The organism is Streptomyces geranii, from assembly GCF_002954775.1.
GTDB classification, from domain to species: Bacteria; Actinomycetota; Actinomycetes; order Streptomycetales; family Streptomycetaceae; genus Streptomyces; species Streptomyces geranii.
Genome location: NZ_PJME01000042.1, coordinates 1 through 56,414, shown reverse-complemented (window position 1 = coordinate 56,414; position 56,414 = coordinate 1). Strand labels below are relative to the sequence as shown.

Genomic DNA, 56,414 nt, shown 5'->3' with positions numbered 1-56,414 from the left:
GGAGGCGGCCCGGTAGGCCTCGCGGAGGGCGGGCAGCGACGACCTCGCGGCCTCCTCGTCGGCTTCCGGTACGTCGTCGGGGGCGCCCGCGATCTCCGCGCGCTCGGCGCGCAGGGCGCGGGCCGTGCGGCGTGCGTCGTCGGCCGCGCGCTGGGCGGCCCGCCGGTCCTCGTCGGCGGAGCGGGCACGCTCCAGACAGACCTGGGCGCGGGCCTCCGACTCGACGGCCTCGTCGGCCAGTTCACGCACCTTGACCTGCCAGCCGGCGCGTTCGCGCAGCCGGAACGCCAGTCCGGCGAGCGCGTCGGCCGCGCGCCGGGCCCGCTGGGCGGCTTCCTGGCGCTCGTCCCGGACGCGGGACGCCTCCCCGGCCACCTCGTCGGCCTCGGCCCGCACGGTCCGCGCCTCGGCCAGCTCGGCCTCGGCCTCCTCGGCGAAGGCACGCGCGTCGTGCGCGGCCTGGGCCAGTTCGACGAGCCGCCCGGCCGGACAGCCCGTACGCCAGGAGGCGAGCCGCGCGGCCAGCTCCCGGTCCTTCCCGAGCCGCGCCGCGAGGGTGCGGATCTCCTCCTCCCGCTCCCCCGCCCGGGCCCGCAGCGCCTGCCGCTCCTCGTCGGCGGCGTGCTCGTCGTGCATGGCCGGGTTCGGCGGTACGAGGAACACGTCGCCGTCGTCCGGTCCGGGGGCCGGGGTCGGCGCGAGCAGCGCGGCTGCCGTACCGACGGCCACGGCCGACCGGGGCAGCAGGGCGGCCTCGGAGAGGGCCTCGCGGGCACGCGCGTGCGTGCCGGGGTCGGTGATGATGACGCCGTCGACCAGCTCGGGCCGGGCGGCCAGCACGCGCGCGTGGTCGGCGGGGTCGACGGCCTGGGCGAGGTAGCGCCAGCCGGGCAGCGCGGGGATGCCGTGCTCGCCGAGGAACTCGACGGTGGCCAGGACGTCGGGGCCGGGCGGCAGGAGCCCGCCGTCACCGAGGGCGCCGAGAATCCGGGCGTCGTCGGCGGCGGTGGTACGCAGCTCGAAGAGCTGCCGCTCGGCGGAGGCGACGCCGTCGTCGAGCAGCTCACGGAGTTCGTCGGCGAAGCGGTCGAGTTCCTCGGGGGTCAGGTGACCTTCGTCGAGGGCCCCGGACGCACTCTTCCTGCCCGCACCGGTACCGCTGCCCTCGCCCGCGCTCCCGCCGTGCTGGTGCGGCAGCGCGGCCCGCTGCCGTGCACCACCCGCAGAGGGCAGGTTCAGCAGCTCGGCGAGCCGTTCCTCGGCCGCCAGGGCCTCGGCGGTGCGCTGCTCGGCGTCGTAGGCGCGCTCGGCCGCCGTGGCGGCGTCCGCGGCCCGCGCGGCCGTCAGCTCGGCGCGGGACTCGGCGGAGGCAGCCTCACGCGCGTGTTCGGAGGCCCGCCTGGAGGCCTCACGAGCGGTGTCCCAGGCCTCGACGGCCGACTTCTCGGCGTCGCTGGCGGCGAGCGCGGCCCGCGCGGGGTCCGCGTCGGGGGCGCTGTCGTCCAGCCAGCCCGCGCGCACCGCCTCAGCGGTCTCCTGTTCGACCTCGCTGAGCCGCTGCCGCAGGTGTCCGACCTCGCTGCGGGCGCGCTGTGCCTCGGTGGCGGCGCCGGTCGAGTCCCGGTGGGCGGCCTCGCCGATCTCCTGGAGGGCGGCGGACCGCTCCTCCTCCTCGTTGGCGAGCGCCTCCGCGCCCTCCGCCGCCGAGTGCAGGGCCCGTACGAGGTCCACGGCGGCCTTGGCGCGGGCGGCGAGCGCCGGGGCCGCGTCCAGCTCCGCCTCGCGGATCGCGACGGCCACGCGCGCGGAGCGGTCGGCGGCGGCCCGGTGCCGCAGGAAGACCTCGGCGGCCTGCCAGGCGGATTGCATGGTGCGCGCGTCGGCGAGTTCGCGCTTCTGCGCGGCTGCGGTCTTCTCGGCCGCCGCGAGGGCCAGCGAGGCGTGCCGGAAGGCGAGTTCGGCGGCGATCAGTGCGCTGCGCTCCCGCCCGCCCTCGGAGTGCGTGACCGCGTACGCGGCGGCGGTGACCCGCTGGGCGAGGTCGCCGGCCCGGACGCGCTCCTGGACGCCCCGCGCGGACAGCCGCCGGGCGAGTGTGCGCGTACGCCGTTCGGCGCCCGCGTGGATGTCCCGCGCGCGGGACCGCGTTTCCGCCGCCTCGACGATCCGTCCGAGCAGGTCGACGGACCCGGCGGTGAAGTCCCGTTCGGCAATCAGTTCGGACCGTCGGCCCAGCTTGTTGCCGAAGCCGCCGACCAGGTCGGCGAGCCCGTCCGTGTCCCGCGTGTCGGTGACCGCTCGGAGCAGCAGGTCGGTGAAGTCGGAGTCCTTCTTGACCGCGAAGAGTCCTGCGGCCTCGCCCTCGTCGGCGTTCATCTCCCGCTGGTAGCGGAAGAGTTCGGGGTCGAGGCCCAGCTCCCCGAGGTGCTCGATCCAGCGGTCGTGGATCTCCTCCCAGTGCACTTCGAGATGCGGATACGCCTTGCCCGCGTCGGTGATCGCGTCCCGGAAGCCCTTCATCGTCCGGCGCCGCCCCTGGGCCCCGGAGGCGCCCTCCACCGGCGGCCGTACGGCGGTGGACTCGGCGACGGGAAGGTTGTCGAGGCTCAGCCCCGGGCCCGGCCGGAACGAGTACCAGGCCTCGGCGAACTTCCGCGGATCGTTGGAGACCTGCCGCCCCCGCCACTCACTCGCCTTGCCGACCACCACCAGCTCACCGGTGAGCACGTGCTGCCACTCCAGGACCACATGTCCGCAGTCGTCGGCGAGCAGGAACTTCCGCAGCACACCGGAGCTGGCACCACCGAGGGTGTTGCGGTGCCCGGGCAGCATCACGGAGAAGATCAGCTTCAGGAGTACGGACTTTCCGCCGCCGTTCTCCAGGAAGAGCACGCCCGCGGGCGCGGGCCGACGCGGCGGTCCGACGGGCTCGTCCGCGAAGAACTCCGCCTGGGTGGGCGCGGGGTCGGGCACCGGCTGGCCGACACCCCGCAGGTCAAGCACGGTGTCGGCGTAGCGCGCACCGGCAGGACCGATGGAGTAGAGGCGGACCCGGGACAGCTCGTACATGGCGGACTCTCGTAGTCGTAAGGGAGTAGTCGGGTTGGGGTGGGTCGGGTTGGCGGTGGGTCGGGCGTCGGGGCGGCGGTCAGGAGTGGTGGAAGGGCAGTCCGGCGTCGGCCACCAGCTCCAGGTCGTCGCTGTCCTCGGCGGGCAGCAGCGTCGGCGTGCCGTCGGTGACCGGTACGACGCCCAGCTCCAGCAGTTCGGCCATGGCGGCGTTCCCGGCCATGTCCCGCACCTGCAACTGATAACGGGCGGTCGTCCGATACGTACCGCCGTTTTCGTCACCGGTCCGCTGGAGGAAGCCGGAGTCGGTGAGGAAGACGACGGCCTTGCCGACGATGCCGGTCGTCGAACTGGCCGGTCTGCGCGCGTCCTTGGTGGCCCCGGTCGCGCTGCGTCTCATCCAGATCCGCCAGGCCGCCTCAAGCCCCGGAGCGTCGCTCACCGGGTCGGTGTTCTCCCCCTGCTCCTCGGCCCGCTCCTCCAGCCGCCGACAGGCCTGCCGGACGAAGGCCTCGACGCCGTTGACGGTGACGCGCCCGATGTACCCGTCGTCCGCGAGATCCTCGGGTCGCGGAAACGCCATGGCGGCGACGGCGAGATGGGCGAGCCCGTGCAGGAACCGGTCGGAGCCGTCGGCGGACGTACGACGCGCGTAGTCGCCCATCCGCACGGCGAACACGGAGTCCTCGGCGGCGGTGACGGCCATCCCCGCGCGCGGGGACACCTCCAGCACGACCAGCCCGAGCCCGGCGGCAACAGCGTCGGCGAGCCGCGCGAACGCCGGATCCTCGCGATACCGCCGCAACAACTCGGCGTACTCCTGATCCCGAGCGGCCTGCAACTTGGGCTGAAGCCCAAAGGCAACCAGCCGCGCCGCGTCGGCGGCATCGCCGGGAGTGATGACGGCAGCGGCGGCAGCCGGCGCGGCAACAGCCTCCGGCTCACTCCGGTCGACCGACTCGTTCACGGGTGAGACTCCTTACGGTTCATGCTGACGGGGGCGCAGGCAGGTTTGCCTTTAGGGGCGCGGGGAACTGCGCGACCAGCCACAACGGATCCGCGGCCAACCAACAACCTCAGCCCCATCACGCCGCCTCAGAACGGCCCGCAGCCATCCCCACCGCGTCCAGCAAGGCCATCCCCACAATCAGATCGGCCCCACCGAACTCCGGATCGTCCAACTCCGTCCCGTCGTCGACAGCGAACAACAACTTCTCCTCCCCCTGCCGATAAGCGGTCCCCACCGGCGGACTGGCCGCGTGAACGGCCAACAACGCCACCAGATAAGGAAGCTCCGCATCCCGGAGCCGCGCCTCCGCCAGCAACCCAGACAACCGCCGGGGCGCGTCCGCGGGCAGATCCAGCAACTCCATCGCGGACGCCAACTGCTCCTCGCTGAACCGGCTGTCGTCAGGCCTGGCGATCAGATCCGGCTCCGGCATCTCCGCACCCAGATGCTCCCGCTCCAGCGGCGGGGTCAGCAGTATGTCGACGAGGTCCCCGACCCGGACCGACACCGGCGTCCGAAGCCCCGTCCCGCGCGCGAAGAACGCGTCCGTGACCCGCACCGCCCGCTCAAGGGGCAACGGCAGGACAGGGGCGACCAGATGGCCGTACAGGTCTATCCCCGAGGACGTCATCGGCGTCGCGAAGGCCTGCCGGTCCTGTTCCGCGCGGAACAGGGGGCCCGCCTCCAGGAGGCGGGACTGGAGCTGGGTGTGCCGCCGGATGCAGTCCTTGACGATGTCGACGAGTTCGGCCGCGCGCCGCTTCTGCTCGGCGTCCTCGGACTCGTCCCGGGCCTTGCGGATGTTGGTCAGGATCGCGTTCTCGTGGCGGTACCGGTCGGCGACGTGGTCGAGCGCCTCGGCGATCATGTCGGGGACGGTCTGGAGCCAGTCCACCGCGCGGACGTTCCGCCGGGTCGCGTCCAGTGCCCGGCGCAGGACCTCCGAGTACTGCACGGTGCGGTAGCGGGCCTGCTCGGCGGCGAGTTGGGCGTCGGCCAGTCGCCCCCGGCTGATGAGCACCTCCAGCTTGACCTCGGCGGCGATCTGGGCGCTGGTGACGTCGGTGTCGAGGGCGCCGACGAGCACGTTGACCGCTTCGTCCGTCGTACGGAGGTAGACGCTTCCGCCGTATCCGGGGACCTCTTCGATCAGCTTGAAGTCGTAGTCACGGCGTACATAGGTGCCGTCCGGTGCGAACGTGCCGTACACGGCCCGGAAGCCGCGGTCGACGCTGCCGACGTTGATCAGGTTCTCCAGGACCCAGCGGGCCACGCGCTCGTGCTCGGTGACGGGGCGCTGCGGGGCCTGGGCGGCGATGCGCGGGATGAGGCGGGCGACGATCTGGTCGTGGTCGGCGCCGGTGTCGAAGTCCATGTTCAGGGTGACCAGGTCGATGGCCGCGAGGGCCACCTCCGCCATGCCGTACACCGAGTACTCGCCCGCGAGGTTCGCCTTGCGCGCGTCCAGGTCGTGGAGCGGTGCGGTGCAGGCGAGCGCGCGCAGGCGACGCGCCAGTCCCTCGTCGGCGGCCGGGCCCGGAGCGGGGCGCGGCCCCGCGCTGAGCTGGGGCGGAACGCTGTCCGTCGATGCAGGCGAAGTCACGCTGCACAGACTAGGTCCTCGGTCTGACAACGACCCAAACGACTCAGAAGCGACCCGCCGTCACCGCGCCACGGGGCAGGTCAGCGGGAAATCGCCCGTCCCGCCCGCTCTCCTAGCCGTCCTCGCCGACCCGCCGCCGGTAGACCTCGACAACCCGTTCGAGGGAGTCGTCGAGATAGACCGAAAGCAGCCCCTCGGCCCGCTCCCGGTCGCCCGCCTGGAGGGCCCGCAGTATCTGCTGGTTGCGTGCGAGATAGGGCTCGTGCAGGCGGCGCGGATCGTCCACGACGTGGAAGGCGAGCCGCAGTTCGGCGAAGACGCTGCGCATCAGCTCGTCGGTGCGGGCGCTGCCGGCCAGTGCGACGAGTTCGGCGTGGAAGTGGATATTGGCCGTACCCACCACTTTCCAGTCACCGTCGCGCGCCGCCCGCTGCCCCTCGTCGACGGCCGCCGCGAGGTTGTCCACGGCGTACGGCGGCTCCCCGAGCCCTCGTACGACGGCGCACTCGACGAGGGCGCGGGTGCGGTAGATGTCCTCGACGTCCTCGACCGTGAGGACCCGTACGAAGACGCCCCTGTTCAGCTCGTGGACGAGCAGGCGTTCGTGCGTGAGCAGCCGGAACGCCTCGCGCAGGGTGTTGCGGGAGACGCCGAGGGCGCCTCCGATGCTGTCCTCGGAGAGCCGGGTGCCGGGCGGGAAGTACCCGTCGGCGATCCGGCTCCTGAGGATGTCGGACACCCGTTCGGCGGTGCTGGTGCGCCCGAGGAGCGCGCGGTCGTCGGCCAGTCCCGTCAACTGCTCTGCCATGCCCGGAATTCAATCGTAGATACAAGAACGAAACAACATAGGTATTGAGGGATCGTTCAACGATCCTCTACCTTGCTGGACAGGCGCCGTCGTATCCACCCGGTGCCGACCGCTCCCGCACGGCCCGCTCATCCCTGAAGCACCCTCCGTCCCTCATCTGCGAGGTGCCCATGAGCACAACCCCTCCACCACAGGCCCCGCCCGCCGAGACGCTCCCCGGAGCGGGTGAACCCGCCGTCGACGAGGGCGCGTTCGCCTGGCTGCGGGCGCTGGGCCCGCGCGGTCGCCGAGCCTTCGGCGGTGCGTTCGGCGGCTACGCCCTGGACTCGTACGACTACTTCACGCTGCCGCTCAGCATGGTGGCGCTGTCCGCGTACTTCGGTCTGAACAGCGGCCAGACCGGGCTGTTCACCACCGTCACCCTGGTCGTCTCGGCGATCGGCGGCGCCGGCGCGGGCGTCCTCGCGGACCGGATCGGCCGGGTCAAGGCACTGATGATCACGGTCATCACGTACGCGGTCTTCACCGTGGCCTGCGGCTTCGCGCCCAACTACGAGACCCTGCTGGTGTTCCGCGCCCTCCAGGGCCTCGGTTTCGGCGGCGAGTGGGCCGTCGGCGCGATCCTGGTGGCCGAGTACGCGAGCCCGAAGCACCGCGGTCGTACGCTCGGCGCGATCCAGAGCTCCTGGGCCGTGGGCTGGGGCCTGGCCGTGATCGTCTACACCACGGTCTTCACGTTCCTGGACGACGACCTGGCCTGGCGCGTGATGTTCTGGACCGGCGCGCTGCCCGCGCTGCTCGTCGTCTGGGTGCGCCGCTCGGTGCAGGACGCGCCCAAGGCGGTCGCCGAGCGCGAGAAGAACCCCAACAAGGGCTCGTTCAAGGAGATCTTCCGGCGCGGTACGCCCGAATCGCCCGGGCTGCTCCGCGTCACACTCTTCGCGGTCCTGCTGTCCACCGGCGTCCAGGGCGGCTACTACACCCTCGCCACCTGGGTGCCCACCTACCTGAAGACGGAACGCGGGCTGTCGGTCGTCGGCACCGGTTCCTACCTCACGTTCCTGATCTCCGGGGCCTTCATCGGCTATCTGACCGGCGGTTATCTCACCGACCGGATCGGCCGCAGGCGCAACATCTGGCTCTTCGCGGTCCTCTCGGCGCTGTGCATCCTGGCCTACGCGAACATCCCGAACGGCGCCAACACCCTGCTCCTGGTGCTCGGTTTCCCGCTCGGGTTCTGTATGTCTGCGATCTTCAGCGGCTTCGGCTCCTATCTGAGCGAGCTGTACCCGACCGCCGTACGCGGCACGGGGCAGGGCTTCACCTACAACACCGGCCGGGCCGTCGGCGCCGTCTTCCCCACCACGGTCGGCTTCCTGGCCGACAGTTGGGGTGTGGGCGGCGCGCTGGTCTTCGGCGCGATCGGATACGGCATCGCCGCCCTGGCACTGCTCGGGCTGCCGGAGACCCGCGGGAAGGAACTTCAGTGAACCGTACGGAAGACCGCCCCTTGACCCTCGTCGACGAGCACGCGCACGCGTGGAGCCCGAAATCGGCGCGAGCCCGGTTCCGTACGGGCCTGACCGGCCCCACCGCGGGCGTCGCCGCAGGCCACACCCAGGCCAACCTGATCTCGGTGCCCGCGGACTGGGCGTACGACATGCTGCTGTTCTGCCAGCGCAACCCGAAGCCCTGTCCGGTCCTGGACGTCACGGACGCCGGTTCCTGGACGACCGTCCTCGCCGAGGGCGCGGACCTGCGCACCGATCTGCCGCGCTACCGGGTCTGGCGGGACGGCGAACTGGTGGAGGAGCCCACGGACGTGCTCGCGCACTGGCGCGAGGACCTGGTGACGTTCCTCATCGGGTGCAGTTTCACCTTCGAGTGGGCGCTCGCGGAGGCGGGCGTCCCGATCCGGCACATCGAGCAGGGGCGCAACGTCCCGATGTACGTGACCGGCCGTCAGTGCCGGCCCGCGGGGCGGCTGCACGGCCCCATGGTCGTGTCCATGCGCCCGGTGCCGCCCGAGCATCTGGCGGCGGCGATCCGGGAGAGCAGCCTGCTCCCGGCGGTGCACGGCAGCCCCGTACACTGCGGCGATCCGTCGGGGCTCGGCATCGACGACCTCGGCCGTCCGGACTTCGGCGATCCGGTGGAGCTCCAGCCGGACGACATCCCGGTGTTCTGGGCCTGCGGAGTGACCCCGCAGGCCGCGGTGATGGCCTCCCGCCCGCCCTTCGCCATCACCCACGCGCCGGGCCAGATGTTCCTCACCGACACCCGCGACGAGCAGTACCGCGTCGCCTGACCGGAGCGCGACAAGCGTGACAGGAGTCCCGGAATGATCGACCTGAACGCCGACCTCGGCGAGGGCTTCGGCCGCTGGCGGCTGACCGACGACGAACAGCTGCTGTCCGTCGTCACCAGCGCCAACGTGGCCTGCGGCTTCCACGCGGGGGACGCGGTCACCATGCGGCGGGTGTGCGAGCTGGCGGCCCGGCGCGGCGTACGGATCGGCGCCCAGGTCTCCTACCGCGACCTCGCGGGGTTCGGGCGGCGCGCGATGGACGTGCCGTCCGACGAGCTGACGGCCGAGGTGGCCTATCAGATCGGCGCCCTTGAGGTCTTCGCACGGGCGGCGGGCACGCGCGTGTCGTACGTCAAGCCGCACGGCGCGCTCTACAACCGTGCCGTGCACGACGAGGAACAGGCGAAGGCGGTGATCGACGGTGTGCTCCTGGCCGGCGGCAGCCTGCCCGTGCTCGGGCTGCCGGGCTCGCGCCTGCTGGAACTGGCCCAGGGGGCGGGCCTCCCGGCCGTCACGGAGGCGTTCGCGGACCGCGCGTACACCGACGAGGGCACCCTCGTGCCGCGCGGCCAGGAGGGGGCGCTGGTGACCGACCCGGAGGCGGTGGTGGCCCGCTCCGTGACCCTCGCCCGGACGGGAGTGATCGCGGCGCGCTCGGGGACGCCCCTCGCGGTCCGTGCCCGCTCCCTGTGCGTGCACGGCGACACACCGGGCGCGGTGGACCTGGCCCGCCGGGTCCGGGAGCGGCTGGAGGCGTCGGGCGTCCGCGTGGAGGCGTTCGCATGAGCGGCACGAAGGGCATGCGGGCGCTTCCCCTGGGCGACGACGCACTGCTGGTAGAGGTCTCCTCCGGCGAGGAGGCCCAGGCCCTGCACGCGGAACTGCTGCGCCGCCGCGCGGAGGGCACACTGGCCGTACGGGAGATCGTCCCCGCGGCCCGTACGGTCCTCCTGGACGGCCTCCCCGACCCCGCCCGCCTGGCCGCCGAACTGACCGCCTCAGAGGTGCCCCCGGTGCTCCCCCTCACCCAGGAGATCGTCGAACTCCGGGTCCGTTACGACGGCCCGGACCTCGCCGACGTCGCCGCCCTGTGGGGCGTATCCGAGGAGGCGGTGGCCGGCATCCACGCGGACACCGAGTTCCGGGTCGCGTTCTGCGGTTTCGCACCCGGCTTCGGCTACCTCACCGGCCTCCCGTCCCGCTACGACGTACCGCGCCGCGCGACCCCGCGTACCTCCGTCCCAGCCGGTTCGGTGGCGCTGGCGGGCCCGTACACGGGCGTGTACCCGCGTTCGTCGCCGGGCGGCTGGCAGCTGATCGGTACGACGGACGCGGTCCTGTGGGACCACGCGCGCGTGCCCGCCGCTCTGCTGTCTCCGGGCACCCGGGTCCGTTTCGTGCGGGTGGCATGCCGATGACCGACCGAGCCCTCGCCGTCGTACGGGCCGGGGCGCTGACCACCGTGCAGGATCTGGGACGCCCCGGGTACGCCCATCTCGGGGTGCCCCGCTCCGGCGCCCTGGACGCGCCCGCGGCGGCGCTCGTCAACCGGCTGGTCGGCAACCCGCCCGGGGCAGCCGTCCTGGAGACCACCCTCAACGGCTGCTCCCTGCGCCCCCGCTGCGCGGTCACCGTCGCGGTCGGCGGCGCCCCCTGCCCGGTCACGGTGGACGGCCGCCCGGCGCCCTGGGGCGCTCCGGTACGGGTGTCGGCGGGCGCGCTGCTGGACATCGGAACGGCCCTCTCCGGCGTACGGACCTACGTGGCCGTCTCCGGCGGAGTCACCGTCGAACCCGTCCTCGGCAGCCGCTCCACCGACCTGCTGTCCGGCCTGGGCCCACCGCCCCTGACGCACGGCGCGGTGCTCCCCCTGGGCCACGAGATCGGCGTCCACGCGCGCGTGGACGTCGCGCCGCAACCGGCGCCCCCGGCCGAACTCGTCCTCCGGGTGACGGTCGGCCCCCGCGACGACTGGTTCACACCGACGGCCCTCCGCGCGTTCACGACGTCCACGTACCGGGTGTCCTCGGCGAGCAACCGCATTGGCCTGCGTACGGAAGGCCCACCCCTGGAGAGGGCCTTTCCCGGCGAACTCCCCAGTGAGGGCATGGTCCTGGGCGCGGTCCAGGTACCCCCGGACGGCAGACCGGTGGTCTTCCTGGCCGACCACCCGACCACCGGGGGCTACCCGGTGATCGCCGTCGTCCGCACAGCCGACCTGCCCGCAGCAGGTCAGGCGACCCCGGGCACCCCGGTGAGGTTCGTGCCGGTACGCCGCCGCTGACCGGGCGGGCCTGCCCTGTCAGCGGCGCACGCCGGAGAAGGAGCCGGGGGCGGCGCGATGCCTGCCGATCGCGTGGCCGTCGGGCGCCTGCTCCGCGCTCTCGCCTCGCCCCGTTCGCCTCCCCTCGCTCGGCTCACCCAGATTCGGGTTCCTCGCGCGAGGGACGGCCCCGGGGCGTTCCAGGTCGCCTCGAAGGGCCCGGGCGGGCTCCCCCGCGCCATGGTCGGACCCTCTCCCATCGCCCGCCGCGAAGGGCGGGACGACGTCTCCGCCGCCGTGCACCAGAGCATCCCCCGCGCTCGAACCAGCCCCACGACAACCACGCCACGCGGGGACCCGGGTGCGCCCCGCTCGCCTCAGCCGTTCGCTTCACGGGCCCCTCCGGTCCCGACCGGCGCCCGAGTTCTACGCCACGTCCGGCCCGACCCCGTGCTCCCCGACCGCCAACGCGGCCAGGGCCGCCGCCACGGCGTGCGACGCCCCCAGGTCGAGACGCGCGCTCGTGCCCCGCGCGCGATGCCGGACCTCCTGGGCGGCCAGCCGCAGCAGTTGCGGCAGCAGGTCGGTGCAGCGCCGCGCCACCCAGCCCGTGCCCGCCGTGGCCAGCCAGCGCAGACTGGCCGACCGGGTGGGCGCGGGGCGTTCCGGCGCGGCCGACGGGCCCGCCCCGTCCGCTACGCCCGCCTCCGTGAGCAGCATGTGGAAGCGGACCGCCAGCTGCCGATGGCCCTGCTCGCCGGGGTGCAGCCGGTCCGCGCTCCACATCTCGCGCCCCCGGAGCCACTCCCCCTCGGCGGCGTGCAGATGCACGGCGCCGTAGCGCTCGGAGAGGGCGTGGACGACCGTGTTGACCGCCCGTTGGCGTCGGGCCAGCGGGTTCGCCAGGACGCCGGGCAGGCCCAGCATCGCCCCGGGGTCGGGCAGGCACGCCGTGAGCAGGAGGGCGCCCCGCTCGGTGAAGGCCGCGTAGACCTCGTCGAGCCGGGCGGCCACCGCGTGGATGTCGAAGGTGCGGCGCAGGGTGTCGTTCACGCCGATGACGACGGACACGACGTCCGGTTCGAGGCCGAGACCCGTCGGCGTCTGCTTCTCCAGCACGTCACGCGTCTGGGCCCCGCTGACCGCGAGGTTGGTGAACTCGGCCGGCGTGTCGCCGAACCCGCCGGCGAGCAGCGCGGCCCAGCCGCGCCACCCGTCGTCCACGCGATCGCCCACGCCCTCGGTCAGCGAGTCGCCGAGCGCCACGAACCGCAGCGGTCTCATGCGACGCCCTCCGGCACGACGGGCCGCACGGGCACGTCACCGGCGGACGGCACCCGCGCGTCGTGCGCCGCGAGGAACGCCTCCACGGCGGCCGACCAGCCGAAGCACTCCGCACGCGCGCGTGCCGTCTCCCGGCGCTCCCGCTCGGGCCGTGCAAGCAGCAGCCGTACGGCGTCCGCGAAGGCCTCACCGTCGTCGGCCGCGACGGCTCCGGCGGAGCCGATCACCTCGGGCAACGCGGAGGACGCGCTGACGACCACGGGCGTACCGCAGGCCATGGCCTCCAGCGCGGCGAGCCCGAACGTCTCGGCGGGCCCGGGGGCCAGGCACACGTCGGCGGACGCCTGGAGTCCGCCCAACAGTGCCCGGTCGGCGACGTGCCCGAGGAAGGTGACCGGCAACCGGCGCTCGCGCGCCCGCTGCTCCAGGCGGGCCCGCAGCGGCCCGTCCCCGGCCACCACGAGCCGTGTCCGGTGCCCGCGCCGCAGGAGCGCCTCCAGGGCGTCCAGGGCCGTTCCCGGCCGCTTCTCGACGGACAGCCGGGAGCACATCACCAGGAGCGTCTCGTCCCCGCGCGCGTGCAGGGCGCGCAGCTCCGGGTCCCGCAGCGACGGGTGCCGCAGGACCAGGTCGACGCCCAGCGGGGCCCGTACGACATTGCGGGCGCCGATCCGGACGAACTCGCGCTCGGCGAACTCGGTGGTGCACACCACGCGCGCGTAGGTGTGTGCCGTACGGACGTTGAGGGCGTCGGCTGCGCGCCGGGAGAGGTTCTCCGAGAGGCCCCAGGTGCGCAGGACTCCGTCGGCGGTCTCGTGGGAGACCATCACCGCGGGGACGCGGGCCCTGCGCGCCCACCGGCCGGTCCACCTGAGGGTGGTCCGGTCGGACACCTCCAGGCGGTCCGGCGCGAGTGATTCGAGCAGGGCGGCGACGCGCCGCTTGTCGGTGAGGACGCGGTAGCCGCCGGTGCCGGGCAGCAGCGGGCCGGGCAGGGTGATCACACGGCCCTGCTCGGTGTCGCGGTCGCTCGCGCGCTCGCCGGGCACGATGAGGACGGGTTCGTGCCCGGCGGCCCGGTAGCCGGTGCCCAGTTCGCGCAGCGCGGTGCGCAGGCCGCCCGAGGCGGGGGCGACGAAGTTGGCCAGCCGGACGATGCGCAGCGGGCCGGTCGCGGTGCAGGGGGGCTCGCCGTTCACGCCGCCACCACCGTCCGCGCGGTGAGGATGTCGCCGTAGTGGCCGACGAGCTGGTCGCCGACGGCCGCCCAGGTGCGGCCCTCGACCATCGCCCGCGCGGCGGCGCCGTACGCGGCCCGCAGCGCCGGGTCACCGGCCAGGGACCAGACCGCGTCCCGTACGGCCGCCGCGTCGCGCGGCGGGACCAGCAAGCCGGTGCGGCCGTGGGCGACCAGGTCGAGCGGTCCGCCGGCGGCGGGCGCGACGACCGGGACGCCGCTCGCCATGGCCTCCTGCACGGTCTGGCAGAAGGTCTCGAAGGGGCCGGTGTGCGCGAAGACGTCCAGCGAGGCGAAGATCCGGGCGAGTTCGTCGCCGGTGCGGCGGCCCAGGAAGACCGCCCCGGGCAGCTGCTCGCGCAGTCCCGGCTCGCTGGGACCGTCGCCCACGACGACGACCCGTACGCCGTCGAGGCCGCAGACCCCGGCGAGGAGTTCGACCTGCTTCTCGGGGGCGAGCCGGCCGACGTAGCCGACGATCAGCTCGCCGTTCGGGGCGAGTTCGCGGCGGATGGACTCGTCCCGCAGTTCGGGGCGGAAGCGCACGGTGTCCACCCCGCGCTGCCAGAGCTTCACCCGGGGCACGCCGTGCGTCTCCAGGTCGTGCAGGGCCGCGCTGGACGGCGCGAGGGTCAGGTCGGCGGCGGCGTGGACGGAGCGGATGCGGCGCCAGGCTGCCGCCTCACCCGCATGAACGTACGTGCGAGCGTATCCGGCCAGATCGGTCTGGTAGACGGCCACGGCGGGGATGCCGAGCCGGGCGGCGGCGGCCATGCCGCGCACGCCGAGGATGAAGGGGCTCGCCAGGTGGACGATGTCCGCGCGGTGCTCGGTGATCGCGGCGGCGACGCGTCGGCTGGGGAGGGCGACGCGGACCTGGGGGTAGCCCGGGAGCGGTAGGGAGGGGACACGGACGACGGGGCACGGCGCCGAGGCGTCGGGCCCGGTCCCGGCGGCGGTGGCCGGGGCGACGACGAGGGGAACGTGACCGCGATCGACGAGGTGCCGGGCGGTCTGGAGCGCGCAGTGGGCCACGCCGTTCACATCGGGGGGAAAGGATTCGGTCACGATGACGACACGCATAGGGGTGTTGTCGCCGTACTGGACGTGCTCGCGTCAACGTCGATCTTTCCGGCCGGGAAACGTCCCATGAGCGTTGCGCACCGCCCCCTCGCGGGTCGGTGCGCGTCCACGCGCTCCTGACCCCCGAGTCATCCGCCGTTCATACGACGGGTGAAATCGGGCCCGATACGGCTTCTTACGGCGGTCTGGACCTCAGCCTCCTCGGCCGGGTCGGCGGCGAGCCTGCGGAGCTGTTCGACGACCCTGGCGTCGCCGGTCTCGGCGTGCCGGGCGGCGACCTCGCGGGTGGTCTCCTCGCAGTCCCACAGGCATTCGACGGCGAAGCCCGCGGCGAAGGAGGGATCGGTGGCGGCGAGGGCCCGGGCGGCCCGGCCGCGCAGATGGGACGAGGCGGTCTCGCGGTAGACATGGCGCAGGACGGGGGCCGCGCAGACGATCCCGAGCCGTCCGGCGCCGTCCACCAGGGTCCACAGGGTCGGCGCGTCGGGTCCTTCGCCCCGTACGGCCTCCCGGAGGGCTCCCAGGACGAGGTCGCTGTCCCGGGTGGCGCCCAGACAGGCGAGCATCCGTCCGGCGGCGGCGCCCAGGGGATCGGGCCGGTGCACCCACCCGCGCGCGTGGTCGACGGCGGCGATACTGCGCATACGTTCGAATGCGTCCACGGCGGCTTCCACGACGGCCGTCGTGCCGTCGGAGACCGCGCCCTCGATCAGGCCGAGGGCGTCGGGATCATTGCCGTCCGCGAGATAGCGCAGCGCCGTGCAGCGGGCGCCGTCGCCGCCGCTGCGGGCCGCCTCCAGGATCTGCGGCCGGTCCTCGGGGCCCGCCACGGCCGTCAGACAGCGCGCGGCCGGCACATGGAGCACGGCGCCGCGGTCGATGCCCTGCTGGGCCCATTCGAAGACGGCCTGCACGCTCCAGCCGGGGCGGGGCCCGGACGGTCGCATCTGGCGTTGCCATCGGTCGAAGCAGCCGGCCTCCTGGGCGGCACGCACGCGCGTGGAGACCGATTCGCGCGGATCGTCGGCCCACAGCCGCCAGGGCCGTGGCTCGAAGGCGTCCCGCACGACGGCGGCGAGTTCGGCCTCGCCCTCCGCGTCGGTACCGAAGCGGGCCAGCACGGGGGCGGCGAGGGCGCGCAGCCCCGCGTCGTCGTCCCTGAGCGCCAGCTCGTCCAGCGCCCAGGCCCAGCTGGTGCCCGTGGCGGCGTACCTGCGCAGCAGTACGAGCGCGTCGCGCCTGCCGTACGAGGCGAGGTGGCCGAGGACCGCGAGGGCGAGCCCGGTGCGTGACTCGTCGGTGTCGAGGACGTCCTCGGCGTCGAAGAGATGGGCCTCGATCTCGTCCAGCTCGCCATGGAGGTCGAGATAGAGACGGGCGTAGTAAAGGGAGCGGTTCTCCACCTGCCAGTCGTGGCGGGGGTCGCGGAGCACGCATTGGTTCAGTGCCGCGAGCGCCTCGGTCCGCGGTGCGGTGAGTGCGTGCAGCGTGCCGTCGCCGCGGCCCCTCTGGAGCAGGCCGAGCAGCGTACCGCTGGGCGCTATGACCGGATCGAACATGGGAAACAGCCTCACATCAAGCGTCGACGCAACCGGGATCTTGCTCTACCTGGCCACGTGACAACACGTCGGAGCGTCCGCCGTTTCCTGCTTGCTGTAGACCATCTTCCTCTGCCTCTCGTAGGTGGGCCCATGCGGACCGCCTCACGGCCCGCGCGGTGCGGCAACACCTGCCCAGCCATCGCGTCCGTGAATCACGACGTCATGATGACCCGGCTGTTCAAGCTGCCGCGACCGTATTTCCGGCGGCCCCGTTCCGCCTCCCCCGTTTTCCGTGTCTCAGCTGGTCAGTGCGTACGGCTCAGTGTGCGCCGAACAGTTCAAGGAGTTCTGTCTTGCCGAACATCCGTGCGGTGTCGACGGCCGAGGGCATGCCCGCGGCCGGGTTGGCGCCACCCTCCAGGAGGGCCTGGATGACGTCCTGCGCGCCCTTGAAAACAGCCCCGGCGAGCGGGGTCTGACCCCGGTCGTTCACCCGGTCCCCGTCGGCACCGCGCGCGAGGAGCGCCCGGACCGCGTCCGCGTGCCCGTGGTAGGCGGCGAGCATCACCAGGGAGTCGCCGCGGTCGTTGGTGAGGTCCGCCGGGACGCCCGCGTCGACGTACGCCACGAGTGCCTCGGTCTGCCCCTGCCGGGCCAGGTCGAAGACCTTGGTCGCCAGCTCCACGACCTCCGGGTCGGGGGCTTCGCTCATCGGCCGGACCGCCTCTCGTTACAACCGTACGGGTGAATCGTCAGAGTACTGGCTCGGCAGGCGCATGACCCGACACCTCGGCGGCAAAGATCAGCGCGCCCGAACCGCGGCGAATGACACCCGACGGGTCCGCCAGCCGGGTGAAATCCGGCGAAATTCACTCGATTGCACCTTTTATCGTATGGATACATGCAGTGATCCTGGAAGAACTCATGGTGACTGTCCCCACCACACCAGGAGATCTCTCATGATCCTCTCCATCTCAGGCGTCGTTCTGCTCGGCATCATCGTCTTCCTGTTCTTCAAGAAGGACGGGCTCAAGGCGTCGCACGCCTTCGTCGCCGCGCTGTTCGGCTTCTATCTGGCGAGCACCGCCATCGCCCCGAGCATCAAGGCCGGCGGCGAGAGCCTGGCGAGCCTGCTCGGCGGAATCAAGTTCTGACGTCCCTCCCGCCCGCACGCACCTCCAGGAGACAGCAGTGGCCCGGCGCCCCCTCCCCCGCATCCTGAGCAACGGCAGCGCACAGATCGCCCGGAGCCGGGAGCTGGCCCGGACCGCGGCCGACAGCGCGACCGACGTCCTCCATCCGCTGATCACGATCAGCCGGGGTCTTCGCCGACTGGCCGCGGCCGGCCGGCGCAAGTGGGCCGACACGCCCAAGGACAAGCGCGGGCCACTGCTGTTCATGGTGGCCTCGATGGTCCTGGTCGTGGCCCTCGTGCCGTACGGCCCGCTGCTCGCCGTCATCTCGGTGATGGCGGCAGCGGCCTGGCACGGCCGGGACCGCGCCCCCGTGGAGCCCGAGGGCCCCGACGAGTCCCAGACCCAGCGCCTCCAGTCCCTGTACGAGGCACTGGTCCCCTACTTCTCCACCCCCGACGACCCCGATCCCCTCTACGCCCACGGCGGCGACTGGGAGAAGGCCTTCCCCGCGTACGAGTTCGACGGCACCGGCCGCGTCTCGCACCTGCTGGTGCGCTACCCCGCGTACTTCACCGACGGCGAGGCGGGCTCCCGCGCGCGGATCGAGCAGTTGCTGCACGCCAAGTCGGGCCGGGGCCGGGAGTACCACTTCGCGTGGGACGAGGAGGGCAACCAGCTCACGGTCACGGTCCTGCCGCCGCTCCCCACCGACATCGCCGCGCAGCGTTTCGTCACGTCCCCCGGCGAGACGGTGCTCGGCTTCACCGACCCCACCCAGGTGCAGCGCACGCTCCCCCTCGGCCACGGCGAGGAGCAGCGCGACGTCCCGCCGGTCGTCTGGCGCACGGGCCCCCGCTCCACCGAACCGCACCTCCTGGTGATGGGCGACCCCGGCACCGGCACGACGACACTCCTGCGCTCGATCGCCCTCCAGGCCCTCCAGTACGGCGACGTCCTGATCGTCGACGGCAGCGGCACCGGCGAGTACGCGTGCCTGACCGGCCGGGACGGCGTCCTTGCCGTCGAGTGCGCCCCCGCCGGCGCCCTGGCCAGCCTCGAATGGGCCTCCCACGAGACGGAACGCCGCCTCATCACGGCCAACCACGCCCGACAGGCCGGCCAGCCGCTCCCCGACGACACCCGCCGCCCCCTCTGGCTCCTCCTCGACCGCCCTGGCACCCTCGCGCACCTGGCGGCCACCGACGGCCGCCCCGACCCCCAGTCCCTGCTCCAGGTCCCCCTGCGGCACGGCCGGGCGGCGAACGTCACGGTCGTGGTGGCGGAACAGTTCGACGGTACGGACACCCTGAGCGAGGCCGTACGCCAGCACACACGCGCGCGTGTCGTCCTCGGCCCCGCGTCCCCCGCCCAGTTGGAGGCGGTCCTGGGCGCTCCCCCGAACACGACCCCGGTCCAGGCGATGCCCCCGGGCCGCGGCTACGCCCGCCTGGGCACCGGCCCGGTCCACCGCCTCCAGGTCCCGGCCACCCCGGACCCCCACGACGACGCGACGAGCGACGCACAGCGGCAGGCGGTGCTGGGCCTGTTGCCGCCGAGAACGGCTCCACTGGACATGGAGAAGGAGCCGGTGCCCGCGGAGGCAGCCGTGGCGGAGGGCGCGTAACAGCGGCAGGGCTGCCCCGCAGCCTGCGGGGCAGCCCTGGGGCATGTCCGAGAAGTCCCGTCGTCCGCCTGGAGGGCGGGCCCGGCGGCCTCATGAGGGTCCTCCCCCGTTCGAGCGCAGCCGCGAGTCACGGAGCGTGCCGGACGTCGCCGGACTGGAGGGCACTTCCTCTGGGGCGAGACCTGCGGACACGGCCCCAGCGGCGGGCATGCCCGCGACTGCGCTCGCTACGCCACGAAACTACGGGGCGACTCGCCTCCCCCAGACCCCCCGCTCACCACGATCCGCGCCGCCGCGGCCAACCGCAAAGCCGCCTCCTCCGCCACCGCTCCCCCCACGGTGAACGGCAGCCGCACATACCCCTCGAAAGCCCCGTCGACCCCGAAACGCGGCCCCGACGGCACCCGTACTCCCACCCGCTCCCCCGCCTCCGCGAGCCGTGACCCCGACAGCCCGCCCGTGCGGACCCACAGGGTGAGCCCGCCCCGGGGCACCGTGAACTCCCAGTCCGGCAGCTCGCGTCGTACCGCCGTGACCAGCGCGTCCCGGTTGTCGCGGGCCTGTTCGCGGCGCATCTGGACCGCCTGTTCCCAGCCGCCCGTGCTCAGCAGCCAGTTGATGGCCAGCTGTTCGAGCACGGGCGTGCCCAGGTCCGCGTAGGCCCGCGCGGCGACCAGGCTGCGGATCACGTCCGGGGCCGCCCGGACCCAGCCGATGCGCATCCCGGCCCAGAAGGCCTTGCTCGCCGACCCCACCGTGATGACCGTGGACCCGGCGGGGTCGAAGCCGCACACCGGCCTCGGCATCTCCACGTCCGGCTCCAGCCACAGCTCGGTCATCGTCTCGTCGGCGACGAGCACGGTTCCCGCAGACCGGGCCGCGTCCACGAGCTGGCGGCGCTGGTCCTCGTCGGCGAGGGCGCCGGTGGGGTTGTGGAAGTCGGCGACGACGTAGGCGATCCGGGGCGCGGCCTCGCGCAGCACCTGGCGCCAGCGGTCCAGGTCCCAGCCCGCGAGCCCCTCGGCCATCGCGACGGGCACGAGCCGGGCGCCCGCCTCCCGCATCAGCTGGAGGATGTTGGCGTACGACGGCGACTCCACGGCGATGCGCTCGCCCCGGCCGGCGAAGAGATGACAGATCGCGTCTATGGCGCCCATCGCGCCGGTCGTCACCATGATCTGCTCAGGCATGGTGGGGATCCCGCGCGCGGAGTACCGCTCGGCGATCATCGCGCGCAGGGCGGGCAGCCCGGCCGGGTAGTCGCCGTGGGTATGCGCGTACGGCGGCAGCTCCTCCAGGGCGCCCTGGACCGCGCGGGTGAGCCAGGGCTCGGGCGCTGGGAGGGCCGCCGTACCGAGGTCGATCACCGAGCCGAGCGCCTCCGGGGGCAGGGGTTCGAGCCCGCGCGCGGGAAGCGGGTTACCCGCGGGTACGGCCGTCCAGCTGCCCGCGCCGCGCCGGGACTCAAGGAAGCCCTCGGCGCGCAGCGCCTCGTAGGCGGCGGCGACCGTGGTGCGGCTGACGGAGAGCGCGAGGGCCAGTTCGCGTTCGGCAGGGAGGCGGGCGGCCACCGGCACGCGGCCCTCCAGCACCAGCAGGCGGATGCCGTCGGCGAGGGAGCGGTACGCGGGCGGGCGACGGGTGCCGGGGCCGGCGGGGCGGTCCTGCTGCGAGGTGAGCAGTCGGGCGAGCTGTGCGGTACCCACCGCCGAAGTCCACTGCACCATACGAATCAGTCCACCTTCCCCGAATTGGCCATGGATGCGATCCGATCCCAAGCCACAGGGTGTCATGTGTCAGGCCACTACCACCACAGGGGGCAGCTCGTGAGTTCGTTGCCGGCGCAAGGCCGTCTCGGCCGGCGGTTGATCCAGCTCTACACCGGTCTCGCGCTGTACGGCGCCAGCTCGGCGCTGCTCGTCGAGTCGGGCCTCGGCCTGGAGCCCTGGGGCGTGCTCCACCAGGGGCTGGCCGAGCTGACGGGGCTGACGATCGGCGTCGTGTCGATCTTCGTGGGCGCGGCCGTCCTGCTCCTGTGGATACCGCTCCGCCAGCGCCCGGGCCTCGGCACGGTCTCGAACGTCTTCGTCGTCGGCCTCGCGATGGACGGCACGCTCGCCCTGGTCCCCGACGCGCACGCCCTCGCCGCCCGCGTGCCGCTCCTGCTGGCCGGCATCGTCCTCAACGGCGTGGCCACCGGCCTCTACATCGCGGCGAGCTTCGGCCCGGGCCCGCGCGACGGCCTGATGACCGGCCTGCACCGGCGCACCGGCCGCTCGATCCGGCTGGTCCGTACGGCGATCGAGGTCGCGGTCGTGGCGACGGGCTTCGCCCTGGGCGGCACGGTTGGTATCGGTACGGTGCTGTACGCGGTGGCGATCGGACCGCTGGCCCAGTTGTTCCTGCGCGTGTTCGCCGTCCCGGCGGCATCGGACGGCAGCGCGGTCGTTGCCGCCGGTCAACCGGAAGAGGCGATACTGCGACCGTGACCCCGCGGATACGCCATCCCTACCTCGACCATCCCGGCCCGATCCCCTTCGCCCACCGGGGCGGAGCGGCGGACGGGCTGGAGAACACGATGCTCCAGTTCCGGCGGGCGGTCGACGCGGGCTACCGCTACCTGGAGACCGACGTCCACTGCACGGCGGACGGCAAACTCGTCGCCCTGCACGACTCGACGCTCGACCGGGTGACGGACGGCGGCGGCCTGATCGCGGACCTCCCCTGGTCCGACGTACAGCACGCGCGCGTGGCGGGCAGCGAGCCGGTGCCCCTATTCGAGGACCTGCTCGAAGCCTTCCCCGAGGCGCGCTGGAACGTGGACGTGAAGGCCGAGCCCGCGCTGGGCCCGCTCCTGGAGCTGATCGAGCGCACCGGCTGCTGGGACCGCATCTGCGTCGGCTCCTTCTCCGAGGCACGCGTGGTGCGCGCCCAGCGGCTGGCCGGTCCGCGGCTGGCGACCTCGTACGGCACCAAGGGCGTGCTCGATCTGCGGCTGCGCTCCTGGGGTGTGCCCGTGGGGGTGCGCAGGTCGGCGGTCGCCGCGCAGGTTCCGGAGTCGCAGTCGGGCATCCCGGTGGTCGACCGGAGGTTCGTGCGCACCGCCCACGCGCGCGGGCTGCAGGTGCATGTGTGGACGGTCAACGATCCCGATCGGATGCACCGGCTCCTGGACCTGGGAGTCGATGGCATCATGACCGATCACATCGACACGTTGCGCAAGGTTCTGGAGGACCGGGGCACCTGGTTCTGACGCCCCGCGCGCACCGCCTTCACGGGGAAAGCGAGGGGCACGGGTGGGCACCGAAACCGTGCGGGACGACACGGCCGACGAGGCCGCGGGGCGCAAGCGCGAGCAGCGCGGCTGGTACTTCTACGACTGGGCGTGCTCCGTCTACTCGACGAGCGTGCTCACCGTGTTCCTGGGCCCCTATCTGACGTCGGTGGCCGAGGAGGCGGCCGACGCGGACGGGTTCGTGCATCCGCTGGGGATACCGGTCCGCGCGGGCTCGTTCTTCGCGTACTCGGTGTCCCTGTCGGTCATCGTCGCCGTGCTGGTCATGCCCCTGGTGGGCGCCGCCGCCGACCGCTCCGGCCGCAAGAAGCCGCTCCTGGGGGCCGCCGCCTACGTGGGCGCGACGGCCACCGCGGGCATGTTCTTCCTCGACGGCGACCGCTATCTGCTGGGCGGACTTCTGCTGATCGTCGCCAACGCGGCCCAGTCCGTGTCGATGATGCTGTACAACTCCTACCTCCCCCAGATCGCCACGGTCGAGGAGCGCGACGCGGTCTCCTCGCGCGGCTGGGCGTTCGGCTACGCGGCTGGCTCGCTGGTCCTCGTCGTCAACCTGGTGCTGTACACGGCCCACGACTCCTTCGGCCTCTCCGAGGGCATGGCCGTCCGGATCTGTCTGGCCTCCGCGGGCCTGTGGTGGGGCGCCTTCACCCTCGTACCCCTGCGCAGGCTCCGCGACCGCAGGGCCGCCGAAGAGGAGACGGGAGACGAAGCGGGAAAGAAGGCGAAGGCCACCTCCCCGGGGCTGCGGCAGCTCGCGGCGACCATCCGGGACATGCGCCGCCATCCGCTCACCCTCTCCTTCCTGCTCGCCTACCTCGTCTACAACGACGGCATCCAGACGGTGATCTCCCAGGCCTCGGTGTACGGCTCGGAGGAACTCGGGCTCGGCCAGTCCACCCTCATCGGGGCGGTGCTGCTGGTCCAGGTGCTCGCGGTGGCCGGGGCGCTGGGGATGGGCCGACTGGCCCGGGTGTACGGGGCCAAGCGGACGATTCTCGGATCGCTGGTGGCGTGGACGGTGACCCTGGCGGCGGGGTACTTCCTGCCGGCCGGAGCGCCGGTGTGGTTCTTCGTGCTGGCCTCCGGGATCGGCCTGGTCCTCGGCGGCAGCCAGGCCCTGTCCCGGTCCTTGTTCTCGCATCTGGTGCCGCCCGGCAAGGAGGCCGAATACTTCTCGGCGTACGAGATGAGCGACCGGGGTATGAGCTGGCTCGGCCCGCTGCTGTTCGGGATCACCTATCAGCTCACGGGCAGCTACCGGGACGCGATCATCTCGCTCGTGGCCTTCTTCGTCATCGGATTCGTGCTGCTCGCACGGGTTCCGGTGGGGCGGGCGATCCGCGACGCGGGAAATCCTGTTCCCGAAAGGATTTAGCATCGGCGGCAAAAGAGCGGTAGTGTACGCCGTTGGCCTGCCAGGCGGACCGTTACTGCGCGTCAAAGATGACGAAACGCTGGGTGACATCTGCTTTCAGATGTGACAAACCGGGCGCTGGTGGGTACAACAAGGGGCGGCTACGACGGCGACGCATTACCCGAAACGGGACACGGGACGGGAATCTTTACCGCCGACCGGACGTTGACCGGATGACGACGACAGCGACACCTGTCCTGTGGGCGACAAGCCCGGGAGGCACGATTCATGAGTGAGCGAGCTCTTCGCGGCACGCGCCTCGTGGTGACCAGCTACGAGACGGACCGCGGCATCGACCTGGCCCCGCGCCAGGCCGTGGAGTACGCATGCGAGAAGGGACATCGCTTTGAGATGCCCTTCTCGGTCGAGGCGGAGATTCCGCCGGAGTGGGAGTGCAAGGTCTGCGGGGCCCAGGCACTCCTCGTGGACGGCGACGGCCCTGAGGAGAAGAAGGCCAAGCCCGCGCGTACGCATTGGGACATGCTGATGGAGCGGCGCACCCGAGAGGAACTCGAAGAGGTCCTTGAGGAGCGACTGGCCGTACTCCGCTCCGGAGCGATGAACATCGCGGTACATCCGCGGGACAGCCGCAAGTCCGCGTAGCCCTTTCAGGGGGCTGGGCGGCATACAACGCACGCGTGATACCGCGGGTGCCGTACGTGAGGTCTGCGTACGGTGCCTGCGGTTTTGCGTTTTTCGGGCGGTGAGTTCTGTGCCTTTCGGGCGGCGAGTGGGTGTTGGGGTGTCCGGGGCCGCAGCCCCGGACACCCCAACCGCTCCCCGGGCTAAGAGCCCGTGCCCTCATCCTTGATGACCTCGCCCTGGACCACCTTGCCGTCCGGGCGGTGCATACGGGCCTGCTGGAAGGCGTCGCCCAGGGTGCCCTGGGTCGCCTCACTCAGCTTGCGTTCGAAGATGCGCTCCGCGTAGCGGCTGATCGCCTTCTGGAGCGGAGGGATCAGCAGGAGCAGGCCCACCGCGTCCGAGATCAGGCCGGGGATCATGAGCAGGAGGCCGCCGAGCATCAGCAGGCCGTTGCCCTCGCTGCCGCCGGGCCGGGCCGCGGAGACCGCCGGCGCACCGCCCTGCTGCTGTTGCAGCGTCTCGGTGAGGTTGCGGAAGGCCCGGCGGCCGGCCCGCTTGATCACCACGGAGCCGAGCACGAAACCGGCGACCAGCAGCAGGAAGACGGTGAAACCGCTCGCCGCGCCGGCGACCACGGTCAGCAGCCAGATCTCCAGCACCAGCCAGGCGGCGATGCCCAGCGGCAGGTAGGTGCGCAGCCGGGAGCGCCGCGGCCGGGCGGGGTAGGTGGGGGTCGGTGCGCCAGTCGTCATGCATCCAGTGTGCCTGGGCCGGGCTCAGCACGGGATAAGCGGATGATCAACAGTGCCTGTGAGGTCGTACCGACAGGTCCGGACCGGTCCGGGAAGCCCGCTACGCCTGCTACGGGCCGCTACGGCTGCTTCGGAGTCTTGCCCCGGGCCTTGTTCACCCGCTCCGCCACGCCCCACGTCGTGACCCGCCAGAGCGCCTCGACGAGGATGTCGCGGCTCATCTTGGAGTCGCCGTGCTCGCGCTCCACGAAGGTGATGGGGACCTCGACCACGTGGTAACCGGCCCTGATCGCGCGGCGGGCGAGGTCGACCTGGAAGCAGTAGCCCTGGGAGGCGACCTCTTCGAGGCCGAGGCCCTGGAGGGTCTCCGTGCGGAAGGCGCGGTAGCCGCCCGTGATGTCGCGGAGCGGGAGGTCCAGGGCGATCCGGGAGTAGAGGCTGCCGCCGCGGGAGATGAACTCACGGGACTTGGGCCAGTTGACCACCCGGCCGCCGGGCACCCAGCGGGAGCCGAGGACCAGGTCGGCGCCCTTGAGGGCGGTCAGCAGACGGGGCAGTTCCTCGGGCTGGTGGGAGCCGTCGGCGTCCATCTCGATCAGGACGCCGTAGCCGTTGTCCATGCCCCACTGGAAGCCCGCGAGGTAGGCGGCGCCGAGGCCCTCCTTGCCCTTGCGGTGCAGCACCTGGACCTGGTCGTCGTCGACGGCCAGTTCGTCGGCGAGCTTGCCGGTGCCGTCGGGGCTGTTGTCGTCGGCCACGAGCACGTGGGCGTCGGGGACGGCCTCGCGCACCCGGCCGACGATCTTCTTGATGTTCTCCGCCTCGTTGTAGGTCGGGATGATCACCAAGGCCGTGCCGAGCGGGCCGAACCGCCTCCCCTGGGCTTCTGCCGCGAGGGTCCCGTCGCCGTCGTTCACTGCTGCCCCTTCAAGTCCGTACGCAGAGGTCCACCATAGTGGCCGCAGCCTGCGCCGACGTGTCAGCACATGAGTACGGGGGTGTCTATTCGGAAAGAGCCGGGTAAGGAGTCCGCTTCGTCACCTGTGCGCACTGCGGATCGGGGCCCGGCGCCCTTCGGGCCGACCTGGGACCCGCTGGCTGCGGGTCGACCGAAAGCCGTTGTCTACTGGACGTCCGGGCCCCACCCGGGTCACACCTTGCCGACCCGATGGAACGTTCCGTCGCCGTGGCGCGGACGCTGAGCCTGGCTGCCAGTGACGGTGCGCCGGTGCGGCACACCATCCCTGACCCAGCGGCGCTGCGGCGACTGCGCGGAGGTTCCCCGGTCGGGCGTCCGGTGGTGGACCCGGCCGAACCTACCGGCCACCTGCCGTCGGCTGTCAACAGCCGCGTGGCCTGCGGTTCTTTCCTCAACCCCCAGGTCAGCGCCGAGGATGCGCAGGTCGCGCCCCGGCGTGTCGGCCGGTGATCCGTACCGCGCCACCCCGGGAGATCACTCGCCCGGCCGTACGAACACCGTTCGTCCGCCCACCACCGTGCGCAGGCATACGGGAAGGTCGGCGCCCGGGGTGAGATCGGGCAGGCCCGGGGTGCCGGAGCGGGGGTCGGTGGACCAGCGGGCGACGCGGTCGTCGGGGGCCTGGACCACGAGGGCACCGGTGCGCCAGACGGCGTAGTCCGCGGGGGCGCCCGGGACCAGGACGCCGGCGTCGTCGCGTCCGACGGCCCGCCAGCCGCCCCGGGTGTGGGCGGTGAAGGCGGCACGGACCGAGATGCGGTGCTCGGGGGTGCGGTGGAAGGCGGCGGCGCGGACCGTGCCCCAGGGGTCGAGCGGGGTGACGGGGCTGTCCGAGCCCAGGGCGAGGGGGACACCGGCCTTCAGGAGGGCCGCGAAGGGGTTCAGGGCGCGCGCACGGTCGGTGCCGAGGCGCTGGGCGTACATGCCGTCCTCGCCGCCCCACAGGGCGTCGAAGGCGGGCTGCACGGAGGCGGTGAGGCCCAGTTCGGCGAAGGCGGCGATGGTCTCGGGGGTGAGCATCTCGGCGTGTTCGACGCGGTGCCGGGCGGCGCGGACGCGGGCCAGGCCGACCTTCTCGGCGGCGGCGCGGATGCCGTCGACCACGGAGGTCACGGCGGCGTCCCCGATGGCGTGGAAGCCCGCCTGGAGGCCCGCCTCGGTGCAGGCGACGACGTGGGCGGTGACGGCGGCGGTGTCCAGGTAGGCGGTGCCTGTGTGGCCGTCCTGGTCGGTGTACGGCTCGTGCAGGCAGGCGGTGTGCGAGCCGAGGGCGCCGTCGACGAACAGGTCACCGGCGGCGCCGATCGCGCCGAGGGCGCGGGCCTTCTCGACATCCTGTTCGGCCCAGTAGCCGACAACACGGGGACCGGACTCCTCGGCGGCGAGCCGGAGCAGCCCGGTGAAGTCGTCCTCCGAGGAGATGTCGGGGCCCGCGCATTCGTGTACGGAGCCGATGCCGAGGGAGGCGGCGCGGGCGAGGGCGGCCCGCTGGGCCTCGGTGCGCTGCGCCGGGGTCACGGCGCCCAGGGCGGCGGCCCTGACCCTGTGGTGGGCGTCGCCGGTGAGCGGGGCGTCTGGGCGGCCGGTGTCGCCCTTGACCAGGTCGAGCAGTGCCGTCGTGACGACCGCCGAGTGGACGTCGATCCGGCTGAGGTACAGCGGGCGTCCACCGGTGGCCTCGTCGAGTTCGGCGCGGGTCGGGGGGCGGCCTCCGGGCCAGCGGGCGGCGTCCCAGCCGTGCCCGAGGAGGACGCGGTCGATGGGGCGGGCGGCTGCGAACTCCCGAACGAGGGTGAGGGCCGCGTCGAGGGTGGGGGCGTCGGAGAGGTCGAGTCCGGTGAGGGCGAGCCCGGTGGCGGTGGTGTGCACATGTGCGTCGGTGAACGCCGGGGTGACGAGGGCGCCGTCAAGGTCGATCACCTCGTCCGCCGCACCCGCGAAGGCGTCAGCGGCGCCTTCCGAGCCGACCCAGGCGATACGGCCCCGCTCGACGACCATCGCGGTCGCGAAGGGGTCGGCGGGGCTGTGCACTTCGCCGCCGCGGAGGAGAAGGGTGTCGGGCTGGGCTGGGCGTTCACTCATGGGGAACAGTTTCTCGCGGACGCGTGCCTGTGCTGCACGTGGGGCGTGTTTGGGCGGGGCCCGGCACTGCTGACTGTGCCCACCCGTTCCGCCTTGCGGAACGTTTGTCTACAGCGGGGGCGGGCGGGGCGTGGGGGCTACCTCGGTGCGGCTGCTCGGGGCGCCTGGTCACAGGGGTGAGGGGCGGCGGGGCTGGCGCCGCGCAGCACTCGCGAGGGGGGCGCCGGGCTGCAGCGGAGGCGGGCGGAGCGGCTACCTCAGTGCCGCTGCTCGGGGCGTCTGGCCACAGCGGTGGGGGCGGCGGGGCGTGGTTGTCGCCGCGCAGCGCTCGCGGGGGGTGGCTGCAGCGGGGAGCGGGCCAGTTGCCCGTGGCGGTACACGAAACGTCCGCCCACGGCGAAGCGGGGCAGGGCGGCTGCCCACGGGCGGCGGGCGGAGCGGCTGGCCACAGCGGGCTCGGGGCAAGGCTGTTGCCACGCAGTCCCGCGCGCGGGACGCCCGGTCGCAGCAGGGCGGGGGCGGGCAGCTACCCGTAGCCGCACACGAAACGCCTGGCCACAGCAGGCTCAGGGGCAAGGCGACTACCGCGCAGCACACGCGCAAGACTCCAGGTCGCAGCAGGGCGGGGCTGACAGCTACCCGCTGCCGCACACGAAACACCTGCTCGCGGCAGCCCGGCACCGAGCGGGCCTGCTGCCCATAGCGGTGCGCGGAGCGCCTGACCGCATCAGGCCCGAGGGGGGCCAAAACCGCCGCCGCGCAGCGCTTGCGTCGGGCTCCTGCGGCGGCGTGGCTCGTGGTAGGTGAGACGTTTCGCTCGCGCCGGGCCTCTGCCCACGGCCAGTCGGGGCGGCCCCGTCCGGCCCCGTGTCAGATCTTCGGTGGTCTCGCCTCGTACGGTGTCGACAAAACGACCGTCGTGCGGGTCGAGACGCCTGCCAGGGTGCGGACCCTTGCCAGGAGTTCCTCCAGTTCGTGCGGGGTGGCCACGCGGACCTTGAGGATGTAGTTCTCCTCGCCCGCCACGCTGTGGCACGCCTCCAGTTCCGGGACGTCGCGGAGGCGTTCCGCGATGTCGTCCGGGGCGCTGGGGTCGAAGGGTTTCACCGAGATGAAGGCCGTCATGGGCAGGCCCACGGCCTCCGGGTCGACGACCGCGGCGTAACCGCGGATGACGCCACGCTGTTCCAGCCGGCGCACCCGCTGGTGCACGGCAGACGTGGACAGGCCCGTGGCCTTGCCCAGGTCGGTGTAGCTCATCCGCCCGTCCTTGACGAGCAGCTGCACGATCTGTCGGTCCAGCTCCTCCATGGCGGAGAACCTACAGGGCGGTTGATCTCATCCGATACCTGAGCGGTGCAGGTCATACCCTGTTCGTGATGTGCCTGGGAGTGTCCTGTGAACCGGATGAGGGACAAAAGCATCGCCACCGGCACCTGCGAGCGGCATGTGACGAACGCCACAGGCCTCGAACAGGCTCTGTGATGGTCTCGTGATTACCGCCGAGACCGGGCGGGAAGTGCTTGCTGTGGCCGAGGCCGCAGTGCCTGGTCGGCCCAGCCCGAGGGGGAGTAACCCATGCAGAGTCTTAAGCGCCCTGGTCGCACCGCGTCCAAGAGGCCCCAGTTGGTCATCGAACCCGAGCCGGAGGGCGTCGAACCGGACGCGCTCGACGGCGACGAACTCGACGACTACGACACCTTCGAGATGTTCCGGGTCGTCTGCCCGGACTGCGCGCAGCCAATCGCGCTGCTCGCCGACGAGGAGGTCCTCCCGGAGCACGCGCTGTGCGCCTCGCCGTGGAACCCGTTCGGGCTCACGGTCTGCGCCGGTACGGGCCGAGCGGCGGCCGACGCCCGGCCCGCGGACGACGAGTCCGCGGAGCCCCAGGAGCAGCACACCGCCCTGCTGCTGACGCTCCCGCAGGGACTCGACTGGCGGACCCAGCCCTTCTCGCACGTCGGCGGCCCGGGCTCACGCCCGATGCGGGTCCCCGTGATGCGGCGCGACGCCGCCTGAGCGCCGCCGCTCCCGCCCGGGAGCAGCCGCTCGTCTCTCCTGACTGCCCCTGCACCTTGGCTCGCAGGCCGCCGTGGTGCGGGTTCAGTGCGCGCGCCTCTTCGCGGGGCCCGTCGCGAACGCAGGGCCGAATCCGGGGCGCGGTGACCTGAACGACCGTCACCGCGTTGCCCTGGCATGACGACCTCCACGTATGCGGCGCCGGGACGTCCGCGCCACTCCTACGACTATGACTCCGCCGCGGAAGAATCGGTTCCGCGACGTCGGCCGAACCCGATCGCTCCACCCGTGCCACCCGAGCCGCCCATCTACCGCGCCCTGCTGCGCACTTGGGCCGACCGTGGCCGCACCCTGCCGGGGCGCTACGACCCGGAGTGGGTCCGGCTCGCGGCGCCGCCGATCGGGCTCGGGATCGTGGTCGATCCGTTCAGCGGGTCTCCGGACCCGCGAGGTGACGGGCGATGACCATCCGCTGGATCTGGTTGGTGCCCTCGACGATCTGCAGGACCTTCGCCTCGCGCATGTAGCGCTCCACGGGGAAGTCCGCAGTGTAGCCGTACCCCCCGAGCACCTGGACCGCGTCCGTGGTGACCTTCATCGCCGCGTCGGTGCACAGGAGTTTGGCCATCGCGGCCTGCTTGGCGAACGGCTGGCCCGCGTCCCGCAGCCGTGCCGCCGCGAGGTACAGCGCGCGGCCCGCCTCGATCTGCGTGGCCATGTCCGCGAGCAGGAAGCGCAGCCCCTGGAAGTCGGAGATCGGCCGGCCGAACTGCCTGCGCCCGGTCGCGTAGGCCACCGCCTCGTCAAGTGCCGCCTGGGCCAGGCCGATCGCGCAGGCCGCGATGCCGAGCCGCCCCGAGTCGAGCGCGGACAGTGCGATCGCGAAGCCCTGCCCCTCCTCGCCGATGCGCCGGCCGGCCGCCAGCCGGACCCCGTCGAAGTTGACCTGGGCGGTGGGTGAGCCCTTCATGCCCATCTTCCGTTCCGGCGCCGAGGCGTTGAGCCCGGCCGCGTCACCGGGGGCCAGGAACGCGGTGATGCCGCGCGGGCCGTCCTCGCCGGTGCGCGCCATGACCGTGTAGAAGTCGGCGATGCCGCCGTGCGTGATCCAGGCCTTGGTGCCAGTGAGGACCCAGTCCTCGCCGTCCCGGACGGCCTTCGTGCTGAGCGAGGCGGCGTCGGAGCCGGACGCGGGCTCGGAGAGGCAGTACGCGCCGAGGAGGCCGCCGCCGAGCATCGCGGGCAGGTGTTCGGCCTGCTGCTCCTTGGTGCCGTAGCTCGCCAGGGCATGGCAGGACAGGGTGTGCACGCTGGCGCCGAGTCCGACGGTGAGACGGGCCGCGGCCAGCTCTTCGAGGACCTGGAGGTAGACCTCGTACGGCTGGTCCCCGCCGCCGTGTTCGGCGGAGTACGGGAGGCCGAGCAGCCCCGACTCCGAGAGCAGGGCGAAGACTTCGCGCGGGAAGCGTCCGGCGTCCTCCTCCTCGGCCGCCTTCGGGGCGATCTCGCGCTGGGCGATGTCCCGGACGAGCGAGATCAGGTCCCGGGCCTCGTCCGTGGGCAGTTGACGGTCCACCGGCTGCGGGGCGTGGTCGGGCATGTCGACGCTCTCCTCCCTGTCGGGCGCGACGGCACACGCGCGCCCGAGTAGGGGGCGTCCGCCGGTCTCACTGGTCACGGCCGATGCTGGCCCTTCCGGGTCACGGAAGCGGTCGGCGAACGGCTGTGGAGCTGCGAGTATGCCCGATCGGCGGCACCGCGTCACCGGTTAACGACCGTTTATTCGATCACATTCCGGGGCAGTCGACTTGACCGGAAATTGGTCCGAACCATTGACCGTACTGGTCTAGTCCACCTACTGTGCCCGCAGTTCCGGACATCACCTCCCCCACGCTCCCCTCCCCTCCGAGGAGACAGCTCGATGCACCGACCGCAGCTCCCCCGCACCCGTTTCAAGGCTCTTGTGTCCGCCGCGTGTTGTGCCGTTCTCGGCGCCGGACTGCTGGCCGGCACGGGCGGCACCGCGACCGCCGCGCAGACGGCCCAGCCGGCCTCGAAGACCACCGCGAAACACGTCCCCAAGGCCGCCGGTTCCAAGGTTCTCGGCTACTTCACCGACTGGGGCACGTACGACCGCAAGTACTACGTCAAGAACATCGAGACGTCCGGTTCGGCCGCCCGACTGACCCACATCAACTACGCCTTCGGCAACGTCACCGGCGGCAAGTGCGTGATGGGCGACGCCGAGGCGGCGACCGGCCGGGCGTACACCGCCGCCGAGTCGGTGGACGGGGTCGCCGACACCGCGAACCAGCCGTTGCGCGGCAACTTCAACCAGCTGCGCGAGCTGAAGCGGAAGCACCCGAACCTCAAGGTCCTCTGGTCGTTCGGCGGTTGGACCTGGTCGGGCGGTTTCGGCGAGGCCGCGCGGAACCCGGCCGCGTTCGCCAAGTCCTGCTACGACCTGGTCGAGAACTCCCGGTGGGCCGACGTCTTCGACGGCATCGACATCGACTGGGAGTACCCGAACACCTGCGGTCTGACCTGTGACACCAGCGGCCGGGCGGCCTTCAAGGACGTGATGGCGGCGCTGCGGGCCAAGTTCGGCCCCCGTGACCTGGTCACGGCGGCGATCACGGCCGACGCCACCCCCGGCGGCAAGATCGACGCGGCGGACTACGCGGGCGCTGCCCGGTACGTCGACTGGTACAACCCGATGACGTACGACTTCTTCGGCGCCTGGGCGGCGACGGGACCGACCGCACCGCACTCGGCGCTGAACTCGTACCCCGGTATCCCGGAGGCCTACAACCACACCTCGGCGACCATCGCGAAGCTCAAGGGCCTCGGCATCCCGGCCTCGAAGCTGCTGCTCGGCATCGGCTTCTACGGGCGCGGCTGGACCGGCGTCACGCAGTCGGCGCCCGGCGGCACGGCGACCGGGCCCGCGGCAGGCACGTACGAGGCGGGCTTCGAGGACTACAAGGTGCTGAAGTCCAAGTGCCCCGCGACCGGCACCGTCGGCGGGACGGCGTACGCCAAGTGCGGGAGCGACTGGTGGAGTTACGACACCCCGGCGACCATCCGCACGAAGATGGCGTACAAGGACCAGCAGGGGCTGGGCGGCACCTTCTTCTGGGAACTGAGCGGCGACACCTCTAACGGTGAGCTGATCAGGGCGATCAAGTAGGCGCACCCGGAGGGTGGTCGGGGGCGGGAGCCACGAGCTTCCGCCCCCGCTGCCGTCGGTCCGGCGTCGATCTGCCCTCGCGCTGGCGTCAGTTGTCGCGGCGGGCCGGTTCCGGTGTCACGTAGGCCGGGTCGAGTTCCTCGATGGCGCGCAGGGCGCCGCCCAGCATCTTCACGAGGAGTTCGCGCATGGTGTCGCGGGAGAGCTGGGGGCGGTCGATCCAGTCGAGGGTGGCGCCCTCCACGCTGCACACCCAGCCGAACAGGCCCATGCGGGCCAGCGGGCCGATGTCCTGTCTGCCGTACGCGCCCTCGGCGATGGTCGCGACGATCGCCTCGCGCACGCCGTCCCGGATGGCGTGCACCTCGGCGTCGAAGCCGACGCCGCCGCTGACGATGGTGCGGTAGGCGGCCTGGTTGTGCTCGGCGAAGCGGAGGTAGGCGTCCATGGTGCGGTGCACCCGGTCCACGGGGGCGTGGTCGAGACCGCTGGACGCGAAGGTGACCAGATCGGCGACCGAGTCCTCGACGATGGCCAGGTAGTAGCCGCGCTTCGACTGGAAGTAGTAGTAGATCAGCCCTTTGGCGACCTGTGCCTGGCGGGCGATGTCGTCCATCGACAGTGCGTCGTACGACCGGTCGGCGAACAACTTCCGCCCGATGGCGATGAGTTCGGCGCGACGCGCCAGGGAACGGTCGGTGCCGCGGGCCCGCGGGCGTTCGGCGGCAGGCTGTCTACTACTGTTCAATTCGGGGCCCTGGTCTCCAACTGCGGGCGGGACATCCGAAGTATGGCAGACCGGAGCCAGCTGCACGTTCGACTCCGATCGAGGGCATCGGCACCCGATCCGGGGCGGACCGCACCGGATCAGAGCAGGCCGAGCTGGGCGACGAGCATGGCGAGCACGACCACGAAGGTCCAGCCCATGACGTGCTCGAAGATCTTCGGGCCGTCCTCCTGGGGACCGCCGGTACGGGTGCGGACGGGGGCTGCGGCAGTGCTCGCGGTCATGGCATCTCGCTGAGGTCGGTGTGCGATGGACTCCCCCCACCGTTCTGTCCACCTTGCCATTCATCGGGGGTTTCCCGGCGGAGACCTTGGTCACATCCGGCCGGAAACGGACGGCCCCCGGTCTCCCGGGGGCCGCCGCACGCTCCCGGTGGTCAGCGCACGCCCACCGCCGCGAGCGCGGCCAGCTGGGCGGCGATCGGGCGGGCCGGGAAGTACAGGTAGCAGACGCCGCCGGTGCCGGAGACGACCTTGCCGCTCGCGTTGTACCGCTTGGTCCGCAGCCAGATGTTCTCGAACTCCCGCCGCGCGTAGACCCGGCGCACGGCCTCGTTGCTCGCCGAGAACGGGTCGTTGGCGATCACGTCACCGTCGGCGGTGAAGCCGATCACCGTCATCAGATGGCCGGAGGTGCCGTAACCCGCCCCGGTCAGCTCGGTCTTGAGGAACGACTGGGACGTTATGGCCGGGACACCGGCCGCGATCAGCGTCTCCAGGTCGGTGAGCGAGCCGAGCCGGGTGACCACGCCCTGGAGGTCCGGGTAGGTCGCCGCGTAGGCCGCGTTGAACGGCCAGTTGCCGCAGCCGCCGTACTGGAAGTCGTAGGTGAAGCGGGCCGCGTGGCACACCTGGGGGTCGGCGTAGGCCGGGTCGACCCAGGCGAGTTGCTGCGCGGTGGGCTTCCGGCCCCAGTACTCGATGATCATCTGCGAGGAGGTGGGGCTGCACCAGGCCTCGCCGCCGTTGTCGTACTCGGGGTACTGGCCGGTGTGGATCTCCTGCGAGTAGCGCGGGACCAGCAGCTCCCTGGCGGGGCCGGGCGTCGAGGCGGGCACGGTGAAGCGGTCCGGGACGTCGGAGCCCATCGCGCCGACGCGCCAGACGGTGGGCGTGGCCGTGGTGCCCGGCTTGCGGTAGAGGGTCAGGCGCAGCCGGTACGAGACCAGACGCAGGCCCGTCGCCGGGTCGTCGATCGCGAGGGTGTCCGTCCAGACGGTGCTCTTGCCGTCGGTCTGGTCGTCGACGGAGGTCCGCTTGATGTCCTGGTCGCCGGAGGCCCAGCGGCCGAGCACGTACCAGGGCGTCGTGGTGCCGTCGGAGTACGTGCCGGTCAGCTCGACCTGGAGCCAGGTGCCGGCCGGGGTGCGGGCGTTCCAGGAGGCGATGACCTCGGTGGCGGGCACCGCGAGGCGGTGGGTGAGGGAGGTCCAGGTCGCGTACTCCCAGGCCGCCGTCCTCCCGGTGTGCGGGTCGGTGTAGTCAATCTTGCCTACCGGCGTGCCGATCACGACGCCGGGCCGCGTACCGGCGACGGCACGGGCACCCTTGCGGGTGCCGGTGCACCAGTCCGCGTACGAGGTCCAGGCGCGGTTGTCCACTGTGCGGACGGGGTCGGCCTCGGCGTCGCGGCCGGTCGCGTCCGGGATGTCGGCGGTGGCCGGGCCCGCGCTGCCCGCGACGGCCGCGGCCACCGCCGCGGTGAGCACGGTTCTGCGGGACGGCTGTTCGGCTCTGCTCATGGGCGGGTGACCCCCAGGTGTCCTAGACGGGCACGACAGTGCACGGATTGGGCCCACTATGACCGCCGGTGACCTGCTCCTGCCAGCACCCGAGGCCGTGCCACGCCCAGGAATATTGGTCTCGACCATTGGCGCGATCCGGGGCACCGACGGCAGCGGCACCCGGCCGGTCCCTAGAATGATCCCTGCCAATATGTCCGAATCCGATCGCCCTCCGGGACCCGCCATCCACGACCTCGTACGCACCCTGCGCCGGCTGCCGCCCTCCTGCGGCCCCGTCCGGCTGATCGCCGTCGACGGACACGCGGGGTCCGGGAAGACCACGTTCACCGGGCGGCTGGCCACTGCTCTCGGCGGGGCACCGGTGCTGCACCTCGACGACCTCGCGACCCACGAAGAACTGTTCGAGTGGACGGAACGCCTGCTCAGCCAGGTGACCGAACCCCTGTCGCGCGGCGAGAACGCCTCCTACGCCCCCTACGACTGGGTGTCCCGGCGCTTCGGCCCGCCCCGGACGCTCCCCGCCGCGCCCGTGGTGCTGGTGGAGGGCGTCGGGGCCGGGCGGCACGCGGTGCGGCCGTTCCTGGCGCGGCTGCTGTGGATGGAACTGGCCGAGGAGGAGGCCTGGACGCGCGGGCGGTCGCGGGACGGGGCGGGCCAGAGCGAGTTCTGGGCCGGGTGGGTCGGCGCGGAGCGTCGGCACTTCGCCGCGGACCCCTCGCGTCCGTTCGCCGACCTCCTGGTACGGCAGTGCCGCGAGGGGTACAAGGTGCTGCCGGGGCCTGCCGGGACTGTTGGATCAGACCAGATTCTCACGCACCGTGACGGGCCGTCGGCTGTGTGCTGAACTTGTGAAGACCCTTGCCGCACAACTCGCTTGAGGGCCTCAACTCGGCTTGACCGACTGGCCGTACAGGTCTTACGTTCTCAATGTGCGGCCGTTTCGAAGCCGCCCGCAGTCGCGAAGCCCCCGGTTGTTCCCCCGTGATCGGGGGCTTCGTTCTGCCCGCGCCCCGTTTTCCGGCCGTCACTGGGCGCGATTCGCTCACCCTCGGTGACCGCGCCGAGTGCGCCCCATCTGCTCCCACCTCGTAAAACGTCCCGTGCGGCACCCTGCTGCGGGCACCTTCGGCGCAGGTACGATGCCCTCGGTGCGACTCGGACGGCTGCTCTGCGCACCGTTGCAACTCCCGTCCGCGGCACAGCGGTTCGACCAAGCTGCCGACGGGCACCGGCCTGTCGGAGAGGCAATCGGGGGCACGGTTTGTGGGGGACGTGATGGACTTCGGCACGCAGGGCCCCGAGGCCCCGGCCGACCTCGCCTGGCTGCGAGGTGTGGACGCCTACACGATGGGCGCCTATCCGCAGGCGGAGGAGGAGTTCCGCACCGCGGTGCGGATCGATCCCGGGATGGCCGACGGCTGGCTCGGACTGCACGCGCTGCGCGTCGACACGACGACCGCGCTGCTACGGATGTTCCGGCACCGGGAGCGCTTCGGGGAGCAGCGCTCGCGTCACCGCCGGACCCTCAACTCCTGGTACTGGCTGGGCTGGTGGGTGCAGCCGGTGCTCGAAAGCCCGCGCGACCTGCTGCTCGCGCACGCCTCGCACTGGCTGGACGGCCGCCATGTGCCCGAGCTGGACCGGGCGTTGGCGGGGCTGCCGCCGGTGGACACCGACCCGCAGGTCCGCTTCCTGCACGCGTGCCGCGCGTATCTCGTCAAGGACTGGGAGCAACTGGTCCGGCACACCGACCCGTTGATCAACGACGCCATGCTGGGCATCGAGGCGGGCCTGTTCGGCGGCATGGCCCGGGTACGCCTGGAGATGTACGGCCAGGCGGAGCCCTTGCTGTCGGCGGCGCTGATGCGCTGTCGCAGCGAGCAGCCGCAGCGCAAGGAGCTGCGGTACTGGCTGGCGCGGGCCCACGAGGGCACCGGCCGCTCGGCGGCGGCACTCCCCCTCTACCGGGCGGTGCACCGCGTCGACCCCGCGTTCATGGACACCTCGGCGCGGCTCGCGGCGATCTCCGAGGGCGACGGGTACGACGAGGCGGCCGACCTCGCGGCGATCACGCTCACCGGCCTCGGGCAGGAGCTGCTGGAGAGCCCGGACGGCATCGACCCCCTGTTCGGCGGCGAGGGCCGCGACCTGAAGCTGTCGGAACCCGAACTCCCGCCGCCCGGAGCGCCGTTGCCGTCGGCGACGGACTCGGTGCGGGAGAAGGCGGGGCTGCCGGTACAGCCGCTGCCGACCGGCCCGACCGACCCGGCGCTGCTGGAGGAAGCTCTGGCGGAGCTGGAGCGGATGGTGGGCCTGGAGCCGGTGAAGCGCCAAGTGAAGGCGCTCTCGGCCCAGTTGAACATGGCGCGACTGCGGGCGGGGCAGGGGCTGCCGGTCCAGCCGCCGAAGCGGCACTTCGTCTTCTCGGGCCCGTCGGGCACCGGCAAGACGACGGTGGCACGCATCCTGGGCCGGGTGTTCTACGCGCTCGGGCTGCTCGGCGGCGACCACCTGGTGGAGGCGCAGCGGGCGGACCTGGTGGGCGAGTATCTCGGCCAGACGGCGGTGAAGGCGAACGAGCTGATCGACTCCGCGATCGGGGGCGTGTTGTTCGTCGACGAGGCGTATTCGCTGTCCAACTCCGGTTACGGCAAGGGGGATGCGTACGGGGACGAGGCGTTGCAGGTGCTGCTGAAGCGGGCGGAGGACAACCGGGACCACCTGGTGGTGATCCTGGCGGGCTACCCGGAGGGCATGGACCGCCTGCTGGCCGCGAACCCGGGACTGTCGTCCCGCTTCACCACCCGCGTCGACTTCCCCTCGTACCGGCCGCTCGAACTGACCTCCATCGGGGAGGTGTTGGCGGCGGAGAACGGGGATGTGTGGGACGAGGAGGCGCTGGACGAGCTGCGCTCGATCGCCGGGCATGTGGTGGAGCAGGGGTGGATCGACGAGCTGGGGAACGGGCGGTTCCTGCGGACGCTGTACGAGAAGAGCTGTGCGTATCGGGATCTGCGGCTGTCGGTGTATCCGGGGATGCTGACGAGGGATGACTTGTCGACGTTGCGTCTGCCGGATCTGATGCAGGCGTACGGGGAGGTTCTGTCGGGGCGGGGGCCTCAGGATCCGTCGGCGATGTGAGCGACGGGGGGCGGGGGCGAGGAGGCGGGGGTCGCTGGTCGGGTGCGGGCCCGGTGGGGCTGGTCGCGCAGTTCCCCGCGCCCCTGAAAAGCCCGGCTGACCCTCGTCGCCTGGGTGCGGGGCGGTGGGGGCTGAGCGCGCAGTTCCTCGCGCCCCTCAAAAGCCCGGCTGACCCTCGTCACTTGGGTGCGGGCCTGTGGGAGCTGGTCGCGCAGTTCCTCGCGCCCCTGAACTGCGGCAGCTGCAACGGGCCTAAGGGGCGCGGGGAACTGCGCGGCCAGCCCCCACCGGGCCCGCAGCCAAACGACGACCTGATTTTCAGGGGCGCGGGGAACTGCGCGAAAACCCCCACCGGGCCCGCGCCCAAACACGAACCCCTAGCCGGCCAGCACCCCCTCCTGCGACTCAGCCCGAGGCTCCGTCACCTTCCGTACCGCCGCCGGAGGCTGTTGTTGGCGGTGTGCCGGGTCCCGTACCTCGCCCACCAACAGCTCCAGCACGTCCTCCATCGCCACCAGCCCGATCACCCGCCCCGCGGAATCCACCACCTGCGCCAGATGCGTCGCCGCCCGGCGCATCACCGTCAGCGCGTCGTCCAGCGGGAGTTCGGACCGCAGCGTCGTCATCGAGCGCCATACGTGCTGCGGCACCGCCCGTTCCGAGTCCTCCAGGTCGAGGACGTCCTTCACGTGCAGATAGCCCATGAAGGCGCCGTTCTCCGCCACCACCGGGAAGCGGGAGTAGCCCGTGCGGGCGGTCAGGGCGACCACCTGGCCCGGGGTGACCGACGGGCCCACCGTCACCAGGGACTCGCGGTCGAGGAGGACGTCCGTGACCGGGCGGGAGCCCAGTTCCAGGGCGTCCTCCAGGCGCTCCTGCTCGCCGGGGTCGAGCAACCCCGCCTGGCCCGCGTCCTCCACCAGGCGGTTGAGCTGTTCGCTGGTGAAGACCGCCTCGACCTCGTCCTTCGGTTCGACTCGGAAGAGTTTCAGGACCAGGCGGGCGCAGGCGCCCAGGCCGACCGTGACCGGGCGGCACAGGCGGGCGAAGGCCACCAGCCCCGGGCTCAGCCACAGCGCGGTCTTCTCGGGTGCCGCCATCGCCAGGTTCTTCGGGAGCATCTCCCCGATGACCAGGTGGAGGAAGACCACCACCGCGAGCGCGATCACGTAGCCCAGCGGGTGGATCATGCCCTCGGGGAGGTGGGCCGCCTCGAAGAGCGGTTCCAGCAGGTGGGCCACCGTCGGTTCGGCCACCGCGCCCAGGGTCAGCGAGCAGACGGTGATGCCGAACTGGGCCGCCGCCATCATCTGCGGCAGCCGCTCCAGGCCGTACAGGACCTGGCGGGCCCGTGCCGTGCCGAGCGGTTCGATCTGGCTGCGGCGGACCGACACCAGGGCGAACTCGGCACCGACGAAGAAGCCGTTAGCGAGGACCAGGAGCAGGGCGAAGAGGAGTTGGAGCACGCTCATCGGGCCGCCTCCACCGCGAGGTCGGCCAGCTGCTTGCCGCCCTCTGTCCTGATCAGGCGTACCCGCTCGGCGCGGTAGTGGCCGACCTGGCGGACCGACAGGCGCCAGCCCGGCAGTTCGGCCCGGTCGCCGGGGACCGGGATGCGGCCCAGCAGGTCGGCGACGAGGCCGGCGACCGTCTCGTACGGGCCCTCCGGCACGTCGAGGCCTATGCGCTGGAGGATGTCGACCCGGCAGCTGCCGTCGGCGTCCCAGGCGGGGCGGCCGTCGTCGGCCGGGGCCGCCGCGAGTTCGGGGACGTCTTGGCCGTCGTGCTCGTCGCGGACCTCGCCGACGAGTTCCTCGACGATGTCCTCCAGGGTGACCACACCCGCCGTACCGCCGTACTCGTCGACGACGACGGCGATGGGCTGCTGGCTGCGCAGCAGTTCGAGCAGCGGCTGCACGGGGAGTGTCTCCGGGACGAGGAGCGGGGACTGGGCGATCCGGCCGACGGGGGTGCGCAGCCGGTCCGCCGCGGGCACCGCGAGGGCGTCCTTGAGGTGGACCATGCCGACGATCTCGTCGATCCGCTCCCGGTAGACGGGGAAGCGGGACAGGCCGGTGGCCCGGGTGAGGTTGACGACGTCCTCGGCGGTGGCCGAGGACTGCAGTGAGCTGACCCGCACGCGCGGGGTCATGACGTGCTGCGCGGTCAGGTCGCCGAGGGACAGGGTCCGTACGAAGAGGTCCGCGGTGTCCTGTTCCAGCGTGCCGGCCTGGGCCGAGTGCCGGGCCAGGGAGACCAGTTCGCCGGGGGTGCGGGCCGAGGCCAGTTCCGCCGTGGGCTCGACGCCGAAGGCGCGGACCAGGCGGTTGGCGACCGAGTTGAGCCCGGCGATGACCGGGCGGAAGAGTCGGGAGAAGGCGTACTGCGGGCCGGCCACGAAGCGGGCGACCTGCATCGGCTTGGACACCGCCCAGTTCTTGGGCACGAGTTCGCCGATCACCATCTGCACGGCCGAGGCCAGCAGCATGCCGACGATCACCGAGACGCTCGGAACGGCCCCTTCGGGCAGGCCGATCGCGGTGAACGGGCCGTGCAGCAGCTCCGCGAGCGCCGGTTCGGCGAGCATGCCGACGACGAGGGAGGTGATGGTGATGCCGAGCTGGGTGCCGGAGAGCTGGAAGGACAGCTCCTTGAGGGAGGCGACGACCGTACGGGCCCGTCGGTCGCCCTCGGCGGCGGCCTTCTCGGCGTCCGGCCGCTCGACCGTGACGAGGCCGAACTCGGCCGCCACGAAGAAGCCGTTGGCCAGGATCAGCAGGAATGCCGCGCCAAGGAGCAGCAAGGGGGTGGTCATGATGCCGCCGCCTCGATATGTCGGGAGGGGGCGGCGCAGGTACTACAGGACGATCCGTCCATCGCTGGAGGGAGTCACTCCTCGGGTAGCAGGGGGCCTCTGAAGACCGGGGGGAACATCAGTGGCGGAGGCGCGTGAAAACGCCTCCGCCAACAGATTAATCAAGACATGGGTCTGTGCGGCAGGGTGGACGGCCCTGAGTCAGCCCTGATCTTGCTCGGGGTCACCCGGAGACCGCGCCTCGGTGAGCGCCCGCAGGGTGCGCGCGTCCTCGATGGCACGCTGCCTGGAGATGCCGGGCTGGATGCCGAGCACGGGCAGACTCGTACCGTCGCTGAGGTCGAGGAAGACCCAGGGGTCGCCCGACCGGAGGTTCACCCGGAGGATCTCCGCCCAGTCCAGCCGCCTCTTGTTGGTGATGTTGACGACCGTGACCCCGGCCTCGTCGGCGACCACCTTCGGCCGGGACAGGAGCAGGAGTACGGAGGACAGCAGCGCGGCGGTGAAGACGAAACTGACGCGCTCGCCGGGGCTGAGGGTCTCCAGGAGCAGCGAGATCGTCGTGATGACGACGAACATCGCGGCGCTCGCCGAGACCAGCACGGCCCTCGTGCGGCCCGGCCGGAAAGTGACGGGCAGCGCGGGGAGGTCGGGCAGGGCGGGCGGAACGGGTGCGGTGGGCGGATCCTGCATCGGCGTACGGTCCCTGTCGCTCACGGTGTCGGTCGCTTCCCGTGTCTCAGAGGCGGCAGGCGTGGATGGCCGTGGTCAGGATGGCCCGGGCGCCGATGTCGTACAGGTCGTCCATGATCCGCTGGGCCTCCTTGGACGGGACCATCGCGCGGACGGCGACCCAGCCCTCGTTGTGCAGCGGGGAGACGGTCGGGGACTCCAGACCGGGCGTCAGGGCGACCGCGTTCTCCAGCTGCTCGACGCGGCAGTCGTAGTCCATCATCACGTACGTCCGGGCGACCAGGACGCCCTGGAGGCGGCGCAGGAACTGCTGGACCTTCGTCTCGGCGGTCTCCTCGGCCTCCGCGCCGACCCGGCGGATGACGATCGCCTCGGACTTCATGATGGGCTCGCCGAACACCTCAAGGCCCGCGTTGCGCAGCGAGGTGCCGGTCTCGACGACGTCCGCGATGACCCCGGCGACGCCGAGTTCGATGGCGGTCTCGACGGCGCCGTCGAGGTGGACGACGGAGGCGTCGACGCCGTGGTCGGCGAGGTGCTTGGCGACGATCCCCTCGTACGAGGTGGCCACGGTCAGACCGGCCAGGTCCTCGATGCCCTTCGCGGTGCCGGGCTTGCCGGCGAAGCGGAAGGTGGAGCGGGCGAAGCCGAGCGGGAGGATCTCCTCCGCGTTGGCCCCGGAGTCGATGAGCAGGTCGCGGCCGGTGATGCCGATGTCGAGGCGGCCGGAGGAGACGTAGATCGCGATGTCGCGGGGGCGGAGGTAGAAGAACTCGACCTCGTTCTCCGGGTCGACGATGCGCAGTTCCTTGGACTCGCGGCGCTGCTGGTAGCCGGCCTCATGCAGCATGTCCGCCGCAGGTCCTGACAGGGAACCCTTGTTGGGGACGGCGATGCGCAGCATGAGGCGAGCTTCCTTCGTTTCGTACGGATCGGTGTGCGGCTACTGCTTACAGGTGGGCGTACACGTCGTCCAGCGAGATTCCGCGGGCGACCATCATCACCTGGACGTGGTAGAGCAGCTGCGAGATCTCCTCGGCGGCTGCCTCCTTGCCTTCGTACTCGGCGGCCATCCACACCTCGGCGGCCTCTTCTACGACCTTCTTGCCGATGGCATGGACGCCCTTGCCGACCAGTTCAGCGGTGCGGGAGGTGGCGGGATCGCCCGTGGCGGCCTTGTGCTGGAGCTCGGCGAACAGCTCCTCGAACGTCTTATTGGACATGGTGCGGCCCACTTTACGCGGTGCGCCGACCGGCCTAACGCCAAGGTTCGGATACTGAGCGGAGAGTGGCCGCCGTCGCCACCGCCGCCGTCACCGCCTCGTGCCCCTTGTCCTCGTTCGAGCCCTCGATGCCCGCGCGGTCGAGGGCCTGTTCCTCGGTGTCGCACGTCAGCACGCCCATGCCGATGGGGACTCCGGTGTCGACCGAGACCTGGGTGAGGCCCTGGGTGACGCCCTGGCACACGTACTCGAAGTGCGGGGTGCCGCCCCGGATGACGACGCCGAGGGCCACGATCGCGTCGTAGCCCCGCCCTGCCAGGACCTTGGCGACGACCGGGAGTTCCCAGCTGCCGGGGACCCTCAGCACGGTCGGCTCGTCGATGCCCAGGTCGCGCAGGGCGCGCAGGGCTCCGTCCAGCAGACCGTCCATCACCTTCTCGTGCCACAGTGCCGCGATGACGGCGACCCTGAAGTCACCCACATTGCTTACGGACAGCTCCGGTGCACCCTTGCCGCTCACGTCTCTCCTCTGAACCCTTGAGCCTTTGAACCTGGAAAACCCGTCGTGCTGTTCTTGCTTTTCCTACTGATTGCCGCAGGGGGACACGGGAGCCGCGTCCAGCCAGGGCAGGTCGTGGCCCATCCGGTCCCGCTTGGTGCGCAGGTAGCGGAGGTTGTGCTCGCCCGCCTGCACGGGCATCGGCTCGCGGTCGGTGACCTCGATGCCGTGCCGGACGAGCGCGTCGGTCTTGTCGGGGTTGTTCGTCATCAGGCGCACGCTTCGGACACCGAGGTCCTGCAGTATCTGCGCGCCGGCGGCGTAGTCCCGGGCGTCGGCGGGCAGGCCCAGCTCCAGGTTGGCGTCGAGGGTGTCGCGGCCCTGCTCCTGAAGCTCGTACGCCCGGAGCTTGGAGAGAAGGCCGATGCCGCGCCCCTCGTGGCCGCGGAGGTAGACGACGACTCCCCTGCCCTCGTCCCGGATGCGTTCCAGGGAGGTCTGCAGCTGGGGGCCGCAGTCGCAGCGCAGGGAGTGGAAGACGTCGCCGGTGAGGCATTCGGAGTGGACGCGGACGAGGACGTCCTTGCCGTCGTCGGCGCCGATCTCGCCGTGGACGAGGGCTACGTGCTCGACGCCGTCGACGGTGGAGCGGTAGCCGTACGCGGTGAAGGTGCCGAAGGCGGTGGGGAGGCGGGTCTCGGCCTCGCGGCGGACGGTGGGCTCGGCGCTCTTGCGGTAGGCGATCAGGTCCTCGATGGAGATGATCGTCAGGCCGTGCTTGCGGGCGAAGGGGATCAGCTCGGGCAGCCGGAGCATACGGCCGTCCTCGCCGGCGATCTCGACGATGGCTCCGGCCGGGCGCAGTCCCGCGAGGCGGGCGAGGTCGACGGCGGCCTCGGTGTGGCCGTTGCGGGCCAGCACGCCGCCGGGCTTGGCGCGCAGCGGGAAGATGTGGCCGGGGCGGACGAAGTCGTCGGGGCCCACCTCGCCGCCGCCGCCCGCGAGGAGCCGAAGCGTGGTGGCGCGGTCGGAGGCCGAGATACCGGTGGTCACACCGTGAACACCGGAGGCGTCGACGGAGACTGTGAACGCGGTTTTCATCGATTCGGTGTTGTCGTCGACCATCTGCGGCAGCCGCAGCCGGTCCAGCTCGTCGCCCTCCATGGGGGCGCAGATGAGCCCGCGGCACTCGCTCATCATGAACGCGATGATCTCGGGGGTCGCCTTCTCGGCGGCGAGGACGAGGTCGCCCTCGTTCTCCCGGTCCTCGTCGTCGACGACCACGACCGGCCGACCGGCCGCGATGTCCGCGATGGCCTGTTCGATCGGGTCGAGCGACCAGTCCTCGATGTTGTCGGTGCTGTAGAGAATCGGTGCCGTGGTCATGCGTGCGCTCCTTCCAGGACGGGCCGCGTGTCCTTGCGGGAACGCAGCCACCAGTCGCGCATGCCCCACAGGACGAGTGCGCCGTAGATGACGTAGACGAAGCCGGAGAAGGCGTAGCCGTTGGCGAAGTTGAGGGGGACGCCGACGACGTCGACGAGGAGCCAGGCGAACCAGAACTCGACCATGCCGCGCGCCTGGGCGTACATCGCGACGATGGTGCCGACGAAGATGTAGGCGTCCGGCCAGGGGTCCCAGGACAGGGTCGGGTAGGCCTTGAAGAGCAGCGCCACGGCGACCGTGCCGACGGCGGCGGCGCCGATCATCGCACCGCGCTCGCGCCAGGTGGCGAACCGCGGGGTGATGTGGCCGTCGCCGCCCTCGCCCTTGCGGCGGTTCCACTGCCACCAGCCGTAGCCCGCGACGAGCATGACGACGACCTGCTTGCCGGCGCTGCCGGTGAGGTGCCCGTAGAACGCCCCGAAGAGGATGAGCCCGGAGAGGAACTGCACCGGCCAGCTCAGCAGGGAGCGCCGCCAGCCGAGGGCCAGGGCGACCAGGCCGAGGATGTTGCCGATCATGTCCGACCAGAGGATGTGCTGGTCGAGGAGGGTGAACGCCTCGGTGTTCAGCCAGTTCACTTCGTCGCCCCCTGCGTGCCGAGCAGTCTCTCGACGTACTTGGCGATGACGTCCACTTCGAGGTTGACCGGGTCGCCGGGCTGCTTGCGGCCGAGCGTGGTCAGTTCGAGGGTGGTGGGGATGAGGCTGACGGTGAAGTAGTCGGGGCCCGCGTCGACGACGGTGAGGCTGATGCCGTCGACGGTGATGGAGCCCTTCTCGACGACGTAACGGGTGATCTCCGCGGGGAGCGAGATCTTGACGATCTCCCAGTTCTCGGACGGCTTGCGTTCGAGGACCGTGCCCGTGCCGTCGACGTGGCCCTGCACGATGTGGCCGCCGAGGCGGGCACCGAGGGCCATCGGGCGTTCGAGGTTGACGCGGGAGCCGACGGCGAGAACGCCCAGGCTGGAGCGGTCGAGGGTCTCCGCCATGACGTCGGCGGTGAACTCGTCGCCCTCGTGTTCGACGACGGTCAGACATACGCCGTTGACGGCGATGGAGTCGCCGTGGCGAGCGCCTTCGGTGACTACGGGGCCACGGAGCCGGAAGCGTGAGGAGTCGCCGAGGTTCTCGACGGCCGTGACTTCGCCCAGCTCTTCGACGATTCCGGTGAACACTTCCCGGGTCCTCCCTGCCTCTTGGGGCACGGACTCCGGGGCCTGTCGATGACGACAGCTGTGAACGAGCGGGAACACCGGGAGCGACGCCGGACGGAGCTCGACCCATGGCCGAGCGGTACGGCGGCGCGCACGAATGCCCGCCCGCCGCGCACTGCCTCCCATCCGGACTTTAACCGTCGGTCCAGGAATTCCACCTGGTCAACCGGCCGCCAAAACGCTGAGCGGACGGGTCGCGGACTATAACCGCCGGTTCGGACTTTCACCGACCCCGGAGTGCGCTGCTTCTGTTACAGGCCAGTGTGCCACGCCGGATGGTGGTCCATGCGGGTGAGTTGTGTGGACTGACTCACAAGACGTGACGGGAATAACCCGGACCGGGCGCCGGCCGGGCGCGGGAGGGGCGGACAGTCACCACGGAATTGGTCCATACCTATTGACCGTCATGGTCATGACCTCCTAGCGTCGGTGCCGGACCGGCGGCGGTGACGACGGCCCTTGCCCGCCGCCGGGCCTTCACGGACTATCTGACCGACGCGCCGAACAGCTCGTCCTGGGCGCCCTCCCGCGCCGTCAGCAGCGCGCCGCGCAGCACCGCCCCGCCGCCCAGCGCGCTCGCGCGCACCTCCACCGGGAGCGGTGACATCCGGACCAGCCGTTCCTCGACGAGCCCGGCGAGCACCTCGCCGCCCGCCCGGCCGATCTCGCCGCCCAGCACCACGCACCCCGGGTCGAGGACGGCGACGACGGACGCGGCGCCGATCGCGACCCGGTCGGCGAGGATGCCCAGGAAGCGGGCGTGCGCCGGATCGGCCGGGGTCGCCACGGCCGCCCGGACCAGTGCGGCGGCAGGCGGCTCATGGCCTTCGGCGTCGGCCACCACGCCCTCGGCGCTCGCCAGCAGGCCGATCGGCCCCGCCGCCGCGAGGGAGTGGAAGCCGCCCGCGCAGTCCGTCGCCGACGGCAGCCGTTCCGTGCCCGGCACCGGCAGGAAGCCGATCTCGCCGGTGCCGCCGGAGGCCCCCCGGCGCAGGGTGCCGTCGAGGACGACGGCGGCGCCGGTGCCGTGGCCGAGCCAGAGCAGGACGAAGGTGTCCCGGTCGCGGGCGGCACCCTCGCGCTGTTCGGCGAGGGCGGCGAGGTTGGTCTCGTTCTCGACGATCACCCGGGCCTCGGGCAGCCGTTCCTGCAGCGCGGCGACCAGTCTGCGGTGCCACTCGGGCAGGCCCCCGGAGTCCCGGAGTTCGCCGGTCGCCGGGTCGATCAGGCCGGGGGCGCCGATGCCGACCGTGTGCAGCCGACCCCACACACGGTTCCCCTCGCCCGCGGGAACCCCGTCGGCGCCGGCCCCCTCGGCCCCCGTGACCCCGGCCTCCTTGGCGACCCACTCGACGAGGGCGACCGCCTGTTCGACCGCGGGACCGGTGCCGGTGCCGTCGCCGATGGGCGCGGACGCCTCGGCGAGCACCTCGCCCAGCAGGTCGGCGACGACGACGGAGACGCCTTCGGTGCGGACGTCGAGGGCGGCCAGGTGGGCGAGGCCGGCGACGATCCCGTACACCTTCGCGTTCGGGCCGCGCCGCTGCTCGCCCGACTCCCCCACGACCGTGATCAGACCGGCGACGGTCAGCCGTCCGACGAGGTCGGCGACCGTCGGGCGGGAGAGGCCGGTGAGCTGCTTCAGGCGGCCGGCCGTCAGCGGGCCCTCCTGCTGGAGCAGACGCAGGGCGAGCCGGTCGTTGATGGCCCGGGCGGTGCTCGGTGATGCGGGCATGCCGAGATCCTTCCAGATCGGCGGGGCCGTTCCTGGTGCGGACGGCCGGAATCTCGCTATCTATCAGGCAGGGTTCCTGATAGTTTACGGCGGCGCGCGGCCGAACCCTCCGCGACGCAGCCGGGAACACGCGCCGGGAGCCGATCCGGGGAGAGGCCGCAGAATGAGTGCAGTGCTGAACGAACGACAGGCGGTGAAGCGCGCCCGGTACGCCGTGGCGGCTGTCTTCGCCGTGCACGGCGCCGTGACCGGCTCGTTCGCGACCCGCGTGCCGTGGATCCAGGACCACGCCTCGGTCAGCGCGGGCCAGTTGGGGCTCGCACTGGCGTTCCCGGCGCTCGGCGCGTCCCTCGCGATGCCGCTCGCGGGCCGGATCAGCCATCGCTTCGGCGCCCGTACGGCACTGCGCGGGCTGATCTCGCTCTGGACACTGTCGCTGGTCCTGCCCGCCCTCTCCCCCAACCTCCCCACGCTCTGCCTCTCGCTGTTCGTCTACGGCGCCTCGGCGGGCATGGCGGACGTGGCGATGAACGCGCTGGGCGTCGAGATCGAGAACAGGCTCGGCAAGTCGATCATGTCCGGGCTGCACGGCATGTGGAGCGCGGGCGCCCTGATCGGCGCCGCGGGCGGCACCCTCGCCGCGCATCTGGGCTCGGACGCCCGTCTGCACCACGCGCTCGCGGCGGCGACCCTCACGATCCTGGGCCTGGTCGCCTGCCGCTGGGTGCTCGACCTGCGCCCGACCGAGGACGAGGAGCCGCCCCCGAGGTTCGCGCTGCCGCCCAAGTCGGCGCTGGTGATCGGCGCGATCGGCTTCTGCGCGGTGTTCGCGGAGGGCGCGAGCCTGGACTGGTCGGCGGTGTACCTGCGGGACGAGCTGGGCACCTCGGACGGTCTCGCGGCGGCCTCCACGACCGGCTTCATGCTGACCATGGCGATCGCCCGACTGGTCGGCGACGCGGTGGTGAACCGTTTCGGCGCGGTACGCACGGTCCGGGCCAGCGGCGCTCTCGCCGTGCTCGGCGGGGTACTGATCGTGATCGCGGAGGCTCCCGCCACCGCCATGGCGGGCTTCGCACTGCTCGGTCTCGGCATCGCCGTGGTCGTCCCGCTGTGCTTCGCGGCGGCGGGCCGCAGCGGCCCCAACCCCAGTCAGGCCATCGCGGGCGTCGCCACCATCACGTACACCTCGGGCCTGGTCGCGCCGAGCGCGATCGGGACGCTGGCCCAGGCGACGAGCCTGGTGGTGTCGTTCGGGCTGGTCACGGTGCTGGCGTGCGGGCTGACCGGGTTCGCGGGCGTGCTGCGCGCCGGGGACCGGGACCGCCCCGGGGCCAAGGTCAGTCCGCCGAGCGCAGCAGTTCCCGACCGCAGGCCCTGAACCGCTCGCTCCACGGCGTGGGCCGCAGGGTGCCCGCGTCCAGCCGGACCAGCACCCGGGTGCCCCGCGCGTACGTGACCTCGCCGTCGGCCGAGCAGAACCGGAAGCCGTAGGTCAGACCGGTCGTGCCGAGCCGTTCCAGCCAGAGGTGCACGGCGTAGGGGCCGGGCCGGCCGACCGGCGCCTCGTAACTGATCTGCAGCTCCCGGACGACGTTGCAGAAGTCGCCGGCCGCCGCCCAGTCGCCGTCGAAGCCGAATCCGTGTCCCTGCCACAGCTCGTTCCAGGCGCGCTCCACGAGCAGCGGATAGCGGGCGTTGTGGAGCATGCCGAGGGAGTCGAGGTCGTCGAAGTGGACGGTGACGGGCATCAGCTGCCCGTAGGAGCCGTTCTGCACGGCCGGGGGTATGGGCGCTTCGGACGCTTCGGCGGTCACGGGCGGGGCTCCTGGGGCGTACGGGATGAATGGTGGATGCAGTTACTCGCGCACCCTCATCCTAAGCGGACGCTCAGCATTGCCCCCGGGTCGGCTCAGCGGGCCAGGTCGTAGGCGTACGACGCGGTGAACGTGCCCGGGGTGCCCTTGCAGCCGTCCGACTCGCCCGGCAGCTTGACCCACAGGTAGGCGTCTATCCGGGCCTCGCCGGTGCTGGTGGTGGGCGCCCGGCCGAGTTTGCGGCCGTCCGGGTCGCACCACTCGCCGTCGGGCGGGGCGCCGTTGCCGTTGCGGCTGGTGTCGATGACGGCGCCGAGTCCGGCGGGGCCGCCGAGCGCGTCCAGGATCCGGCGGTCGTACGCGATCTCGTCGGCCGTCGTGTGGAAGTTGGAGACGTTGCTGAATATCCCGTCGGAGGACGCGGCCGAGGCGGCGCCCGCCTGGCGGAGCAGAGACGCCTGCTTGGCGGGGGCGTTCCAGCCGGAGTGGCCGGCGTCGTAGTAGACGCGGGCGTTGGGGTTGGCGGCCTTGAGGACGCGGCCGGCGCGGGCCAGCGAGGCGAAGCGGGCGGTGCGCTGGGCGGTGGAGAGGCAGTTGGCCAGGGCGATCGAGTCGGGCTCCAGGACGACGATGACCTCGTCGGAGCCGAGGCCCGCCGCGAACTCGTCGATCCAGCCGTCGTAGGCGCCGAGGTCGGGTGCGCCGCCCTGGGAGGCGCCGCCGCAGTCACGGTCCGGGACGGCGTACGGCACCAGCACCGGGACCCGGCCCGCACCGGCCGCGCCCGCAGTGACCGCGCGGACCCGGGCGGTGATCGTCGAGGGGGTGAAATCGGCGAACCAGACGGCCGCCGGACGGTCGGCGATCTCCGACTCGATGACGGGCCGGCGCGGATCGTCGCGGTGCGCGCGGACCCAGTCGAGAACCTGCGACTGGGGATAGCGGTAGAGGCGGGCGGACGCGAGGGCGGGCGCCTGCTTCGCCGCAGGTTCCGACGTCGGCTCGGCACTCGTCGGCGCGGGCGCGCGGCTCGGCTTCCGCGCTTCCTTCGTACGGGCGGACGGCGAGGGCGACTCGGCCGCGCTCGGGGTGGGCGAGGCGGACGGCACCTCGGGGAGCGGGGCGAGCAGGGGTGAGCTGCTCGCGTCGGGTCTGGCCTGGTCGGAGCCGTCGCGATCGGCGTCGAACGCCGAGAGCAGCCCGGTCGCGGTGCCGACGGCGACCACGACCGAGGCGGCGGCGACCATGACGGAGCGCCGGGCGGCACGCCTGCGTTCGACCCGGCGCGCGGCCAGTCGCTTGGCGCGCAAGCCTGACACGTACGGTTCCCCCTCCTCTGCCCCGGCGGGCGCGTTCCCCCGTTCTGGGGAAGCGTCCGGCCCGGCGGCACGTCCGCCAGCCTAGGACTGGGACCCTGCCCTCATGGTGCAATTGGAACAGTTCACCACTCCTGTCAATACACCGGTCGATCAGGTCGTGTACCGGATGCGGGCACTGGAGGAACAGCTGCCGCCGCGCGACGGACTGGCCGTCTTCAACCGCGTCTACCTCGCCGTCACGGAGGCCTTCGACCGCCGTCTGAAGGCCGGCGCGTTCCCCGATCCGGAGGCCGCGATCACCCTGGACGTACGGTTCGCGGAGCGGTACCTGCGGGTCGCCGAGGACGACCACGCGCCCGCCTGCTGGCGCCCGCTGCTCCAGTTCCGCCGCCATCCAGGGGTACGACCACTACAGTTCGCGCTGGCGGGCATCAATGCGCACATCGGGCACGACCTGGCGCTCGCCGTCGTGGACGCCTGTCGTACGCTCGACTGCGAACCGGCCGATCTGGAGGACGAGTTCGAGCGCGTGGGCGATCTACTCGTCTCGCTGGAGGAGCGCATCCGCGAAGAGCTGATGCCGGGCCCCGATCTCCTCCAGATCGCCGATCCGCTCACCCACCTGCTCGGCGCGTGGAGCATGGAGCGGGCCAGGGCGGCCACCTGGTCGGCGGCCCGCGCACTGTGGGCGCTGCGCCGACTGCCCGATGTCGCCGAGGAGTTCACCGACCGACTCGACGCGGCGGTCGGCTTCGCGAGCCGCATGCTTCTCACGCCACTGCCGGACTGATCCGGCCACTCCTGCGCACGGTCCCCGCCGAAACTAAGTGAACGTTGTACGTTCGACGGCGGGAACATCCCGCACGTCTTTGCGAAGGAGCACGAGGCATGGCCATCCGCCTGGGTCTGGGTCTACCGCAGTCGCACCAGTACGACATCGGGCGGGACGTGCCGGACGTCGCACGTGCCGCTGAGCAGATCGGTTACGAGAGCCTCTGGGTGCTCGAACGCGCCCTGTTCCCGGAGCCCCAGACGCAGGGCCTGTACGGCATCGAGGGCCTCCCCTGGCCTTCGGCGTACCGCGATCTGGCCGAACCGCTGGTGACGCTGACGCTGGCCGCCGCGGCCACCGAGCGCGCCCGGCTGGGCACCAGCGTGCTGGTCGCCCCGCTGCACGGCCCCTTCCAACTGGCCCGCACGCTCGGCACGTTGGACGCGGCGAGCGGCGGCCGGGTGGTGGCCGGCTTCGGCACCGGCTGGTCCGTCGACGAGTACGCCGCCGCCGGGGTGGCGCCGTTCGCGGAGCGCGGCCAGGTGCTGGACGAGATCCTCGACGTGTGCCGGGCGGTCTGGGGCCCGGACCCGGTCCAGTACGACGGCCGCCTGACGAAGATCGCGCCGTCGGTGATCGGCCCCAAGCCCGCCCGCCCCATCCCGATCCTCCTTCCCGCCAACAGCAAGAAGGCGCTGTCCCGGCTCGTCGAACGCGGCGACGGCTGGCACCCGGTGGCCATGGGCGCCGAGCAACTCGCCGCCCAGTGGCAGCAGGTGCAGGACTTCGCCGCCGAGAAGGGCCGCACGAAGCCGATCGAGACAGTGGCCCGGGTGAACGCCACCTACACGGGCAAGGCGTACGACGGCGCCGACCGCCGCCCCTTCCAGGGCAGCGTCGACCAGTTGGTGACGGACCTCGCGGCCCACGCCGAGACCGGCCTGGAGGAGTTCTTCTTCGACTTCGGCGACAGCACGCGGGACGCCGCCGAACTCAAGGACGTGGCAGCCGAGTTGTACGAGGCGGCGCGGGCGGCCGGCATCTGATCAGTCCTCTTCCGATCAGCCCTCTTCTGAATTCCGGTCAGTCCTCAGGGAGTTCGACGGGCGCGATCTCGTCGAACAGGTCGCCGGGGCCGGGGTTGGTCGGATCGGTCGTCCCCCCGAGTTGGTGCATGACGCCCCAGACCGCGTTCAGCGCGGTCTGGACAGCGCCCTCGGCCCAGCCCGCCGTCCAGGAGATGTCGTCCCCCGCGAGGAAGACGCCCCGCTTGTCGGCGGGCAGCCGGTCCTGCATGAAGTGGGTGAACAGCCGCCGCTGGTAACGGTAGTGACCGGGCAGGTTGGCCTTGAACGCGCCCATGAAGTAGGGCTCGTTCTCCCAGGAGACGGTCACCGGGTTGCCGATGACGTGCCCCCGGATGTCGACGTTCGGATAGATCTCGCCGAGCGACTTCAGCATGACCTCCATCCGCTCGTTCGCCGACAGCGGCAGCCACTTGAGGCTGTCGTCGCACCAGGTGTACGAGAGACAGATGACAGCGGGCCTGTCGAGCCCGTCGTCGAGGAGATAAGTCCCGCGCGTCATACGGTCGGTGAGGGTCATGGACATCAGGTCCCGCCCGGTGACAGGGTCCTTGTCGAGCCAGAAGGGCCGATCGACAGGCACGAAGAGCTTGCTGGACTCCATGTAGTGGGTGCGCTCGATGGCGGTCCAGTGGTCGATCGGGAAGAGCGCGTCGTCGCAGGCGATCTTCGAGAGCAGCATCCAGGACTGGGCGGTGAAGACCACCGCCGGGTAGGTGCGGATGTCGCCGCCCGCGTCGGTGACGGTGATCCGGTTGCCGGCCGTGCGGTGCAGCCGGGTCACGGCCGGGCGCGGTACGCCGTTCAGGTGCAGGGCGGCGAGGGAGGTCCCGTACGACCAGTGGACGATCTTCCCGGGCTCGCGTTCCCAGAGTCGCAAGGGCAGTTGCTGCGAGCCGCCGACGATCCCCCGGTGATGGTCGTCGGCCTCGGTGTAGACGACCCGCAGGATTTCGAGGATCGAGTTGGGGAAGTCGGTGTCCCAGCCACCCGTCCCGAACCCCACCTGGCCGAAGATCTCGCGGTGCCGGAAGGACTTGAAGGCCTCGGAGTCGCAGAGGAAGCCGTAGAAGGTCTGGTTGTCGAGCTTCTCGACGAGCCGGGCCCAGATCTCCCGGATGCGCGGGACGTCGCGCTCGCGCAGGGCCCGGTTCATGTCGGAGAAGTCGGCACCTTCTTCGAGGCACTTGCTCCAGGCCTCGGCGACATCCCGGTAGACCTGGGGCAGTTCGTCGACGGTCTCGGCGTAGTGGGACTCGCCCTTGAGGTCGACGACGGTCGAAGGGGTGCACTCCGCAAGGGGGTTGGGGAACGGCCGGGTCTCCAGGTCCACCAGGTCGATGTAGTGCTGGAGGGCGGTGGAGGAGGGCGGGAAGCGCATCGCGCCCATCTCGGCGGTGAGCGAGGGGTCGCACCCGTCGAACCCGACGGTACGCAGCCGCCCGCCGATCCGGTCGGCCTCGTACACGACGGGCTTGAGCCCCATCTTCATCAGCTCGTAGGCGGCGACGATCCCGGAGAGTCCGCCACCGATGACGGCGACCTCGGTGCCGTGCTCGGTCGCGGGGATCTGCCCGAGCCCTGCCGGGTGGGCGAGGAAGTCGTCGTAGGCGTAGGGGAAGTCCGGCCCGAACATGGTGATCGGCGGCTGCTGCGCGTCGGCGTGCTGGACGGCGGTGGGCACCGTGGACGTCATGGGGTGGGGACTCCTTGCGGGGTGAAGCAGATGAGGTGCAGGGGGAAGAGGGAGAGGTGTCAGCCGAGGGAGCCGTAAAGATCCGGGCGGCGGTCCTGGAGATACGGGTTCGCCTCGCGGGAGGCGGCGAGGAGGACGGGGTCGACGTCGGCGAGGAGGAGTTCCTCGGCGCGGCCGGCGCGGGTGCGGGCGACTCCGTCGGGTCCGGCGAGCGTGGAGAGCCCGACGAAGTCGAACTCCCCTTCCTGGCCTACCCGGTTGACGTAGGCGACGTACAGCTGGTTCTCGAAGGCCCGCACCGGCACGACGGACTCGGCGACGAACTGGAACGGGTGCATCTGCGCCGTCGGGACCAGGAGGAGGTCGGTGCCGGCGAGGGCGTGGGCGCGGACGTTCTCCGGGAACTCGACGTCGTAACAGATCATCAGGCCGACCCGGAGACCGTCCAGTTCGGCCTGTACGACGGGCTGCTCGCCCGGGGTGAAGTGGTCGCGTTCGAAGCGGCCGAAGAGGTGGGTCTTGCGGTAGTTGGCGAGACGGGTGCCGTCGGCGGAGATGAGCTGGGCGGAGTTGAAGACGTGGTCGCCGGCGCGCTCGGGGTAGCCGTAGGCGAGGGCGAGGCCGTGCCGGGTGGCGATCTCGGCGACGGCGTCGGCGGAGTCGCCGTCGGCGGGCTCGGCGAGGCGGGCGATGTCGTCACCGATGGCGTACCCCGTGAGGAACATCTCCGGTGCGGTGAGCAGCGCGGCGCCCGCTGCGGCGGCCCGGGCGGCGGCCTCGTCGAGCACCTTGAGGTTGCCGAGGAGGGAGCCGGGGCGGCCGGAGCTCTGGAGCAGGGCGGTGCGCATGCGGGGTCCTTCTCGGTGGTGCGGGAGGGTTTGGCGGGGGCATGTAGACGGTACGGGTGGGGGGCTCGGGGGGACAAGGAGCACCTGTTGCGCGCCGGTGAGGGAATCGTTGCGCGGATCGGGGGCGGGGCGGCGATTCGTTGTTCCTCGCCCCCGCCGCCCCTACCCGTCCCATCCCCGGGGGCTGCCGCCCCCAGACCCCCGCCTGTCGCGCTGAACGCGCTCGTCCTCAACCGCCGGACGGGCTGGGGGTGTCAGCCCGTCCGGCGTTTGAGGACAAAGGGGGGTCTGGGG

51 protein-coding genes and 1 riboswitch (1 of these 52 running past the window's edge) are annotated in these 56,414 nt (G+C 72.0%); of the genes, 19 read left to right on the top strand and 32 right to left on the bottom strand.

Annotated elements, in window-relative coordinates:
* From CW359_RS34510 to CW359_RS34495, 4 genes are all read right to left on the bottom strand, one after another.
* Positions 1-3,069 carry the 5' portion of a coiled-coil domain-containing protein gene (locus CW359_RS34510; protein WP_105974156.1) on the bottom strand. 1,629 nt of this gene lie to the left of the window's left edge, so the window shows 3,069 of its 4,698 coding nt (coding positions 1-3,069); its start codon is at positions 3,067-3,069; the stop codon falls past the left edge of the window.
* A 79-nt stretch (positions 3,070-3,148) separates the two neighbouring features.
* On the bottom strand, positions 3,149-4,036 hold the full coding sequence (locus tag CW359_RS34505; RefSeq protein ID WP_105974155.1) for a hypothetical protein: 888 nt from the start codon (positions 4,034-4,036) through the stop codon (positions 3,149-3,151).
* A gap of 118 nt (positions 4,037-4,154) precedes the next feature.
* Positions 4,155-5,681, bottom strand: coding sequence for a hypothetical protein (locus tag CW359_RS34500; protein WP_105974154.1), 1,527 nt, complete (start codon positions 5,679-5,681; stop codon positions 4,155-4,157).
* Positions 5,682-5,793: 112 nt separating this feature from the next.
* Positions 5,794-6,489 carry a GntR family transcriptional regulator gene (locus CW359_RS34495; RefSeq protein WP_105974153.1) on the bottom strand — a complete coding sequence of 232 codons (696 nt, stop codon included), beginning with the start codon at positions 6,487-6,489 and terminating at the stop codon, positions 5,794-5,796.
* Between the two features lie 170 nt (positions 6,490-6,659).
* Here CW359_RS34495 and CW359_RS34490 point away from each other — a divergent pair, with 170 nt between their 5' ends.
* The 5 genes from CW359_RS34490 to CW359_RS34470 are packed head-to-tail and all read left to right on the top strand — an operon-like array spanning position 6,660 to position 11,081.
* Complete coding sequence (locus tag CW359_RS34490) at positions 6,660-7,979, top strand: MFS transporter (protein ID WP_105974152.1); 1,320 nt, start codon at positions 6,660-6,662, stop codon at positions 7,977-7,979.
* Positions 7,976-8,797 (top strand): putative hydro-lyase, encoded by an 822-nt coding sequence (locus tag CW359_RS34485; protein ID WP_105974151.1) that lies wholly within the window; start codon positions 7,976-7,978, stop codon positions 8,795-8,797. Before CW359_RS34490 ends, CW359_RS34485 begins: the two co-directional genes overlap by 4 nt.
* A 33-nt stretch (positions 8,798-8,830) precedes the next feature.
* Positions 8,831-9,583: a LamB/YcsF family protein gene (locus tag CW359_RS34480; RefSeq protein ID WP_105974150.1), complete on the top strand. Its 753-nt coding sequence runs from the start codon at positions 8,831-8,833 to the stop codon at positions 9,581-9,583.
* Positions 9,584-9,597: 14 nt separating this feature from the next.
* Positions 9,598-10,215 (top strand): 5-oxoprolinase subunit B family protein, encoded by a 618-nt coding sequence (locus CW359_RS34475; RefSeq protein ID WP_105974183.1) that lies wholly within the window; start codon positions 9,598-9,600, stop codon positions 10,213-10,215.
* The gene (locus CW359_RS34470; protein WP_105974149.1) at positions 10,212-11,081 is read left to right on the top strand and encodes a 5-oxoprolinase subunit C family protein; all 870 of its coding nucleotides are present in this window, start codon (positions 10,212-10,214) and stop codon (positions 11,079-11,081) included. The genes CW359_RS34475 and CW359_RS34470 overlap by 4 nt, the downstream gene beginning before the upstream one ends.
* A gap of 405 nt (positions 11,082-11,486) precedes the next feature.
* On the opposite strand, the gene CW359_RS34465 is transcribed toward CW359_RS34470, so the two are convergent.
* The 5 genes from CW359_RS34465 to CW359_RS34445 all read right to left on the bottom strand — a co-directional run bounded on the left by CW359_RS34465 (position 11,487) and on the right by CW359_RS34445 (position 16,917).
* Positions 11,487-12,344, bottom strand: a complete 858-nt coding sequence (locus CW359_RS34465) for an SGNH/GDSL hydrolase family protein (protein WP_105974148.1) — start codon at positions 12,342-12,344, stop codon at positions 11,487-11,489.
* Positions 12,341-13,543, bottom strand: coding sequence for a glycosyltransferase (locus CW359_RS34460; RefSeq protein ID WP_198655500.1), 1,203 nt, complete (start codon positions 13,541-13,543; stop codon positions 12,341-12,343). The genes CW359_RS34465 and CW359_RS34460 overlap by 4 nt, the downstream gene beginning before the upstream one ends.
* A complete protein-coding gene (locus tag CW359_RS34455) occupies positions 13,540-14,664 on the bottom strand; it encodes a glycosyltransferase family 4 protein (protein ID WP_105974147.1) in 1,125 nt (374 codons plus the stop codon). The genes CW359_RS34460 and CW359_RS34455 overlap by 4 nt, the downstream gene beginning before the upstream one ends.
* A gap of 128 nt (positions 14,665-14,792) precedes the next feature.
* Positions 14,793-16,223 (bottom strand): HEAT repeat domain-containing protein, encoded by a 1,431-nt coding sequence (locus CW359_RS34450; protein WP_105974146.1) that lies wholly within the window; start codon positions 16,221-16,223, stop codon positions 14,793-14,795.
* 301 nt (positions 16,224-16,524) lie between these two features.
* Positions 16,525-16,917: an ankyrin repeat domain-containing protein gene (locus CW359_RS34445; protein ID WP_105974145.1), complete on the bottom strand. Its 393-nt coding sequence runs from the start codon at positions 16,915-16,917 to the stop codon at positions 16,525-16,527.
* A 247-nt stretch (positions 16,918-17,164) separates the two neighbouring features.
* On the opposite strand from CW359_RS34445, the gene CW359_RS34440 reads away from it, so the two are divergent.
* Positions 17,165-17,359, top strand: a complete 195-nt coding sequence (locus CW359_RS34440) for a hypothetical protein (RefSeq protein WP_105974144.1) — start codon at positions 17,165-17,167, stop codon at positions 17,357-17,359.
* A gap of 37 nt (positions 17,360-17,396) precedes the next feature.
* Positions 17,397-18,965: an ATP-binding protein gene (locus CW359_RS34435; protein WP_105974143.1), complete on the top strand. Its 1,569-nt coding sequence runs from the start codon at positions 17,397-17,399 to the stop codon at positions 18,963-18,965.
* Positions 18,966-19,192: 227 nt separating this feature from the next.
* Here the strand turns inward: CW359_RS34435 and CW359_RS34430 are convergent, their stop codons facing one another.
* Positions 19,193-20,692 (bottom strand): SCO1417 family PLP biosynthesis transcription factor, encoded by a 1,500-nt coding sequence (locus CW359_RS34430; protein WP_105974142.1) that lies wholly within the window; start codon positions 20,690-20,692, stop codon positions 19,193-19,195.
* Positions 20,693-20,800: 108 nt separating this feature from the next.
* On the opposite strand from CW359_RS34430, the gene yczE reads away from it, so the two are divergent.
* The 4 genes from yczE to CW359_RS34410 all read left to right on the top strand — a co-directional run bounded on the left by yczE (position 20,801) and on the right by CW359_RS34410 (position 24,280).
* Positions 20,801-21,454, top strand: coding sequence for a membrane protein YczE (gene yczE / locus CW359_RS34425; RefSeq protein WP_105974141.1), 654 nt, complete (start codon positions 20,801-20,803; stop codon positions 21,452-21,454).
* Positions 21,451-22,218, top strand: a complete 768-nt coding sequence (locus tag CW359_RS34420) for a glycerophosphodiester phosphodiesterase family protein (protein WP_105974140.1) — start codon at positions 21,451-21,453, stop codon at positions 22,216-22,218. The genes yczE and CW359_RS34420 overlap by 4 nt, the downstream gene beginning before the upstream one ends.
* Before the next feature lie 43 nt (positions 22,219-22,261).
* The gene (locus tag CW359_RS34415) at positions 22,262-23,638 is read left to right on the top strand and encodes an MFS transporter (RefSeq protein ID WP_105974139.1); all 1,377 of its coding nucleotides are present in this window, start codon (positions 22,262-22,264) and stop codon (positions 23,636-23,638) included.
* A 267-nt stretch (positions 23,639-23,905) separates the two neighbouring features.
* Positions 23,906-24,280: an RNA polymerase-binding protein RbpA gene (locus CW359_RS34410; RefSeq protein WP_003977404.1), complete on the top strand. Its 375-nt coding sequence runs from the start codon at positions 23,906-23,908 to the stop codon at positions 24,278-24,280.
* A gap of 182 nt (positions 24,281-24,462) precedes the next feature.
* Here the strand turns inward: CW359_RS34410 and fxsA are convergent, their stop codons facing one another.
* The 4 genes from fxsA to CW359_RS34390 form a co-directional block, all read right to left on the bottom strand.
* Entirely contained in the window at positions 24,463-25,014 is a 552-nt protein-coding gene (gene fxsA / locus CW359_RS34405; protein WP_105974138.1) for an FxsA family membrane protein, read from the bottom strand.
* A gap of 119 nt (positions 25,015-25,133) precedes the next feature.
* Positions 25,134-25,931, bottom strand: coding sequence for a polyprenol monophosphomannose synthase (locus CW359_RS34400; protein ID WP_105974137.1), 798 nt, complete (start codon positions 25,929-25,931; stop codon positions 25,134-25,136).
* Between the two features lie 536 nt (positions 25,932-26,467).
* Entirely contained in the window at positions 26,468-28,075 is a 1,608-nt protein-coding gene (locus CW359_RS34395) for an amidohydrolase (protein ID WP_105974136.1), read from the bottom strand.
* Positions 28,076-28,945: 870 nt separating this feature from the next.
* Positions 28,946-29,386, bottom strand: a complete 441-nt coding sequence (locus tag CW359_RS34390) for an Lrp/AsnC family transcriptional regulator (protein ID WP_053740313.1) — start codon at positions 29,384-29,386, stop codon at positions 28,946-28,948.
* Between the two features lie 267 nt (positions 29,387-29,653).
* Between CW359_RS34390 and CW359_RS34385 the strand changes: the two genes are divergently transcribed.
* Together CW359_RS34385 and CW359_RS46830 are read left to right on the top strand one after the other, a co-directional pair.
* Positions 29,654-30,094: a hypothetical protein gene (locus CW359_RS34385; RefSeq protein WP_105974135.1), complete on the top strand. Its 441-nt coding sequence runs from the start codon at positions 29,654-29,656 to the stop codon at positions 30,092-30,094.
* Between the two features lie 177 nt (positions 30,095-30,271).
* On the top strand, positions 30,272-30,559 hold the full coding sequence (locus CW359_RS46830) for a hypothetical protein (RefSeq protein ID WP_232838734.1): 288 nt from the start codon (positions 30,272-30,274) through the stop codon (positions 30,557-30,559).
* On the opposite strand, the gene CW359_RS34375 is transcribed toward CW359_RS46830, so the two are convergent.
* Complete coding sequence (locus CW359_RS34375) at positions 30,522-31,694, bottom strand: acyl-CoA dehydrogenase family protein (protein ID WP_105974134.1); 1,173 nt, start codon at positions 31,692-31,694, stop codon at positions 30,522-30,524. The two genes, CW359_RS46830 and CW359_RS34375, sit on opposite strands and share 38 nt — an antisense overlap.
* Before the next feature lie 321 nt (positions 31,695-32,015).
* Here CW359_RS34375 and CW359_RS34370 point away from each other — a divergent pair, with 321 nt between their 5' ends.
* Positions 32,016-33,284: a glycoside hydrolase family 18 protein gene (locus CW359_RS34370; RefSeq protein ID WP_105974133.1), complete on the top strand. Its 1,269-nt coding sequence runs from the start codon at positions 32,016-32,018 to the stop codon at positions 33,282-33,284.
* A gap of 88 nt (positions 33,285-33,372) precedes the next feature.
* Here CW359_RS34370 and CW359_RS34365 read toward each other — a convergent pair whose 3' ends face one another.
* From CW359_RS34365 to CW359_RS34355, 3 genes are all read right to left on the bottom strand, one after another.
* Positions 33,373-34,032: a TetR/AcrR family transcriptional regulator gene (locus CW359_RS34365; protein WP_105974132.1), complete on the bottom strand. Its 660-nt coding sequence runs from the start codon at positions 34,030-34,032 to the stop codon at positions 33,373-33,375.
* A gap of 119 nt (positions 34,033-34,151) precedes the next feature.
* Positions 34,152-34,295: an SCO1431 family membrane protein gene (locus CW359_RS34360; RefSeq protein ID WP_105974131.1), complete on the bottom strand. Its 144-nt coding sequence runs from the start codon at positions 34,293-34,295 to the stop codon at positions 34,152-34,154.
* A 152-nt stretch (positions 34,296-34,447) separates the two neighbouring features.
* Positions 34,448-35,812, bottom strand: a complete 1,365-nt coding sequence (locus CW359_RS34355; protein ID WP_105974130.1) for a peptidase C39 family protein — start codon at positions 35,810-35,812, stop codon at positions 34,448-34,450.
* Positions 35,813-36,005: 193 nt separating this feature from the next.
* On the opposite strand from CW359_RS34355, the gene CW359_RS34350 reads away from it, so the two are divergent.
* Entirely contained in the window at positions 36,006-36,659 is a 654-nt protein-coding gene (locus CW359_RS34350; protein WP_105974129.1) for a uridine kinase family protein, read from the top strand.
* A gap of 431 nt (positions 36,660-37,090) precedes the next feature.
* A complete protein-coding gene (locus tag CW359_RS34345) occupies positions 37,091-38,956 on the top strand; it encodes an AAA family ATPase (RefSeq protein ID WP_105974128.1) in 1,866 nt (621 codons plus the stop codon).
* A 377-nt stretch (positions 38,957-39,333) separates the two neighbouring features.
* Here the strand turns inward: CW359_RS34345 and CW359_RS34340 are convergent, their stop codons facing one another.
* The 10 genes from CW359_RS34340 to CW359_RS34295 all read right to left on the bottom strand — a co-directional run bounded on the left by CW359_RS34340 (position 39,334) and on the right by CW359_RS34295 (position 48,583).
* Complete coding sequence (locus CW359_RS34340) at positions 39,334-40,428, bottom strand: hemolysin family protein (protein ID WP_105974127.1); 1,095 nt, start codon at positions 40,426-40,428, stop codon at positions 39,334-39,336.
* Positions 40,425-41,771 carry a hemolysin family protein gene (locus tag CW359_RS34335; protein WP_105974126.1) on the bottom strand — a complete coding sequence of 449 codons (1,347 nt, stop codon included), beginning with the start codon at positions 41,769-41,771 and terminating at the stop codon, positions 40,425-40,427. Before CW359_RS34335 ends, CW359_RS34340 begins: the two co-directional genes overlap by 4 nt.
* 201 nt (positions 41,772-41,972) lie before the next feature.
* The gene (locus CW359_RS34330) at positions 41,973-42,464 is read right to left on the bottom strand and encodes a PH domain-containing protein (RefSeq protein WP_198655501.1); all 492 of its coding nucleotides are present in this window, start codon (positions 42,462-42,464) and stop codon (positions 41,973-41,975) included.
* 46 nt (positions 42,465-42,510) lie between these two features.
* Positions 42,511-43,368 carry an ATP phosphoribosyltransferase gene (hisG, locus tag CW359_RS34325; protein WP_105974125.1) on the bottom strand — a complete coding sequence of 286 codons (858 nt, stop codon included), beginning with the start codon at positions 43,366-43,368 and terminating at the stop codon, positions 42,511-42,513.
* A 46-nt stretch (positions 43,369-43,414) separates the two neighbouring features.
* Positions 43,415-43,687: a phosphoribosyl-ATP diphosphatase gene (locus CW359_RS34320; protein WP_055533705.1), complete on the bottom strand. Its 273-nt coding sequence runs from the start codon at positions 43,685-43,687 to the stop codon at positions 43,415-43,417.
* Between the two features lie 34 nt (positions 43,688-43,721).
* Positions 43,722-44,207 (bottom strand): 6,7-dimethyl-8-ribityllumazine synthase, encoded by a 486-nt coding sequence (gene ribH / locus CW359_RS34315; RefSeq protein WP_105974124.1) that lies wholly within the window; start codon positions 44,205-44,207, stop codon positions 43,722-43,724.
* Between the two features lie 63 nt (positions 44,208-44,270).
* Positions 44,271-45,572 (bottom strand): bifunctional 3,4-dihydroxy-2-butanone-4-phosphate synthase/GTP cyclohydrolase II, encoded by a 1,302-nt coding sequence (locus CW359_RS34310; protein WP_105974123.1) that lies wholly within the window; start codon positions 45,570-45,572, stop codon positions 44,271-44,273.
* Positions 45,569-46,210 carry a nicotinamide riboside transporter PnuC gene (gene pnuC, locus CW359_RS34305; protein ID WP_105974122.1) on the bottom strand — a complete coding sequence of 214 codons (642 nt, stop codon included), beginning with the start codon at positions 46,208-46,210 and terminating at the stop codon, positions 45,569-45,571. Before pnuC ends, CW359_RS34310 begins: the two co-directional genes overlap by 4 nt.
* A complete protein-coding gene (locus CW359_RS34300) occupies positions 46,207-46,809 on the bottom strand; it encodes a riboflavin synthase (RefSeq protein ID WP_105974121.1) in 603 nt (200 codons plus the stop codon). The genes pnuC and CW359_RS34300 overlap by 4 nt, the downstream gene beginning before the upstream one ends.
* 147 nt (positions 46,810-46,956) lie before the next feature.
* Positions 46,957-47,093, bottom strand: a riboswitch (FMN riboswitch).
* Between the two features lie 239 nt (positions 47,094-47,332).
* Positions 47,333-48,583 carry an ROK family transcriptional regulator gene (locus CW359_RS34295; protein WP_105974120.1) on the bottom strand — a complete coding sequence of 417 codons (1,251 nt, stop codon included), beginning with the start codon at positions 48,581-48,583 and terminating at the stop codon, positions 47,333-47,335.
* A gap of 163 nt (positions 48,584-48,746) precedes the next feature.
* On the opposite strand from CW359_RS34295, the gene CW359_RS34290 reads away from it, so the two are divergent.
* On the top strand, positions 48,747-49,964 hold the full coding sequence (locus CW359_RS34290) for an MFS transporter (protein WP_105974119.1): 1,218 nt from the start codon (positions 48,747-48,749) through the stop codon (positions 49,962-49,964).
* Here CW359_RS34290 and CW359_RS34285 read toward each other — a convergent pair.
* Positions 49,924-50,400, bottom strand: coding sequence for an acyl-CoA thioesterase (locus CW359_RS34285; RefSeq protein ID WP_408647552.1), 477 nt, complete (start codon positions 50,398-50,400; stop codon positions 49,924-49,926). The genes CW359_RS34290 and CW359_RS34285 overlap by 41 nt on opposite strands.
* 95 nt (positions 50,401-50,495) lie before the next feature.
* Positions 50,496-51,647 carry a glycoside hydrolase family 6 protein gene (locus CW359_RS34280; protein ID WP_105974178.1) on the bottom strand — a complete coding sequence of 384 codons (1,152 nt, stop codon included), beginning with the start codon at positions 51,645-51,647 and terminating at the stop codon, positions 50,496-50,498.
* 175 nt (positions 51,648-51,822) lie between these two features.
* On the opposite strand from CW359_RS34280, the gene CW359_RS34275 reads away from it, so the two are divergent.
* Both CW359_RS34275 and CW359_RS34270 read left to right on the top strand, forming a co-directional pair.
* Complete coding sequence (locus CW359_RS34275; protein ID WP_105974118.1) at positions 51,823-52,509, top strand: DUF5995 family protein; 687 nt, start codon at positions 51,823-51,825, stop codon at positions 52,507-52,509.
* A gap of 98 nt (positions 52,510-52,607) precedes the next feature.
* Positions 52,608-53,537, top strand: coding sequence for an LLM class F420-dependent oxidoreductase (locus CW359_RS34270; protein WP_105974117.1), 930 nt, complete (start codon positions 52,608-52,610; stop codon positions 53,535-53,537).
* A gap of 37 nt (positions 53,538-53,574) precedes the next feature.
* On the opposite strand, the gene CW359_RS34265 is transcribed toward CW359_RS34270, so the two are convergent.
* Both CW359_RS34265 and CW359_RS34260 read right to left on the bottom strand, forming a co-directional pair.
* Positions 53,575-55,272 carry a flavin monoamine oxidase family protein gene (locus CW359_RS34265; RefSeq protein WP_105974116.1) on the bottom strand — a complete coding sequence of 566 codons (1,698 nt, stop codon included), beginning with the start codon at positions 55,270-55,272 and terminating at the stop codon, positions 53,575-53,577.
* A gap of 59 nt (positions 55,273-55,331) precedes the next feature.
* Positions 55,332-56,120 carry a carbon-nitrogen hydrolase family protein gene (locus CW359_RS34260; RefSeq protein ID WP_105974115.1) on the bottom strand — a complete coding sequence of 263 codons (789 nt, stop codon included), beginning with the start codon at positions 56,118-56,120 and terminating at the stop codon, positions 55,332-55,334.
* Positions 56,121-56,414: the final 294 nt, after the last annotated feature.

Excerpts from the sequence above, each read along its gene's own strand:
- CW359_RS34495 (WP_105974153.1), bottom strand. The coding sequence starts at position 6,489 with ATGGCAGAGCAGTTGACGGGACTGGCCGACGACCGCGCGCTCCTCGGG.
- CW359_RS34490 (WP_105974152.1), top strand. The coding sequence starts at position 6,660 with ATGAGCACAACCCCTCCACCACAGGCCCCGCCCGCCGAGACGCTCCCC.
- CW359_RS34480 (WP_105974150.1), top strand. The coding sequence starts at position 8,831 with ATGATCGACCTGAACGCCGACCTCGGCGAGGGCTTCGGCCGCTGGCGG.
- CW359_RS34475 (WP_105974183.1), top strand. The coding sequence starts at position 9,598 with ATGCGGGCGCTTCCCCTGGGCGACGACGCACTGCTGGTAGAGGTCTCC.
- CW359_RS34470 (WP_105974149.1), top strand. The coding sequence starts at position 10,212 with ATGACCGACCGAGCCCTCGCCGTCGTACGGGCCGGGGCGCTGACCACC.
- CW359_RS34465 (WP_105974148.1), bottom strand. The coding sequence starts at position 12,344 with ATGAGACCGCTGCGGTTCGTGGCGCTCGGCGACTCGCTGACCGAGGGC.
- CW359_RS34455 (WP_105974147.1), bottom strand. The coding sequence starts at position 14,664 with ATGCGTGTCGTCATCGTGACCGAATCCTTTCCCCCCGATGTGAACGGC.
- CW359_RS34450 (WP_105974146.1), bottom strand. The coding sequence starts at position 16,223 with ATGTTCGATCCGGTCATAGCGCCCAGCGGTACGCTGCTCGGCCTGCTC.
- CW359_RS34445 (WP_105974145.1), bottom strand. The coding sequence starts at position 16,917 with ATGAGCGAAGCCCCCGACCCGGAGGTCGTGGAGCTGGCGACCAAGGTC.
- CW359_RS34440 (WP_105974144.1), top strand. The coding sequence starts at position 17,165 with ATGATCCTCTCCATCTCAGGCGTCGTTCTGCTCGGCATCATCGTCTTC.
- CW359_RS34430 (WP_105974142.1), bottom strand. The coding sequence starts at position 20,692 with ATGGTGCAGTGGACTTCGGCGGTGGGTACCGCACAGCTCGCCCGACTG.
- CW359_RS34410 (WP_003977404.1), top strand. The coding sequence starts at position 23,906 with ATGAGTGAGCGAGCTCTTCGCGGCACGCGCCTCGTGGTGACCAGCTAC.
- fxsA (WP_105974138.1), bottom strand. The coding sequence starts at position 25,014 with ATGACGACTGGCGCACCGACCCCCACCTACCCCGCCCGGCCGCGGCGC.
- CW359_RS34395 (WP_105974136.1), bottom strand. The coding sequence starts at position 28,075 with ATGAGTGAACGCCCAGCCCAGCCCGACACCCTTCTCCTCCGCGGCGGC.
- CW359_RS34390 (WP_053740313.1), bottom strand. The coding sequence starts at position 29,386 with ATGGAGGAGCTGGACCGACAGATCGTGCAGCTGCTCGTCAAGGACGGG.
- CW359_RS34385 (WP_105974135.1), top strand. The coding sequence starts at position 29,654 with ATGCAGAGTCTTAAGCGCCCTGGTCGCACCGCGTCCAAGAGGCCCCAG.
- CW359_RS46830 (WP_232838734.1), top strand. The coding sequence starts at position 30,272 with ATGACGACCTCCACGTATGCGGCGCCGGGACGTCCGCGCCACTCCTAC.
- CW359_RS34375 (WP_105974134.1), bottom strand. The coding sequence starts at position 31,694 with ATGCCCGACCACGCCCCGCAGCCGGTGGACCGTCAACTGCCCACGGAC.
- CW359_RS34370 (WP_105974133.1), top strand. The coding sequence starts at position 32,016 with ATGCACCGACCGCAGCTCCCCCGCACCCGTTTCAAGGCTCTTGTGTCC.
- CW359_RS34360 (WP_105974131.1), bottom strand. The coding sequence starts at position 34,295 with ATGACCGCGAGCACTGCCGCAGCCCCCGTCCGCACCCGTACCGGCGGT.
- CW359_RS34355 (WP_105974130.1), bottom strand. The coding sequence starts at position 35,812 with ATGAGCAGAGCCGAACAGCCGTCCCGCAGAACCGTGCTCACCGCGGCG.
- CW359_RS34350 (WP_105974129.1), top strand. The coding sequence starts at position 36,006 with ATGTCCGAATCCGATCGCCCTCCGGGACCCGCCATCCACGACCTCGTA.
- CW359_RS34345 (WP_105974128.1), top strand. The coding sequence starts at position 37,091 with ATGGACTTCGGCACGCAGGGCCCCGAGGCCCCGGCCGACCTCGCCTGG.
- CW359_RS34340 (WP_105974127.1), bottom strand. The coding sequence starts at position 40,428 with ATGAGCGTGCTCCAACTCCTCTTCGCCCTGCTCCTGGTCCTCGCTAAC.
- CW359_RS34335 (WP_105974126.1), bottom strand. The coding sequence starts at position 41,771 with ATGACCACCCCCTTGCTGCTCCTTGGCGCGGCATTCCTGCTGATCCTG.
- CW359_RS34330 (WP_198655501.1), bottom strand. The coding sequence starts at position 42,464 with ATGCAGGATCCGCCCACCGCACCCGTTCCGCCCGCCCTGCCCGACCTC.
- hisG (WP_105974125.1), bottom strand. The coding sequence starts at position 43,368 with ATGCTGCGCATCGCCGTCCCCAACAAGGGTTCCCTGTCAGGACCTGCG.
- CW359_RS34320 (WP_055533705.1), bottom strand. The coding sequence starts at position 43,687 with ATGTCCAATAAGACGTTCGAGGAGCTGTTCGCCGAGCTCCAGCACAAG.
- CW359_RS34310 (WP_105974123.1), bottom strand. The coding sequence starts at position 45,572 with ATGACCACGGCACCGATTCTCTACAGCACCGACAACATCGAGGACTGG.
- CW359_RS34295 (WP_105974120.1), bottom strand. The coding sequence starts at position 48,583 with ATGCCCGCATCACCGAGCACCGCCCGGGCCATCAACGACCGGCTCGCC.
- CW359_RS34290 (WP_105974119.1), top strand. The coding sequence starts at position 48,747 with ATGAGTGCAGTGCTGAACGAACGACAGGCGGTGAAGCGCGCCCGGTAC.
- CW359_RS34280 (WP_105974178.1), bottom strand. The coding sequence starts at position 51,647 with ATGGTCGCCGCCGCCTCGGTCGTGGTCGCCGTCGGCACCGCGACCGGG.
- CW359_RS34275 (WP_105974118.1), top strand. The coding sequence starts at position 51,823 with ATGGTGCAATTGGAACAGTTCACCACTCCTGTCAATACACCGGTCGAT.
- CW359_RS34270 (WP_105974117.1), top strand. The coding sequence starts at position 52,608 with ATGGCCATCCGCCTGGGTCTGGGTCTACCGCAGTCGCACCAGTACGAC.
- CW359_RS34265 (WP_105974116.1), bottom strand. The coding sequence starts at position 55,272 with ATGACGTCCACGGTGCCCACCGCCGTCCAGCACGCCGACGCGCAGCAG.
- CW359_RS34260 (WP_105974115.1), bottom strand. The coding sequence starts at position 56,120 with ATGCGCACCGCCCTGCTCCAGAGCTCCGGCCGCCCCGGCTCCCTCCTC.